Annotated in this window: 48 protein-coding genes and 2 pseudogenes (1 of these 50 only partly in view); 24 read left to right on the top strand and 26 right to left on the bottom strand. The window is 73.1% G+C overall.

Annotated elements, in window-relative coordinates:
- Window positions 1-10 precede the first annotated feature (10 nt).
- Both ACF3NS_RS09990 and ACF3NS_RS09995 read left to right on the top strand, forming a co-directional pair.
- Window positions 11-1,690: a ribonuclease J gene (locus tag ACF3NS_RS09990; RefSeq protein ID WP_311966541.1), complete on the top strand. Its 1,680-nt coding sequence runs from the start codon at window positions 11-13 to the stop codon at window positions 1,688-1,690.
- On the top strand, window positions 1,687-2,676 hold the full coding sequence (locus tag ACF3NS_RS09995; protein WP_154593369.1) for an endonuclease/exonuclease/phosphatase family protein: 990 nt from the start codon (window positions 1,687-1,689) through the stop codon (window positions 2,674-2,676). The genes ACF3NS_RS09990 and ACF3NS_RS09995 overlap by 4 nt, the downstream gene beginning before the upstream one ends.
- A gap of 19 nt (window positions 2,677-2,695) precedes the next feature.
- On the opposite strand, the gene ACF3NS_RS10000 is transcribed toward ACF3NS_RS09995, so the two are convergent.
- Window positions 2,696-3,613 carry a DMT family transporter gene (locus ACF3NS_RS10000; RefSeq protein ID WP_154593368.1) on the bottom strand — a complete coding sequence of 306 codons (918 nt, stop codon included), beginning with the start codon at window positions 3,611-3,613 and terminating at the stop codon, window positions 2,696-2,698.
- The gene (locus ACF3NS_RS10005; protein WP_392465838.1) at window positions 3,610-4,953 is read right to left on the bottom strand and encodes a glycosyltransferase family 4 protein; all 1,344 of its coding nucleotides are present in this window, start codon (window positions 4,951-4,953) and stop codon (window positions 3,610-3,612) included. The genes ACF3NS_RS10000 and ACF3NS_RS10005 overlap by 4 nt, the downstream gene beginning before the upstream one ends.
- A 191-nt stretch (window positions 4,954-5,144) precedes the next feature.
- Here ACF3NS_RS10005 and ACF3NS_RS10010 point away from each other — a divergent pair, with 191 nt between their 5' ends.
- Window positions 5,145-7,964 carry a DNA translocase FtsK gene (locus tag ACF3NS_RS10010; protein WP_392465841.1) on the top strand — a complete coding sequence of 940 codons (2,820 nt, stop codon included), beginning with the start codon at window positions 5,145-5,147 and terminating at the stop codon, window positions 7,962-7,964.
- Between the two features lie 80 nt (window positions 7,965-8,044).
- Here the strand turns inward: ACF3NS_RS10010 and ACF3NS_RS10015 are convergent, their stop codons facing one another.
- Genes ACF3NS_RS10015 through ACF3NS_RS10035 form a run of 5 tightly spaced genes read right to left on the bottom strand, consistent with a single transcriptional unit; the run spans window position 8,045 to window position 15,669 of the window.
- The gene (locus ACF3NS_RS10015) at window positions 8,045-11,281 is read right to left on the bottom strand and encodes a response regulator (protein ID WP_392465843.1); all 3,237 of its coding nucleotides are present in this window, start codon (window positions 11,279-11,281) and stop codon (window positions 8,045-8,047) included.
- A gap of 10 nt (window positions 11,282-11,291) precedes the next feature.
- Entirely contained in the window at window positions 11,292-11,861 is a 570-nt protein-coding gene (gene kdpC, locus ACF3NS_RS10020; protein ID WP_392465844.1) for a potassium-transporting ATPase subunit KdpC, read from the bottom strand.
- A 5-nt stretch (window positions 11,862-11,866) separates the two neighbouring features.
- Window positions 11,867-13,933, bottom strand: a complete 2,067-nt coding sequence (gene kdpB / locus ACF3NS_RS10025) for a potassium-transporting ATPase subunit KdpB (protein WP_288798008.1) — start codon at window positions 13,931-13,933, stop codon at window positions 11,867-11,869.
- Window positions 13,930-15,567 (bottom strand): potassium-transporting ATPase subunit KdpA, encoded by a 1,638-nt coding sequence (gene kdpA, locus ACF3NS_RS10030; RefSeq protein ID WP_288798009.1) that lies wholly within the window; start codon window positions 15,565-15,567, stop codon window positions 13,930-13,932. The genes kdpB and kdpA overlap by 4 nt, the downstream gene beginning before the upstream one ends.
- Before the next feature lie 6 nt (window positions 15,568-15,573).
- Window positions 15,574-15,669, bottom strand: a complete 96-nt coding sequence (locus ACF3NS_RS10035; RefSeq protein ID WP_154593361.1) for a potassium-transporting ATPase subunit F — start codon at window positions 15,667-15,669, stop codon at window positions 15,574-15,576.
- Between the two features lie 158 nt (window positions 15,670-15,827).
- Between ACF3NS_RS10035 and rimO the strand changes: the two genes are divergently transcribed.
- The 4 genes from rimO (at window position 15,828) to ACF3NS_RS10055 (ending at window position 19,081) form a co-directional block, all read left to right on the top strand.
- Window positions 15,828-17,429 (top strand): 30S ribosomal protein S12 methylthiotransferase RimO, encoded by a 1,602-nt coding sequence (gene rimO, locus ACF3NS_RS10040; protein WP_392465847.1) that lies wholly within the window; start codon window positions 15,828-15,830, stop codon window positions 17,427-17,429.
- Entirely contained in the window at window positions 17,426-18,034 is a 609-nt protein-coding gene (pgsA, locus tag ACF3NS_RS10045; protein ID WP_392465849.1) for a CDP-diacylglycerol--glycerol-3-phosphate 3-phosphatidyltransferase, read from the top strand. The genes rimO and pgsA overlap by 4 nt, the downstream gene beginning before the upstream one ends.
- Window positions 18,031-18,531 (top strand): CinA family protein, encoded by a 501-nt coding sequence (locus ACF3NS_RS10050; protein WP_392465851.1) that lies wholly within the window; start codon window positions 18,031-18,033, stop codon window positions 18,529-18,531. Before pgsA ends, ACF3NS_RS10050 begins: the two co-directional genes overlap by 4 nt.
- A 232-nt stretch (window positions 18,532-18,763) precedes the next feature.
- Window positions 18,764-19,081: a helix-turn-helix domain-containing protein gene (locus tag ACF3NS_RS10055; protein WP_154593360.1), complete on the top strand. Its 318-nt coding sequence runs from the start codon at window positions 18,764-18,766 to the stop codon at window positions 19,079-19,081.
- Between the two features lie 23 nt (window positions 19,082-19,104).
- On the opposite strand, the gene ACF3NS_RS10060 is transcribed toward ACF3NS_RS10055, so the two are convergent.
- The 7 genes from ACF3NS_RS10060 to ACF3NS_RS10090 all read right to left on the bottom strand — a co-directional run bounded on the left by ACF3NS_RS10060 (window position 19,105) and on the right by ACF3NS_RS10090 (window position 27,220).
- Window positions 19,105-19,971 (bottom strand): DNA-formamidopyrimidine glycosylase family protein, encoded by an 867-nt coding sequence (locus ACF3NS_RS10060; protein WP_392465853.1) that lies wholly within the window; start codon window positions 19,969-19,971, stop codon window positions 19,105-19,107.
- A gap of 54 nt (window positions 19,972-20,025) precedes the next feature.
- Entirely contained in the window at window positions 20,026-20,427 is a 402-nt protein-coding gene (locus ACF3NS_RS10065) for a VOC family protein (RefSeq protein WP_288799283.1), read from the bottom strand.
- Window positions 20,428-20,472: 45 nt separating this feature from the next.
- A complete protein-coding gene (locus ACF3NS_RS10070) occupies window positions 20,473-20,874 on the bottom strand; it encodes a VOC family protein (protein ID WP_288799284.1) in 402 nt (133 codons plus the stop codon).
- Between the two features lie 50 nt (window positions 20,875-20,924).
- Window positions 20,925-21,452: a DUF488 family protein gene (locus ACF3NS_RS10075; RefSeq protein ID WP_392465854.1), complete on the bottom strand. Its 528-nt coding sequence runs from the start codon at window positions 21,450-21,452 to the stop codon at window positions 20,925-20,927.
- A 28-nt stretch (window positions 21,453-21,480) separates the two neighbouring features.
- Window positions 21,481-26,334 carry an ATP-dependent helicase gene (locus tag ACF3NS_RS10080; protein WP_392465855.1) on the bottom strand — a complete coding sequence of 1,618 codons (4,854 nt, stop codon included), beginning with the start codon at window positions 26,332-26,334 and terminating at the stop codon, window positions 21,481-21,483.
- Window positions 26,335-26,472: 138 nt separating this feature from the next.
- On the bottom strand, window positions 26,473-26,862 hold the full coding sequence (locus tag ACF3NS_RS10085) for a WGxxGxxG family protein (protein ID WP_392465858.1): 390 nt from the start codon (window positions 26,860-26,862) through the stop codon (window positions 26,473-26,475).
- A 52-nt stretch (window positions 26,863-26,914) separates the two neighbouring features.
- Window positions 26,915-27,220, bottom strand: coding sequence for a WGxxGxxG family protein (locus tag ACF3NS_RS10090; RefSeq protein ID WP_154593353.1), 306 nt, complete (start codon window positions 27,218-27,220; stop codon window positions 26,915-26,917).
- 238 nt (window positions 27,221-27,458) lie between these two features.
- On the opposite strand from ACF3NS_RS10090, the gene ACF3NS_RS10095 reads away from it, so the two are divergent.
- The 4 genes from ACF3NS_RS10095 to ACF3NS_RS10110 all read left to right on the top strand — a co-directional run bounded on the left by ACF3NS_RS10095 (window position 27,459) and on the right by ACF3NS_RS10110 (window position 30,234).
- On the top strand, window positions 27,459-27,695 hold the full coding sequence (locus ACF3NS_RS10095) for a DUF3046 domain-containing protein (protein WP_154593352.1): 237 nt from the start codon (window positions 27,459-27,461) through the stop codon (window positions 27,693-27,695).
- 45 nt (window positions 27,696-27,740) lie between these two features.
- Window positions 27,741-28,112 (top strand): hypothetical protein, encoded by a 372-nt coding sequence (locus ACF3NS_RS10100; protein ID WP_392465859.1) that lies wholly within the window; start codon window positions 27,741-27,743, stop codon window positions 28,110-28,112.
- A gap of 74 nt (window positions 28,113-28,186) precedes the next feature.
- Complete coding sequence (recA, locus tag ACF3NS_RS10105) at window positions 28,187-29,278, top strand: recombinase RecA (protein ID WP_230082806.1); 1,092 nt, start codon at window positions 28,187-28,189, stop codon at window positions 29,276-29,278.
- A 242-nt stretch (window positions 29,279-29,520) separates the two neighbouring features.
- The gene (locus ACF3NS_RS10110) at window positions 29,521-30,234 is read left to right on the top strand and encodes a regulatory protein RecX (RefSeq protein ID WP_392465861.1); all 714 of its coding nucleotides are present in this window, start codon (window positions 29,521-29,523) and stop codon (window positions 30,232-30,234) included.
- A gap of 18 nt (window positions 30,235-30,252) precedes the next feature.
- On the opposite strand, the gene ACF3NS_RS10115 is transcribed toward ACF3NS_RS10110, so the two are convergent.
- Entirely contained in the window at window positions 30,253-30,393 is a 141-nt protein-coding gene (locus ACF3NS_RS10115) for a hypothetical protein (protein ID WP_392465863.1), read from the bottom strand.
- A 68-nt stretch (window positions 30,394-30,461) separates the two neighbouring features.
- Here ACF3NS_RS10115 and ACF3NS_RS10120 point away from each other — a divergent pair, with 68 nt between their 5' ends.
- On the top strand, window positions 30,462-31,964 hold the full coding sequence (locus ACF3NS_RS10120; protein ID WP_392465865.1) for a gluconokinase: 1,503 nt from the start codon (window positions 30,462-30,464) through the stop codon (window positions 31,962-31,964).
- A gap of 126 nt (window positions 31,965-32,090) precedes the next feature.
- On the opposite strand, the pseudogene ACF3NS_RS10125 reads toward ACF3NS_RS10120, so the two are convergent.
- Window positions 32,091-32,437 (bottom strand): annotated as a pseudogene (locus ACF3NS_RS10125) (RtcB family protein).
- Entirely contained in the window at window positions 32,427-32,585 is a 159-nt protein-coding gene (locus ACF3NS_RS10130; RefSeq protein WP_154593141.1) for a hypothetical protein, read from the bottom strand. The pseudogene ACF3NS_RS10125 and the gene ACF3NS_RS10130 overlap by 11 nt, the downstream one beginning before the upstream one ends.
- 192 nt (window positions 32,586-32,777) lie before the next feature.
- On the opposite strand from ACF3NS_RS10130, the gene ACF3NS_RS10135 reads away from it, so the two are divergent.
- Genes ACF3NS_RS10135 through miaB form a run of 3 tightly spaced genes read left to right on the top strand, consistent with a single transcriptional unit; the run spans window position 32,778 to window position 36,510 of the window.
- Window positions 32,778-33,788, top strand: coding sequence for an IS481 family transposase (locus ACF3NS_RS10135; RefSeq protein ID WP_311966502.1), 1,011 nt, complete (start codon window positions 32,778-32,780; stop codon window positions 33,786-33,788).
- Between the two features lie 9 nt (window positions 33,789-33,797).
- Entirely contained in the window at window positions 33,798-34,988 is a 1,191-nt protein-coding gene (locus ACF3NS_RS10140) for an MFS transporter (RefSeq protein ID WP_392465867.1), read from the top strand.
- A gap of 4 nt (window positions 34,989-34,992) precedes the next feature.
- On the top strand, window positions 34,993-36,510 hold the full coding sequence (gene miaB, locus ACF3NS_RS10145; RefSeq protein WP_154593139.1) for a tRNA (N6-isopentenyl adenosine(37)-C2)-methylthiotransferase MiaB: 1,518 nt from the start codon (window positions 34,993-34,995) through the stop codon (window positions 36,508-36,510).
- 7 nt (window positions 36,511-36,517) lie between these two features.
- Here the strand turns inward: miaB and ACF3NS_RS10150 are convergent, their stop codons facing one another.
- Window positions 36,518-36,715 carry a hypothetical protein gene (locus ACF3NS_RS10150; RefSeq protein ID WP_019284573.1) on the bottom strand — a complete coding sequence of 66 codons (198 nt, stop codon included), beginning with the start codon at window positions 36,713-36,715 and terminating at the stop codon, window positions 36,518-36,520.
- Complete coding sequence (locus tag ACF3NS_RS10155) at window positions 36,712-37,635, bottom strand: EamA family transporter (RefSeq protein ID WP_154593138.1); 924 nt, start codon at window positions 37,633-37,635, stop codon at window positions 36,712-36,714. Before ACF3NS_RS10155 ends, ACF3NS_RS10150 begins: the two co-directional genes overlap by 4 nt.
- A 72-nt stretch (window positions 37,636-37,707) precedes the next feature.
- Here ACF3NS_RS10155 and ACF3NS_RS10160 point away from each other — a divergent pair, with 72 nt between their 5' ends.
- Window positions 37,708-38,634, top strand: a complete 927-nt coding sequence (locus ACF3NS_RS10160) for a LysR family transcriptional regulator (RefSeq protein WP_392465870.1) — start codon at window positions 37,708-37,710, stop codon at window positions 38,632-38,634.
- 49 nt (window positions 38,635-38,683) lie between these two features.
- Here the strand turns inward: ACF3NS_RS10160 and ACF3NS_RS10165 are convergent, their stop codons facing one another.
- Window positions 38,684-38,881 (bottom strand): antitoxin, encoded by a 198-nt coding sequence (locus ACF3NS_RS10165; protein ID WP_019284576.1) that lies wholly within the window; start codon window positions 38,879-38,881, stop codon window positions 38,684-38,686.
- Window positions 38,882-39,006: 125 nt separating this feature from the next.
- Here ACF3NS_RS10165 and miaA point away from each other — a divergent pair, with 125 nt between their 5' ends.
- The 3 genes from miaA (at window position 39,007) to ggt (ending at window position 42,897) form a co-directional block, all read left to right on the top strand.
- A complete protein-coding gene (miaA, locus tag ACF3NS_RS10170; protein WP_392465873.1) occupies window positions 39,007-40,008 on the top strand; it encodes a tRNA (adenosine(37)-N6)-dimethylallyltransferase MiaA in 1,002 nt (333 codons plus the stop codon).
- Complete coding sequence (gene dapF, locus ACF3NS_RS10175) at window positions 40,005-40,916, top strand: diaminopimelate epimerase (RefSeq protein WP_289033432.1); 912 nt, start codon at window positions 40,005-40,007, stop codon at window positions 40,914-40,916. Before miaA ends, dapF begins: the two co-directional genes overlap by 4 nt.
- A gap of 76 nt (window positions 40,917-40,992) precedes the next feature.
- Window positions 40,993-42,897 carry a gamma-glutamyltransferase gene (gene ggt / locus ACF3NS_RS10180; RefSeq protein ID WP_392465877.1) on the top strand — a complete coding sequence of 635 codons (1,905 nt, stop codon included), beginning with the start codon at window positions 40,993-40,995 and terminating at the stop codon, window positions 42,895-42,897.
- A 102-nt stretch (window positions 42,898-42,999) separates the two neighbouring features.
- Here the strand turns inward: ggt and ACF3NS_RS10185 are convergent, their stop codons facing one another.
- Window positions 43,000-43,623, bottom strand: coding sequence for a class I SAM-dependent methyltransferase (locus tag ACF3NS_RS10185; protein ID WP_288799247.1), 624 nt, complete (start codon window positions 43,621-43,623; stop codon window positions 43,000-43,002).
- A 96-nt stretch (window positions 43,624-43,719) separates the two neighbouring features.
- On the opposite strand from ACF3NS_RS10185, the gene ACF3NS_RS10190 reads away from it, so the two are divergent.
- The 3 genes from ACF3NS_RS10190 to hflX all read left to right on the top strand — a co-directional run bounded on the left by ACF3NS_RS10190 (window position 43,720) and on the right by hflX (window position 49,408).
- Window positions 43,720-45,288: an alkaline phosphatase D family protein gene (locus ACF3NS_RS10190; protein ID WP_392465879.1), complete on the top strand. Its 1,569-nt coding sequence runs from the start codon at window positions 43,720-43,722 to the stop codon at window positions 45,286-45,288.
- Between the two features lie 111 nt (window positions 45,289-45,399).
- On the top strand, window positions 45,400-47,811 hold the full coding sequence (locus tag ACF3NS_RS10195) for a sodium-translocating pyrophosphatase (RefSeq protein WP_392465881.1): 2,412 nt from the start codon (window positions 45,400-45,402) through the stop codon (window positions 47,809-47,811).
- Window positions 47,812-47,917: 106 nt separating this feature from the next.
- On the top strand, window positions 47,918-49,408 hold the full coding sequence (hflX, locus tag ACF3NS_RS10200; protein WP_392465882.1) for a GTPase HflX: 1,491 nt from the start codon (window positions 47,918-47,920) through the stop codon (window positions 49,406-49,408).
- A gap of 101 nt (window positions 49,409-49,509) precedes the next feature.
- Here hflX and ACF3NS_RS10205 read toward each other — a convergent pair whose 3' ends face one another.
- The gene (locus ACF3NS_RS10205) at window positions 49,510-49,815 is read right to left on the bottom strand and encodes a hypothetical protein (RefSeq protein WP_392465883.1); all 306 of its coding nucleotides are present in this window, start codon (window positions 49,813-49,815) and stop codon (window positions 49,510-49,512) included.
- 107 nt (window positions 49,816-49,922) lie between these two features.
- Between ACF3NS_RS10205 and ACF3NS_RS10210 the strand changes: the two genes are divergently transcribed.
- Together ACF3NS_RS10210 and ACF3NS_RS10215 are read left to right on the top strand one after the other, a co-directional pair.
- Window positions 49,923-51,047 (top strand): GNAT family N-acetyltransferase, encoded by a 1,125-nt coding sequence (locus tag ACF3NS_RS10210; RefSeq protein WP_392465885.1) that lies wholly within the window; start codon window positions 49,923-49,925, stop codon window positions 51,045-51,047.
- 5 nt (window positions 51,048-51,052) lie between these two features.
- Entirely contained in the window at window positions 51,053-52,141 is a 1,089-nt protein-coding gene (locus ACF3NS_RS10215) for a GNAT family N-acetyltransferase (protein ID WP_392465886.1), read from the top strand.
- A 141-nt stretch (window positions 52,142-52,282) separates the two neighbouring features.
- Here the strand turns inward: ACF3NS_RS10215 and ACF3NS_RS10220 are convergent, their stop codons facing one another.
- The 4 genes and pseudogenes from ACF3NS_RS10220 to ACF3NS_RS10235 form a co-directional block, all read right to left on the bottom strand.
- Window positions 52,283-52,708: a GNAT family N-acetyltransferase gene (locus tag ACF3NS_RS10220; RefSeq protein WP_392469115.1), complete on the bottom strand. Its 426-nt coding sequence runs from the start codon at window positions 52,706-52,708 to the stop codon at window positions 52,283-52,285.
- Between the two features lie 72 nt (window positions 52,709-52,780).
- Window positions 52,781-53,188 (bottom strand): annotated as a pseudogene (locus tag ACF3NS_RS10225) (VOC family protein); the annotation flags it as partial.
- Window positions 53,189-53,391: 203 nt separating this feature from the next.
- Complete coding sequence (locus ACF3NS_RS10230; RefSeq protein ID WP_308191410.1) at window positions 53,392-53,754, bottom strand: hypothetical protein; 363 nt, start codon at window positions 53,752-53,754, stop codon at window positions 53,392-53,394.
- 46 nt (window positions 53,755-53,800) lie between these two features.
- On the bottom strand, window positions 53,801-56,384 hold the 3' portion of the coding sequence (locus tag ACF3NS_RS10235; protein ID WP_392465887.1) for an AMP-binding protein. The gene runs 17 nt beyond the window's last position; only the last 2,584 of its 2,601 coding nucleotides appear in the window; the start codon falls outside the window, past its right edge — the gene reads right to left on this strand; its stop codon occupies window positions 53,801-53,803.

Here is a 56,384-nt window from a genome sequence, read left to right on the forward strand (position 1 = left end):
ACCCGGCCTCGTGACCGAGGTCCCCACCACCCCGCCCGCGCTGGCGAAGGACGGCCTGCGGGTCGTCGCGCTCGGCGGCCTCGGCGAGGTCGGCCGCAACATGACGGTGCTCGAGCACCGCGGCCGGCTGCTGATCATCGACTGCGGCGTGCTCTTCCCCGAGGAGCACCACCCCGGCATCGACCTGATCCTCCCGGACTTCGACTACCTCGAGGGGCGCCTGGACGACGTCGACGCCGTCGTCCTCACGCACGGGCACGAGGACCACATCGGCGCGTTGCCCTACCTGCTCAAGCGCAAGCCCGACATCCCCCTCATCGGCTCCCAGCTGACCCTGGCCCTGGTCGAGGCCAAGCTCAAGGAGCACCGGATCACCCCCTACACGCTGGGGGTCCGCGAGGGCCAGCGCGAGCAGGCCGGCGTCTTCGACCTGGAGTTCGTGGCCGTCAACCACTCGATCCCGGACGCGCTCGCCGTCTGTGTGCGCACCGCCGCGGGGACCCTCCTGCACACCGGTGACTTCAAGATGGACCAGCTGCCGCTGGACCGCCGGCTCACCGACCTGCGCGCCTTCGCCCGCCTGGGGGAGGAGGGCGTCGACCTGTTCCTCACCGACTCCACCAACGCAGAGGTGCCGGGGTTCACGACGCCGGAGCGGGAGATCGCGCCCGCCATCGACAAGGTCTTTCGGCACACCACGGGCCGGATCATCGTGGCCTGCTTCTCCTCGCACGTGCACCGCGTCCAGCAGGTGCTCGACGCCGCCCACAAGGCGGGCCGGCGGGTGGCCCTGGTGGGTCGCTCGATGGTGCGCAACATGACGATTGCGGCCGAGCTCGGCTACCTGCACGTGCCGGCCGGCGTGCTCATCGACATCAAGAAGGTCGGTTCGCTGCGCGACGACCAGCTGGTCCTCGTGTGCACCGGCTCGCAGGGCGAGCCGATGGCCGCGCTGAGCCGTATGGCGAACCGCGACCACCGCATCGAGGTCGGGCCCGGCGACACGGTGCTGCTCGCGTCCTCGCTGATCCCCGGCAACGAGAACGCCGTCTACCGCGTGATCAACGGGCTGATGCGTCTCGGCGCCGACGTCGTCCACAAGGGCAACGCCAAGGTGCACGTCAGCGGCCACGCCAGCGCCGGCGAGCTGCTCTACTGCTACAACATCGTCAGGCCCCGCAACGTCATGCCGGTGCACGGCGAGTGGCGCCACCTCGTGGCCAACGGGCGGCTGGCCGAGGCGACGGGCGTGCCGGCGGAGCGGGTGCTGCTCTGTCAGGACGGCACCGTCGTGGACCTGGTGGACGGGGTCGCCAGCATCGTGGGCGAGGTGCCCTGCGGCTACGTCTACGTCGACGGGTCCGCCCTCGGTGGGGAGACGAGCGACGAGCTGCTGCGTGACCGCAGGATCCTGCGGGACGAGGGCTTCGTCACCGCCATCGTCGTCGTGGACACCTCCACCGGCGAGGTGGTCAGCGAGCCCGAGATCACCTCCCGCGGCGTGGCCGAGGACCAGGAGGTCTTCGACCGGGTCCGGCCCCAGGTCGAGCGCGCCGTGGTCGAGGCCATGGCCAAGGGCACCACCGACACCTATGCCCTCCAGCAGGTCGTGCGGCGCACCCTCGGCTCCTGGGTCGGCACGAAGCTGCGGCGCCGTCCGATGATCATCCCGGTCGTCATCGACGCATGACGGCCGGGGCGACCCGCGCGAGGCCCTCGACGACGGCCTGGTCACCCTCCTCGAGGGCGCTCCTGGTCGCCGGGGCCTCGCTGGCGCTGCTGGGGACCGGCCTGCTGGCGCTGCGGTGGGCCGTGGTGCCGGAGCGCACCGGCTTCCTCGCGCTGCAGGCCCTGTCACCGATGGGCGGGGTCCTCGTGGGCCTCGGCGTGGTGGCGCTGCTGCTGGCGCGGGCCTGGGGCCCGCTGGCGGTGGCCCTGCTCCCGGCCCTCGCGTATGCCGGGCTGGCCGCCCCCACCGTCCTGCCCGACACGGTCCCACCCCGCCCCGACGACCTGGTCGTCCTCTCGACCAACCTGCAGTACGGCCGCGCGCAGGCTCGTCGCGTGATCGAGACGGCGGATCGCGTCGATGCCGACGTCGTGGTCCTCGTCGAGGTGACGCCGGGCGCGCTGGCGCGCCTGGACGAGGCCGGCCTGTCGGGCCGTTACCCGCACTCCATGGGTCGCCCGGGGCCGCGCGCGAGCGGGCTGGTGGTGCGGACCCGTGACCCCCTCCGGGCCGTGACGCCGTCCTACGACCCCCGCGCCGGGACGCCATACGGTCTGCTGAGCACGAGCAGGGGAGAGGTCCTGCTGCGAGGGGTGCACCCGGCCGCGCCCACGAGCCCGGAGCGCTGGGGCAGCGACCTGGGGGACCTCGGGTCGTGGATCGCCCGGGTCACCCGGCTCGACCCGAAGCAGCCGGTGCTCGTGGCCGGCGACCTCAACGCGACCTACAGCCACCCGCCGCTGCGCCAGGCCGTCGCGCCGCTCACCGACGCGGCGCGGGCGGCCGGCAAGGGCTGGGAGCCGACGTGGCCGCAGGGCCGGTGGTACCCGCCCTTCGCCCAGATCGACCACGTGCTGGTGCGCAACCTCCGGGTGGTCGACAGCGGGGTCGCGGCGATCCCGGACACCGATCACCGTGCGGTCTGGGCGCGGCTCAGGGTGGGATGACCTGCGTGGCAGGTCCGCGTCAGACGAGGACCTGTCTCTCGTCGGCCGACCCGCCCGCCGCGCCGTCGTCCTGCTGGTGACGCGCCGACAGGAGGCTGAGGGCGAACACCGAGGCCAGCAGCACGACCAGCCCGAGCCCCTCCAGGACCAGGTCCTTGGGGGTGGAGTGCAAGCGCTCGCCGTAGACGAGACCGCCGATGAGCAGCGAGAACAACGGGTCCAGGCTGGCGATGACCGGAAGGCTGGAGGACAGCGGACCGGCCTGGAAGGCCATCTGGTTGAGGACCAGGGCCAGGCCGCCGGCCACAAGCAGGGTGTAGAGCTGCCAGGACAGCAGGAGGTCCGGGATGCCGTGCTCGAGGATCCGGGTGCAGGTCTTGATCAGGGCGGCCGTGCAGGCATAGAGGGCCGCGACCGACGTGCCGAGCAGCGCGGCCTTGCGGCGTGGTCCCACGCGACGAGCCACCGCCACGCACGCGACCACCAGCACGGCGGTGCCGACGCCCACCCAGATGGCCGGGTTGCGTGCGCCCTTGGCCTCAGGCCCGTGGGGACCGGTTGCCCCGGACGCCCACAGGAACAGCACGAGACCGGCGACCAGCGTGAGCGCCAGGGCGACCTCCCGGCCGGACGGCCGCTGCTTGAGGAACCAGGCGTTCAGCACCAAGGAGAACACCAGGGCGAGGGTCAGCATGGGCTGGACCACGGAGATCGCGCCCTCGCGCAGGGCCAGCACCTGCAGGACGATGCCGCCGGCGTCGCACACCAGCCCGGCGAGCCAGAGGGGTTGGGAGATCATCGCCTGGACGAACCTGCGCACCCGCACGAGGCCGCTGCCCGAGATCTCGGGCATGCTCCCCGCCGACCGGTGCTTGAGCACCGAGCTCATGGCAAAGACGGCGGTGGCCGCCAGGGACAGCAGCAGGACCGAGGTCACCGCTCGGTCCGTCCCCGCGGGTGGGGTCGGACAGCCTCGTCACCCTGCAGGGGCGACAGGTCGATCTCGGGCAGGAGGGAGACGTCCCCGGCCCCGGCCGTCTCGTAGACGTCCGCCAGGAGGGTCAGGGTGTGCGGCCAGATGACGGCGCAGTCCTGCGTGCGGTTGTGGTGCTGGATCCGCCGCAGCAACGGGCGGTCCCGGGCCAGGCGCTCGAGGGCGTGGGTCATGTCGCCGTCCGTCTCGCAGATGAGGCCCTCGCGCTCGTGCCGGATGAACTCCGGCAGACCGCCCGAGGCCTTGGCGACGATGGGCAGGCCCGCGCACCGAGCCTCCAGCGCGGCCAGGCCGAAGGACTCGAGGTTGGCCGGCGCGATGAAGGCGTCACTGGACTCCAGCATGAGCCGGACGTGGTCGCGGTCCAGGCGGCCGTGCAGCGTGACCTGGTCGGCGAGGCCGTGGCGGCGCAGGTAGCGGTCCATGGCTCGCTGGCGTGGCCCGCAGCCGGCGACCTGCAGCCGGATCGTGGCGGTCGACCCCAGGCGGTCCTGGGCGTCGCGCAGCATCCGCAGGAGCGGCATCGGCCGCTTGCGGGCGCTGAGCCGCATCACGGCCGCCACGGTCAGCTCGCCCTCACGATCGGGGTAGCCGCCCCGGCGGGTCCACCGGGCGGGGTCCACGCCGTTGGGGATGACGTGCACCCGGGCGCCGTCGGGCAGGACCCGCCGGACGTGACGGGCCGCGGTGTCGCTGACCGCGGTCCAGGTGATCGGGAGCTTGGTCCAGCCCCAGACGAGGTTGCACAGACGAAAGATCCCGATGGCCCAGGCCCACAGCGAGTGGACGGTCACCACGGTCGGGATGCCGGCGCGGGCGGCCGCGCGGGCGACGAAGAAGCCGAGCGGCGAGCCGACGCCCACGTGGCAGTGGACGAGGTCGTAGCCGCCCTCACGCACCTCACGACAGCCGTCGCGCCACGCGGCGGGGTGGATGGCGTGCTGGACCCGGTAGCCGTCGGTGAGACGGACGACCGCGTCGGGTCCGAACGGCACCCCGGCGCTGGTGTGGCTCGGGGCGTAGGGATCGCTGTCGTCGGGGGCGTCACGGGTGCTCGGCGAGCTGGTGACGACCACGACCTCGTGACCGGCCGCGCGCTGGCGGCCGGTGAGCTCTGCGACCTGCATCTCGATCCCGCCGAGGCGGGGGAGGTAGAAGTCGGTGACGTGAGCGATCTTCATCAGTGCTCGTGGTCCTTCGTCGTGCCCGTGCGTCACGTCGATGTCATCGTCGTGCAGCACGGCCCCCGTGCGGCGCGCGATGGGCACGCCCTCAGCGATCATGCCGGAACGCACCGATCCTCGCAGATGCCGTGGTCGGCGTGTCGGCGCCGGGTCGTGGGGGCGGCGCGGTGGGCGAGCTGGGTGGACGGGCTGGGTGGACGTGCTGGGTGTGCCGGGCACGGGTCACAGTGTGGTCACCGGCGCGCGTGTGCCGCGAGGGGTGCGAGGGCCGGTCCCGTAGCCTGCGGAACATGGCGACCCGTGGCTCCACCAGCTCCACACGCTCCTCCTCGACCAGTCGTGGCGGATCGACGCGCCCCGGCTCGAGCAAGGGCGGGGCGACCCGCAAGCCTGCCCCGGGCCGCACGCGTGACGGTGGCCTGCCCCTGCCCGTGCGGGCCCTGCGGGGGACCTGGATGGGGCTCGCCCATGTCGTCGGGGGAGGGGTGCGGAGCGTGGGACACGGAGCCGCAGACCTGGAGCCGGAGCACCGCCGCGACGGGGTGGGCTTCGCCCTCGTGGCGCTCGCCATCGTGGTCGCCGCCCGCGAGTGGTGGAACATGCCCGGCTGGCCCGGCGCGATCGTCCACACGGTCGTCGCCGGCACGATCGGGTGCGTCGCCCTCGTCCTCCCGCTGGTGCTGCTCGGCCTCGGGCTGCGCGTGCTGCGCGCCCCGGACGACGGCCACGGCACCAACCGCATCGCCATCGGGACCTGCGCGCTGCTGCTGGCGACGTGCGGGATCGTGCACGTCGCCAAGGGCGTGCCGACCCCGAGCGGCACCGCCGAGGACATGCAGGCGGCAGGCGGCATCATCGGGTTCCTCGCCTCCAGCCCGCTCACGGCGGCCGTCAGCGTCTACGGCGCCGTGCCCATCCTCGTGCTGCTCGGGATCTTCGGCCTGCTCGTCGTGACGGCGACGCCGGTCCACCAGGTGGGCCCGCGGCTCCGGGACGCCTACCTGCGGCTCTTCCACGGCGATGGCGGCGAGAGGGACGCTGACGGGTCGCCCGGCCACGGCCAGGACCTGATGACGCAGCGCGCCGGTGGCGCCACCCGACGACGCCGGGACCGCGCCGACGCCGACCTGGACGAGCGCGCCGGCGACGAGGCCTACGAGCAGGCCGCGGTGGTCGAGCCGACCGGCCGTCCCTCCCGTGCCGGACTGCGCCCCGGTCAGAAGCGTCCGGTCGGCGCAGAGGCCGAGGCCCTGCGCCGCGCCCGGGACAACGCCGCCGCCCAGGGCCACGCGCCCACCCCGGACGGCACCGACGGACCCGACGGCCGGCCGGACGCTGCTCGTGCCGCGGCCGGGTCCGCGCCTGCCCCCGCCCCGGCGGCGATGCCCAGCAAGCCGCAGCTGGAGGCTCCCCCGACCGAGCCGCTGCCGCAGCGGGTCGAGCAGCTGGCCCTGGCCGGGGACATCACCTATCACCTGCCCGAGGACTCGATCCTCAAGCCCGGACCGCCCCACAAGGAGCGCAGCGCCGCCAACGACCGCGTGGTCGAGGCCCTCACCGGCGTCCTGGACCAGTTCGACATCGACGCCCAGGTCACCGGGTTCACCCGCGGCCCGACGGTGACGCGGTACGTCGTGGAGCTGGGACCGGGTGTCAAGGTCGAGCGCATCACCGCGCTGTCCAAGAACATCGCCTACGCCGTGGCCAGCGCCGACGTGCGCATCCTGTCGCCCATCCCCGGCAAGTCCGCGATCGGCGTCGAGATCCCCAACACCGACCGCGAGAACGTCTGCCTCGGTGACGTCCTGCGCTCCCAGGTCGCCCGCAACAACGCGCACCCCATGGTGATGGGTGTCGGCAAGGACGTGGAGGGCGGCTACGTCATCGCCAACCTCGCCAAGATGCCGCACATGCTCGTGGCGGGGGCCACCGGCGCCGGCAAGTCGAGCTTCGTGAACTCGCTGATCACCTCCATCCTCATGCGGTCGACCCCCGACGAGGTCCGGATGATCCTGGTGGACCCCAAGCGGGTGGAGCTGACGGCATACGACGGCATCCCCCACCTGATCACCCCGATCATCACCAACCCCAAGAAGGCCGCCGAGGCGCTGCAGTGGGTCGTGCGCGAGATGGACCAGCGCTACGACGACCTGGCCAACTTCGGGTTCAAGCACGTCGACGACTTCAACAAGGCCGTCCGCGCGGGCCAGGTCAAGCCTGTGCCGGGCTCCGAGCGGGAGATCCACCCCTATCCCTACCTGCTGGTGATCGTGGACGAGCTGGCCGACCTGATGATGGTCGCCCCGCGGGACGTCGAGGAGTCGATCGTGCGCATCACCCAGCTCGCGCGCGCCGCTGGCATCCACCTGGTGCTCGCCACCCAGCGTCCCTCGGTCGACGTCGTCACGGGTCTGATCAAGGCCAACGTGCCGAGCCGCATGGCGTTCGCGACCTCCTCGCTCGCCGACTCCCGCGTGGTCCTCGACCAGCCGGGCGCGGAGAAGCTCATCGGGCAGGGCGACGCGCTCTTCCTGCCCATGGGGGCCTCCAAGCCGATGCGCGTCCAGGGCGCGTGGGTCACCGAGTCCGAGATCAGCGAGGTCGTCAAGCGGGTCACCGACCAGCTCAAGCCGAGCTACCGCGAGGACGTGGCCGTCGTCGCGCCCCAGAAGCAGATCGACGACGACATCGGGGACGACCTCGACCTGCTGCTGCAGGCCACCGAGCTGGTGGTCACGACGCAGTTCGGCTCGACGTCGATGCTGCAGCGCAAGCTGCGCGTGGGCTTCGCCAAGGCCGGGCGTCTCATGGACCTGCTCGAGTCCCGTGGCGTGGTCGGCCCCTCCGAGGGGTCCAAGGCCCGCGACGTGCTGATCAAGCCGGACGACCTGCCCGCGACGCTGGCGGTGATGCGGGGCGAGGAGCCGCCAGCCGCCCCCGCCCCCGCGGCGAACCCCCAGCTCGTCGAGGAGGCCGCGGCGCCCGCGGACCGGTACGCGTCCGCCTCGGAGGACATGGTCACCGGCCGCGTCGTCGACGAGGAGGGCGTGGACGAGGAGTCCGAGGACGCCTGGGAGCTCACCCAGCACGGCCGCTCCGGCGGCTCCTGACCTACCCGTATGCCTAGAGGGGGGCCGCACCTGGCAGGTGCGGCCCCCCTCGCGCCCGGTCCCGGGGCGGGCGGCGCAGGTCACACCTGGAGCCGGTAGCCGATGCCGGGCTCGGTGAGCAGGTGGCGGGGGTGGGTCGGGTCGGGCTCGAGCTTGCGGCGCAGCTGGTTGGCGTAGACCCGCAGGTAGTTGGACTCGCGCCCGTAGGCGGGCCCCCATACGGCCTGCAGCAGCTGGCGCCCGGGGACGACGACGTCGCGGTGCCGGGCCAGCTCGGCGAGCAGGCGCCACTCGGTGGGGGTGAGGTGCACGTCGACCCCGTCGCGGGTGGCGCGGAAGGTCGCGAAGTCCAGGGTGAAGTCGGCCGTGCGCACGGGGGCGGGGGTGCTCTCCCCGGGCTCGGCGGGGGAGCCGGAGGTGGCGCGGCGCAGCGCGACCCGCACCCGGGCGAGCAGCTCGTCCATCCCGAAGGGCTTGGTGACGTAGTCGTCGGCGCCCTCGTCGAGCGCCTCGACCTTGTCGTCGGACTCGCGCCGGGCCGACAGCACGATCACCGGGACCGCCGAGGTGCGTCGCAGCCGGCGCAGCACCTCCACCCCGTCCAGGTCGGGCAGGCCTAGGTCGAGCAGGAGGAGGTCGGGCTGGTCCTCGTGCGCCACCTGCAGCGCGGTTCGCCCGTCGTGGGCGACGAGCACCTCGTAGCCGCGGGCCCGCAGGTTGATCCGCAGGGTCCGCACGATGACGCCGTCGTCCTCCACGACCAGGATCCGCGCCGGGCGGTCGCTCATGCCCTCACCCTCCCCTTCCTCCTCGCCGGTGATCTCGACCGTATGCCGTGACCCGGCAGCCGGCAGGGTCACCACCATCGTCAGCCCACCACCGGGCGTGTCGTCGGCCTCAAGGGTCCCGTGCATCGCCTCGGTGAGGCCGCGGGCGATCGCCAGCCCCAGGCCGACGCCCTCGGCCCGTTGGTCGCTGTAGCGCTGGAAGGGCAGGAACATCCGCTCCCGGGTCGCGTCGTCGGCGCCCGGGCCGCTGTCGGCGACGCGCAGGACGACCTGGTGGCCGTCGGCGCGGGCCGACACGGTCACCGGGCAGCCGCCGCCGTGCCGCAGGGCGTTCTCGACGAGGTTGCCGAGGACGCGCTCGAGCAAGCCGGGGTCGACGTGCGCCTCGGCCTCGCAGTCGTCGACCTGGACCAGCTCGGGGCGGCTGACGGTGGCGACGGCGCCGGCGACCACGGGGCCGACGGCGCAGTCGCGGGGGTGCACGGCCAGGGCGCCGGTCTGGATCCGGGACATGTCGAGCAGGTTGCCGATCAGCGCGTCCAGCCGGTCGGTGCCGTCCTCGATGGCCTCGAGCAGCTCGGCCTCGTCCTCGGGGCTGAACTCCACGTCGGTGGAGCGCAGGCCGGTGACGGCCGCCTTGATGCCGGCGAGGGGGGTGCGCAGGTCGTGGGAGACCGCCGACAGCAGGGCGGTGCGGGCACGGTTGTCCCGGGCCAGGTCGTCCGCGGTGCGCGCCGAGCGGCGCAGGGCGCGCCGGGTGAGGATCGCCCCGGCGTGGGCGGCGAAGGCGGCCAGCAGCCGGGAGTCCCGCGCCGCGACCGGCCGCCCGACCAGGACCAGCCGGTGGTCTTCGTCCACCGGCTCGACGGTCTTGGTGCGGTCGGCCGCCTCGCCCAGGTCGCCGGCCTGCTCGAGGACGCGCCAGGGGGCGTCCTCGCCCTCGCCGTCCCGGTGCTCGATGGCGGCGCCCTCGGCATGGAACATGTCGCGCGCCCGGTCGAGCAGCAGCCCGAGCTGGTCGGTGGCGCCGAGCAGCGAGTGGGAGAGCTCGACCAGCACGGCCGACTCGTGCCGAGCCGCCAGGGCCTGGGCGGTCCGGCGGACGCTGGTGTGCACGATCGCGGACACCAGCAGCGCTACCGCGACGAAGACGAGCAGCGCGGCCAGGCTCTGCGGGTCGGAGATGGTCAGGGTGCGCACCGGCGGGGTGAAGAACCAGTTGATCAGCAGGGAGGAGGAGACGGCCGCGACCAGCGCAGGCCAGAGGCCGCCCACGGCCGCGACCACGACGGTGAGGAGCAGGTAGAGCAGCACCTGCAGGGGCAGGCCCCCCGCGAGGGGAAAGAAGCTGAGCAGCCCCAGGAGGACCAGCGGGGCCACGACCGCGAGCACCCAGCCGAGGCGCACCCGGCCGGCGGAGAGCCCGGGGCCGAGGTCCACCCGGCGGATGGCGGCGCGGTGATGGGTGGTCATCAGGACGTCGATGTCCCCGGAGCCGTCCACCACCGACTCCCCGACGCCCGGGGAGAGCAGCCGGCGCCACAGCGGTCGTCGGCTGGTGCCGAGGACGATCTGGGTCGCGTTGATGGCGCGGGCCAGCTCGAGGATGGCCTCGGCGGTGTCCTCGCCGCTGACGACGTGGAAGGTCCCGCCGAGGGACTCGGTGAGCCGGCGCTGCTCGGCGACCGCCGGCAGCGGGGCCCCGCCCAGCCCGTCGGCCCGGTCGACGTAGACCGCGTGCAGCTCGCCCCCGGCGCCCCGGGAGGCGATCCGCGCGCCGGTGCGCAGCAGTGTGCTGCCCTCGTCGCCACCGGTGAGGGCCACGAGGACCCGCTCCCGGGTGGCCCAGGTGTCCTGGATGCCCTGCTCCCGTCGATAGGTGGTGAGCCGCTCGTCGACGCGGTCCGCCAGCCAGAGCAGGGCCAGCTCGCGCAGGGCGGCGAGGTTGCCGGGTCGGAAGTAGTTGGCCAGGGCGGCGTCGACCTTCTCCCGCTTGTAGACGTTGCCGTGTGCGAGCCGGCGGCGCAGCGCCTCGGGGGTCATGTCGACCAGCTCGATCTGGTCCGCAGCCCGCACGACGTGGTCGGGGACGGTCTCGCGCTGGCGGACGCCGGTGATCCCCGCGACCGCGTCGTTGAGCGACTCCAGGTGCTGGATGTTGACCGTGGTGATCACGCCGATGCCCGCGTCGAGGATCTCCTTGACGTCTTGCCAGCGCTTCTCGTGGCGGCTGCCGGGGACGTTGGTGTGGGCGAGCTCGTCGACGAGGACCAGCACGGGGCGGCGCGCCAGAATCGCGTCGACGTCCATCTCGGCCATCCGGCTGCCGCGGTGCTCCACCTCGACGCGGGGGATCACCTCCAGGTCGCCCACCATGTGCGCGGTGTAGGGGCGGTCGTGGGTCTCGACCACCCCCACCACCACGTCGGTACCGCGGTCCCGGCGGCGCACCCCCTCGCCGAGCATGGCGACGGTCTTGCCGACACCGGGTGCGGCACCGAGGTAGACGCGCAGGGATCCACGAGGCATGGGCTGATTCTTATCCCTTGGCGAGGTCGGCGAGCGCGAGGTTGAGCTCGACCGTGTTGACCCGGTCCTGGCCGAGGAAGCCCAGGGCGGGGTGCTCGACGTGCTGCTCGACGAGCGCGCGCACGCGGCCCTCGTCCAGCCCGCGGGCCCGGGCGACCCGGGCGACCTGCCAGCGCGCGTAGGCCGGGCTGATGTGCGGGTCCAGGCCGCTGCCGGACATGGTGAGCGCGTCGGCGGGCACCGGGCCGGTCGCGTCCGGGTTGGCCCGGGTCAGAGCCTCGCGGCGCTCGGCGACCGCCGCGCGCTGGTCGGGCTGGGTCATGCCGAGGTTGGAGCCGCCGCTGGTGGCGCCGTCGTGGTCGGTGGCCGAGGGGCGAGCGGCGAACCACTCGGGCCCGACCTCCTGGCCGAGCAGCGAGGAGCCCACGACCCGGCCGTCGTGGGTGACCCGCGACCCGTCAGCCTGCCCGGGCAGGGCCCGGGCCGCCCCGGTGACCGCGAAGGGGTAGAGCAATCCGGTGAGGACGGTGAGGGCCAGCAGCATGAGGGCGCCGGCGCGCAGGTGACGAAGGAAGGTCATGGGGATCACGCCAGTCCGGGGAGGTGGGAGACGACCAGGTCGATGAGCTTGATGCCGATGAAGGGGGCGACGACGCCACCGACCCCGTAGACCAGCAGGTTGCGGCGCAGCAGCTGCGACGCGTTGAGCGGCCGGTAGGCGACGCCCTTGAGGGACAGCGGGATCAGCGCCACGATGATCAGCGCGTTGAAGATCACCGCGGAGAGCATCGCCGACTCGGGGCTGGCGAGCCGCATGACGTTGAGGCGGTCCAGGCCGGGGAAGACGGTCACGAACATCGCCGGGATGATCGCGAAGTACTTGGCGACGTCGTTGGCGATGGAGAAGGTCGTCAGCGCCCCGCGCGTGATCAGCAGCTGCTTGCCGATGCCCACGACGTCGATCAGCTTGGTCGGGTCGGAGTCCAGGTCGACCATGTTGCCGGCCTCCTTGGCCGCCGACGTCCCGGTGTTCATCGCCACGCCCACGTCCGCCTGCGCCAGCGCGGGGGCGTCGTTGGTGCCGTCGCCAGTCATCGCGACCAGCCGGCCGCCCTCCTGCTCCTTGCGGATCAGGGCGAGCTTGTCCTCGGGGGTGGCCTCGGCGAGGAAGTCGTCGACGCCGGCCTCCTCGGCGATCGCGCGGGCGGTGAGCGGGTTGTCCCCGGTGATCATCACCGTGCGGATGCCCATCGCCCGCAGCTGGGCGAAGCGCTCCGCCATACCGGGCTTGACGACGTCCTTGAGGTGCACGACGCCGAGCTCGACGGGAGGCTGGCCGGGACGGCGGACGGCCACCGTCAGCGGGGTACCGCCGGCCGCGGCAATGCCGTCGGCGAGGACGACCGCCTCGGACTCCTCGCGGCCGCCGTTGTCCTTGACCCACGCGGCCACCGCGCCGCCCGCACCCTTGCGCACCTCGGTGCCGTCGGGCAGGTCCACGCCCGACATGCGGGTCTGGGCGGTGAAGGGGACGACCACGGCGCCCTCCCGGGCGAGGTCCTCCGAGGAGCGCACCGCGCCCGCCGGGAGCGACTCCAGGGCCAGGTCGATGATCGAGCGTCCCTCGGGGGTCTCGTCGGCGATGGAGGACAGGTATGTCGCCTCGGTGAGTTCCTCCACCGACACGCCCGCCACCGGCAGGAACTCGCTCGCGCGACGGTTGCCGAAGGTGATGGTGCCGGTCTTGTCCAGCAGCAGCGTGGACACGTCGCCGGCGGCCTCCACGGCGCGGCCGGACATGGCCAGGACGTTGCGCTGGACGAGCCGGTCCATGCCGGCGATGCCGATGGCCGACAGGAGCGCTCCGATCGTGGTGGGGATGAGGCACACCAGCAGTGCGACCAGCACGATCAGGCTGGGCCGGGCGCCGCTCCACGCCGCGATCGGGGCGATGGCGCTCACCGCCAGCAGGAAGATCAGGGTCAACGTGGTGAGCAGGATGTCCAGGGCGATCTCGTTGGGCGTCTTCTGCCGGGCGGCGCCCTCGACGAGGGAGATCATCCGGTCGATGAAGCTCTCGCCCGGCTTGGTCGTGATCTTGACCACGATCCGGTCCGACAGGACGGTCGTGCCACCGGTCACGGCGCACCGGTCGCCACCGGACTCGCGGATCACGGGGGCGGACTCGCCGGTGATCGCGGACTCGTCGACCGTGGCGACGCCCTCGACCACGTCGCCGTCGCCGGGGATGACCTGACCGGCCTCGACGACGACCAGGTCGCCGATCGCCAGCTCCGCGCCGGGGACCTCCTCCTCGGAGCCGTCGGCGCGCAGCCGCCGGGCCCGCGCCTCGACCTTGGCCTTGCGCAGCGAGTCGGCCTGGGCCCTGCCCCGGCCCTCGGCGACGGCCTCGGCCAGGTTGGCGAAGACGATGGTCGCCCACAGCCACAGCGCCACGCTGACGGAAAAGACCGAGGGGTGCACCACGGCCAGGACCGTGGTGACGACCGCGCTCACCCAGACGACGAAGATGACCGGGGTGTGCACGGCGTGCCGCGGGTCCAGCTTGGCAAGGGCCTGGGGCAGGGCCGCCGCGGCGGTGCTCCACAGCGGCCGGCTCTGCTCGCGGTGGGCGTGGGTGGTGGCGCTCATGACAGGGCCTCCGCGAGGGGTCCGAGGGCGAGGGAGGGGAAGAAGGTGAGACCGGCCAGGACGATGGTGATCGCGACCAGCAGGCCCGCGAAGACCGGCGTGTGGGTCGGCATGGTGCCGTCGGTGACCGGGCGACGGCGCTGCTCGGCGAGCGAGCCCGCGAGCGCCAGCGCCAGCACGATCGGGACGAAGCGGCCGAGGAACATGCAGGCGGCCAGCATGAGGTTGAGCAGCGGCTGGTCGGCCGACAGCCCGGCGAAGGCGGAGCCGTTGTTGTTGGACGCCGACGTGAAGGCGTAGAGCATCTCCGACAGGCCGTGGGGCCCGACGTTGAGCAGCGCGTCCCGCGAGACGGGCACCGACAGGGCGATCGCGGTGCCCGCGAGCACCAGGGCCGGCATCGCGATGACGTAGAGCGCCGCGCAGGTGATCTCGCGGCGGCCGATCTGCTTGCCGAGGATCTCCGGGGTGCGGCCCACCATCAGGCCGGCGATGAAGACCGTGATGATCGCCAGGATCAGCGCGGAGTAGAGCCCGGTGCCCACGCCGCCGGGGGAGACCTCGCCCAGCATCATGTTGAGCATGAGCATCCCGCCGCCGAGGGCGCTGTAGGAGTCGTGCATCGAGTTGACCGCACCCGTGGAGGTGCCCGTGGTCGCGGTCCCGAAGAGCACGGAGCCGATGAGGCCGAAGCGCATCTCCTTGCCCTCCAGGGCGCCGGTGGCACCGGTGGCGGCGGCCCGCTCGGCGGCATAGGCCGCGGCCAGGCCGAGCGACCACAGCGAGGCCATGAGCACCAGCACGACGTGGCCCTGACGACGGTCCCGGACCAGCATCCCGTAGGTCCACGGCAGCGAGAAGGGGATGCACAGCACCAGGAAGGCCTCCACCAGGTTGGTGAACGCGTTGGGGTTCTCGAAGGGGTGGGCGCTGTTGGCGTTGAAGAAGCCGCCGCCGTTGGTGCCGAGCAGCTTGATGACCTCCTGGGAGGCCACCGGGCCGCCCTGGACGGTCTGGCGCGCCCCCGTGACCGTGGTGATCTCGGTGGGGCTGGCGAGGTTCTGCACCACGCCGCCCGCGATCAGGACCAGCGCCCCGAGCACCGCGATGGGCAGCAGGATCCGCACCGTGCCCCGGACCAGGTCCACCCAGAGGCTCCCCAGCCGCCAGGTGCGCTCGCGGGCCAGGCCGCGCACGAGCGCGACGGCGACGGCCATGCCGACCGCGGCGGAGACGAAGTTCTGCACCGTCAGGCCGGCCATCTGCACCAGGTGCCCGGTGCCGACCTCCCCGGCATAGGACTGCCAGTTGGTGTTGGTGGTGAAGGACACCGCGGTGTTGAGGCCGGTGTGCCAGCTCATGCCCTCACGGCCGGCGCGCAGCGGCAGCCACCGCTGGGCCGTGATCAGCGCCCACAGCCCGAGGACCGAGGCGACGGAGAAGCCCATCACGGACAGGGCGTAGGAGCGCCAGGTCTGCTCGCCGTCCGGGTTGACGCCCGCGGCGCGGTAGAGCACGCGCTCCACCCACAGGTGGCGGGTCGACGTGTAGACCCGGGCCATCCAGGTCCCGAGGGGCACGTGGACGATCGCCAGCAGCGCGACGAGCGCCAGGACGGTCAGGAGGTCACCCACGATGGGTCACCGGCCTTCGGGCCGCAGCAGGGCCACCAGGAGGTAGACGGCGAGAGAGGCGGCGACGAGGCCGACGAGGATGTCTTCGATCACGGGCGCCACTCCAGCACCGGGCGCCTGCCCGACCGGGCCGTTTGACGGCTGGTTGACGGGTCTTGACGCCTTCTTGACGCGCCTCCGGCGGCCCCGGCCGCACGGTCGGGCCGGGGGGCCGGTGCAGGCATGAGGGCGATCGCCCCGGTGGCATCTAGGGTTGTCCCATGACCGCTGACCCCGAGACCGACCTGCACGCTCCGAGGACCGTGGCCGTCGTGACGCTGGGGTGTGCCCGCAACGAGGTGGACTCCGAGGAGTTGGCGGGCCGGCTCGCCGACGGAGGCTGGCGGCTCGTCGACGACGCGGCCGACGCCGACGTCGCGGTGGTCAACACCTGCGGCTTTGTCGAGCAGGCCAAGAAGGACTCCATCGACGCCCTGCTCGAGGCCTCCGACCTCAAGGAGCACGGGCGCACCCAGAAGGTCGTGGCCGTGGGCTGCCTCGCCGAGCGCTACGGCAAGGAGCTGGCCGACCAGCTGCCCGAGGCCGACGCGGTGCTGGGCTTCGACTCCTACACCGACATGAGCTCGCACCTGCGCGCCATCCTCGCGGGGAGCACCCCCGAGGCGCATGTGCCGGGCGACCGGCGCCGCCTGCTGCCGCTGTCCCCGGCCGACCGCCAGGCCGCCTCGACCGGCGTGGCGCTGCCGGGGCACGGGGCCGCTGTCGACGCCCTGCCCGACGCGGGCGTGGCGCAGGTGCCCGACCTGCCGGCCGGCGTCGCCCCGGACAGCGGGCCCCGGGTCGTGCGCCGCCGGCTCGACGGGCGCCCCTGGGCCCCCCTCAAGATCGCCTCCGGGTGCGACCGGCGGTGCGCCTTCTGCGCGATCCCGGCCTTTCGCGGGTCGTTCGTGTCGCGCCGCCCCGCCGACGTGCTGGCCGAGGCGCGCTGGCTCGTCGACCAGGGCGTCCGCGAGGTCTTCCTCGTGTCGGAGAACTCCACGTCCTACGGCAAGGACCTCGGCGACCTGCGGCTGCTCGAGTCGCTCGTCGAGTCGCTCGGCGAGATCGAGGGGCTGCCCCGCATCCGCGTGTCCTACCTCCAGCCCGCCGAGATCCGTCCGGGTCTGATCGAGACGCTGCTGCGCGTGCCGACCGTCGTCCCCTACTTCGACATCTCCTTCCAGCACGCGAGCGAGCCGGTGCTGCGCCGGATGCGGCGGTTCGGGTCGACCGAGGCCTTCCTGAGGCTCGTCGAGCAGATCCGGGCGATCCGGCCGGACGCCGGCATCCGGTCCAACGTCATCGTGGGCTTTCCCGGCGAGACCGACGACGACGTGGCCGAGCTCGAACGCTTCCTCGCAGCGGCCCGGCTCGACGTCGTGGGCGTCTTCGGCTACTCCGACGAGGACGGCACCGAGGCCGAGGGTTACGCCGACAAGGTCGACGAGGACGTCGTGGCAGAGCGGGTGGCCCGCGTGCAGGCGCTCGTGGACGAGCTGATGGCCCAGCGGGCCGATGAGCGGGTGGGGTCGGTCGTCGAGGTGCTGGTCGAGTCCGTCGAGCAGGCTGAGGCTAAGGATGAGGTCGGGGGTTCGGGTGGTGCCGTCGAGGTCGTCGGGCGCTCGCCCTTCCAGGGGCCCGACGTCGACGGCGTGACCCTGCTCTCGTATGCCGACGGCGCGCCCCTGCCTCGCGTGGGCGACCTCGTGCGCGCGACCGTCGTGGCGAGCGAGGGCGTCGACCTGGTGGCCGAGCCGCTCGCGGAGACGACGGCCGAGACCCTGACCGAGACCGCTGAGCCGCAGCCGGGGGCCGCGTCGTGAGCGCACCCGTGACGCCCGGGGGACGCGCCCCGCAGCGGCACGTCAGCAATTGGAACATCGCCAACGCGCTGACGATGCTGCGGATCCTGCTCGTCCCCGTGTTCGTGTGGTTGCTCATGCGTCAGGGCGGGCTGGACGCGAGCGACCGGTGGTGGGCCTGGGGCGTCTTCGTCCTCGCCTCGGTCACCGACAAGATCGACGGGGACCTCGCACGCTCGCGCGGCCTGATCACCGACTTCGGCAAGCTCGCCGACCCGATCGCCGACAAGGCCCTCATGGGCGCCGGCCTGATCTGTCTGTCGCTGATCGGCGACCTCTGGTGGTGGGTGACGGTCGTCATCCTCGTGCGCGAGCTGGGGATCACGCTGCTGCGCTTCGTCGTGATCCGTTACGGCGTGATGGCGGCGAGTCGTGGCGGCAAGCTCAAGACCATGCTGCAGGCCATCGCCCTCGGCATGTACGTCCTGCCCGGCAACGACCTGTGGCACTGGGCGTGCGCCCTCGTCATGGCCACCGCGCTGGTCGTCACCGTCGTGACCGGCGTCGACTACCTCCTCGCAGCGCACCGGTTGCGGCGGGACGCGCGTCCCGGCGGCGGGGCGTGACGGCGGGCGGGACGGCATACGGCTCGGACAGGTCCGACCTGGCGAGCCGCCTGGTGGCGCGGCTGGCCGAGCGCGGTCTGACCGTGGCGACCGCCGAGTCGCTGACCGGGGGGCTCGTCGTGGCTGACCTGGTGAGCGTCCCGGGCGCGAGTGCGGTCGTGCGCGGCGGGGTCGTGGCATACGCCTATGACGTCAAGGCCGAGGTGCTCGGGGTCGAGGCTGCCCTGCTGGCGGCCCGCGGCGCGGTCAACGACGAGGTCGCCCGGCAGCTGGCCGAGGGGGCCCGGCGGGTGTGCCGCGCCGACGTCGGTCTCGCGACGACCGGCGTCGCGGGTCCGGACCCGGCGGACGGCGAGCCGGTCGGGACGGTCTACGTCGCTGTGGCGGACGCGTCCGGCTGCCGGGCGTGGAGGCTCACGCTGGCGGGGGACCGCGCGGCGATCCGGGCGGCGAGCGTGCAGGCGGTGCTGGCGCGCGCCCTGGAAGGTCTGGGCTGATCCCAGCGTTGTGCAGAGGGCGCACAGCCCCCTCCCTCCGGATCGTGAGCCTTTGGTCGGACCTCCTTGGCGCCGACCCTCGCGATCTGCAGGGGGGAGATCGGGGGGAGGCGGGACACGCGGGCCGGGCTGCGCCGACCGAGGGGTGGTCCGCATGGCAGGAGGGCCGCCGTGGGGCTGGCGCGCTATCGTGGGCCACGCACGTGCGTGCTGGCCGAGAAGGGAGCGAGGGATGACCCTGCTGCGTCGTGAGCTGGGCCAGGTACTGCGCGACCGCCGGCGCACCCTCGGTCGCACGCTCCGGGACGTGTCCGCGTCCGCCAAGGTCTCCCTCGGCTACCTGTCCGAGGTCGAGCGTGGCGAGAAGGAAGCGTCCTCGGAGCTCATCTCCTCGATCTGTGCGGCGTTGGACGTGCCCCTGTCGACCGTCCTCGGGGACGTGTCCACCCGGGTCGCCGCCTCCGAGCGGATGTCGGCACCCGTCCCGCTCCCGGTGTCCGCAGAGCGCGAGCTCGCGCCAGCCTCCACCTCCGCACGCTCGGCCGCGTGAGCTGCGGCACCTGAGCTGCCGTCTCAGCCGTTGCGGCTCGGCCCGCTTCGCCCCTCGCCGAGCGGACGCTGGCGTCGCCCGTCGTCGTCGGGCCCGAGCCCGCCCTGGCAGACCGGGCAGTAGAACATCGCCCGGTCCTGCGGCGCCTCCCCGATCCGCGAGAGCCGCACCGGGCCGCCGCAGCGTCGGCAGGGGAGGCCGCTGCGACCGTGCACCAGCATCTCCTGACCCGGAGCGAGCGAACCGGTCGACGTCGACTGGCGCAGCACCTTGCTGGCGTCGACCAACGCCTGGACCCGCGTGACGATGGACCGCAGGCGCGCCGCGTCGAGCTCGGCGACGGGTGTCCATGGCCACACGCGCTCCAGGTGCAGCACCTCCGCGTCCCACATCGTGCCGACCCCCGCCAGGTTGCGCTGGTCCAGGAGCGCGGCGCCGATCTCGCGGTCGGGGCGGCGCTGCAGGTTGGCGACGGCCACCTCCGGGTCCCAGTCGGGACCGAGCAGGTCCGGGCCGAGGTGCCCGACGAGGCGCCCCTCGTCAGCAGTCCGGACGAGGTCGATCATCCCGAGCGTGGTGCCGATGGCCGTCGCGGTCTCGCAGCCCACGACCGCGCGCACGTCCGGGTCGCGCAGCTGCCGCAGCGTGAGCCTCGCCGGGTCGTGGGTGCGCCAGGACCCGTCCATCCGCAGGTGCGAGTGGAGGGTCAGCCCGTCGTCGAGCCGGTGCAGGATGTGCTTGCCGCGCGGTACGACCTCCACCGTCGTGCGTCCGCGCAGGTCGGCGGTGGCCAGCGATGGCCAGCGCAGGTCGCAGTCGGTGACCACGCGCCCCGCGAGCGCCCGGTGGAGGCGCCGGGCGGTGCGCCATACGGCATCTCCCTCGGGCATGGACCGATCCTGGCACGACCGGCCGTATGCCGGGAGCCTGGCGTCTTTCGGGGCTCAGGCCTGCGGCTGGAAGCCGATCAGCCAGGGCAGGCCGAAGCGGTCGACGACCTGCCCGTCCCAGTCGCCCCAGGGGCGAGCCTGCAGGTCGTCCACGACGGTGCCGCCCTCGCTCAGCTCGGCGAACCAGCGCCGCGAGGTGTCGGCGTCAGCCGCCCCGAGGAGGGCCAGCATCAGCCCGGCCGTGCGGACGGTCTGCTGGCCGTCGGTGCCGTCCGCGCCGAAGACCGTGACCTGGCCGGTCAGCTGGCCGTGCCCGATGGCGTCGAGCGGTTCGTCGGTGCGCCGCAGGTCCCCTCGGGTGTGCAGGCTCAGCTCGCCGCCGAAGATCCGCTGGTAGGTGCTGAGGGCGTCTCGGGTGGTGCCGGGGAAGATGACGTACGGTGCGGGGGCGCTCATGTGGACACTGTACACACGTCATCCAGTCCTGGCTTCCTGCACCGATCAGCCCTGGACGAGGCAGAAGGGGTGGCCGGCCGGGTCCAGGTAGACGCGGAAGCTGCCCTCCTCGGACGGCTGGTGCTCGTGCACCCGGCCGCCCAGCTCGAGGATTCGTGGCTCTGCAGCATCGATGGCGGGGACGCTCAGGTCCAGGTGGAACTGCTGCGGATGGGCGCCGCCGGGCCAGGTGGGCGCGACGTAGTCATCGATGCGCTGGAAGGCCAGCGTCGCGCGCCCGTCCGGGTTGTCTTTGGAGACTCCACCGCCCGGCGGGACGAGATTGACCCACGCACGGTCGGCGCCCTCCTCCAGCTCGTAGCCGAGCAGGGCGCCGTAGAAGCGGCCCAGCTCGAGCGCGTCGGGACAGTCCAGGACGACGAGGTCAAGCTTTGGAGTGATAGCCATGAGGGGACCGTAGCGGCGGTTGCGGACGACTGGCGTCCGCTTGCTCACGGTCAGTCGGGGGTCTCCGGGGGATAGGTGATGGAGGATCCCTCGACCTGGGCGAAGGCGGTGAGCTTGTGCTCGCGGGCCTGGTGAGGACCCACGATGTCCACGACCCGCACGCCGCGGACCAGCAGGGCGTCGCCCACCAGCGAGCGGTGGCACCGCCAGGGCACGGCCTCGGCGCACATGATCGCCGTCCGAGGCCGGGCGGCCAGGTCCACGAGCTCGTCCACGGCCGCGCGGAACGCCGGGGTCTGCATGTAGTCGGCGTAGCCCCGGAAGGAGGTGTTGCGCCAGGCACCGTTGATCGAGTCCGGCGCGGTCTTGCGCAGGCCGCCCAGCTCCTTGAGGTAGACGTAGCGGACACCGTGCTCCGGGAGCGAGGTCCGCAGAGCCTCCTGGGAGTACTGCGGGTTGTGTCGCGAGCCCGGCACCGTGCGGATGTCGACGAGCTGGGTGATCTCGTGCTCGCGCAGCAGCCCGATGAGCTCCTCGAGCGGGCGTGTCGAGTGCCCGATCGTCCAGACCGTCGTCATCCTCCGAGCTCCTTCGGTGTCAGCGGTGTCAACGGCGCAGTCGCAGGCCGCGCGGGGTGTGGTGGAAGCCGGCGTCCGCCAGCGCCTGCACGAGCGGGTGATCGGACCCGAGGAGTGCGGCGCCGTCCGCGCGCTCGACGCTGAGCCTGCCCAGCGCGCCGCGGTGCACCACGTCCGCCAGCGCCCTGGCGGCGGCCCCGAGGTCGGCGGGGTCCTCGCCGAAGGACAGCAGCGTCTTGCCACCACGCTCGACGTAGAGGACCAGGCGCCCGTCCACGAGCACGACGAGGGCACCGGCCTTGCGGGCCGGACGATGCCTGCCTGCGTCGTCCGGCCTCTCGGGCCAGGGCAGCGCCGCACCGTAGACGTTGGCCGGATCGGTCGCGGCCAGGACCAGGGCGGGGCGCTCGGGCTGAGCTCCGCGACGCTGAGCGCTCACCGACCAGGCGTCGCCGAGGTGCGCGAGCGGGCTGGCCGGCAGGCCAGCCCCCTGCTGACCACCGGCGGTGTCGTCGAGGACCCGGCTGCCGGCGCGCAGACGGTCCACGGCCCCCGCGGTCGCGAACTGGGAACCGCCGAGGCCCTCCACGAAGTAGCCGCGTCGCACCCGACCGGCCTCCTCGGCGGCGGCGAGGACCCGATAGACGGACGCGAAGCCGCCCACGACCTCCTCGGCGACCGCGCTGCCGCGGGTGACCACGCCGTAGCGGTCGAGGAGCAGCTCGGCCTGCGCCCACGCGCGGACGGTCGCGTCGGTCTCGGTGGCCGGCAGGACGCTCCATCGCCCGAGGCCGCGGGGGTCGGTGATGAGCACGTTCGAGGCGGGCCGGGCCAGGCCGCTGCGGGGACCGCCCCCACGCAGCGTCCCGAGGGTGCCGCGTCGACCGCCGCGTCCGGCCCGGGGGCCGCTGCGGCGTGGCTTGTGCGCCGTGTGGCCCCCGTCGAGCAGGCCTCGCACGGCCGTGAACGTGTCGCCGGTGACGTGCCCTGCCCAGACCAGTGCCCACAGGTCATCGACGACCGTGGCGTCGGTGCCTCGTCCGAGCGTCGCGGCGAGCCCGGCCACGAAGTGCGCCCCGCCCAGCCGCAGGTGGTCGAGCAGGTCTCGCTGCTCCGTCGTGAGATTAGCCTCCGGGCCGGGGGCTGCCAGCGTGAGGTGGGCGGTGTCCGCCAGGTGCAGCGAGACCCAGCCGTCGTCCCCGGGCAGGGACCCGTGCCCCTGCCACAGCACCTCACCCGTCGCCGTCAGCTCGTCCAGCATCGCGGGGGAGTAGTCCGGCACGCGGGCCGGCAGCACGAGTGTCTCGACGGCGCTGGCGGGCAGGCGCGCCCCGGCCAGCTGCTCCACGGCGCGCGCCACGGCCTCGACGCCCCGGCTGCGATCCCCGATGCCGTGCCAGACCGGCACGAACCGCGCCAGGTCGGTCACCGGGACCGGCTCGACCTCTGCGCGGAGCGCCGCCAGGGAGCGTCGCCGCAGGGTGCGCAGGACCTGCACGTCGCAGTACTCGACGCCGTGCTGCCCGCCGCCGAGCTGCTCGGGGAGCAGCTCACCCTCGACGAGCTGACCGCGACCGACGAAACGAGCGAGGGCGTGCGATGCGACCGCCGTGCCGAGCCCGAGGGTCGCGGCGACGGCCGTGGCGGTGAAGGGTCCGTGGGTGCGCGCGTATCGCTGCACGAGTCCGCCCAGCGGGTCGTCGCCGCCGTCCAGCAGGCTGTCGGCGATGCCGGGCGGCACGGCCACCCCGAGGGCGTCGCGCAGCCGACCCGCGTCCTCCACGACGGCCCACCGCTCCTCGTCGCTGATGCGGACCCGGACGACGCGGCGCGCCGACTCGAGCTGCTGCAGCCAGGTCGCCGCCTGCCCCGCGTCCGGGTAGGCGTCCTCCTCGGCGGCGCAGCGCAGCGCGACGTCGGGAGTGCTCAGGGGACCCACGACGCGCAGGAGGTCGGCGACCCCCTCGGCGTCCCGGCACCGTCGAGCCGGCGAGAGGCGTTGCAGGTCGGCCTCGGTCGCGGTGATGACCTCGGGGTCCAACAGGTCTCGCAGTGAGCTGCCGGCGTCCTGGCCGAGCAGGTCCGACAGCAGGTCGGCGTCGAGCGAGAGCGCGGCGGCCCGGCGCTCGGCCAGGGGGGAGTCGCCCTCGTAGAGGTACTGGGCGACGTAGCCGAAGAGCAGGCTCTTGGCGAACGGCGACGGGGTCGGCGTCTCGACCTCGACGACACGGACGTCCCTGGACCGGACGCGGGCCATCAGGTCGATCAGCCCGGGGACGTCGAAGACGTCCTGGAGGCACTCCCGCACGGCCTCGAGGACGATGGGGAAGGACGGGTAGCGGCTGGCCACCTCGAGCAGCTGCGCGGACCGCTGCCGCTGCTGCCACAGGGCCTGACGCCGACCGGGCTGGCGCCTCGGCAGCAGCAGGGCGCGCGCGGCGCACTCGCGGAACCGGGCGGCGAAGACGGCCGAGCCGCCGATCTCGGCCGTGACCAGGGCCCGGACGTCGTCCGGGTCGAGGGTGATCAGGTCGACGATCTCGCGGGTCCAGTCCGTCACGTCGCCGGACTCCCCGTCGTCGCCCGCAGGCCCGTCGACGGCCGTGTCGAGGTCCGGGAGCCGCAGGATGATGCCGTCGTCGGCGTTCATCGCCTGCACGTCGTAGCCGAACCGCTCGCGGAAGCGGGCCGCGACGGCCAGCGCCCAGGGAGCGTGCACCTGCTGTCCGTAGGGGGAGTGGATCGCGATCCGCCAGTCGCCGATCTCGTCGCGGAAGCGCTCGACCACCACGGTCCGGTCGTCGGGCACCACGCCCGTGGCCTCGCGCTGCTCGGCGAGGTAGTCGACCAGGTTGTCGGCCGCCCAGGCGTCCAGCCCGCCGTCGGACAGGCGGTGCACGGCGTCCTCCCGTGGCAGTCGTGAGAGCTCGCGAAGCCGTGCCCCGACCGCCGCGCCGAGCTCGGCCGGGCGCCCGAGCTGGTCGCCCTTCCAGAAGGGCAGACGACCGGGCTGGCCCGGGGCCGGCGTGACGAGCACCCGGTCGTGCGTGATGTCCTCGATGCGCCAGGCCGTCGAGCCGAGCGTGAAGACGTCGCCCACCCGCGACTCGTAGACCATCTCCTCGTCGAGCTCGCCCACCCGCCGGCCGGGACCGTCACCGGTGGCCAGCATCACGGCATACAGCCCGCGGTCGGGGATCGTCCCACCGCTGGTGACGGCCAGCCGTTGTGCGCCGGGGCGACCGGACACCGTGTCGGCGACGCGATCCCACACGATCCTGGGCCGCAGCTCGGCGAACTCGTCGCTCGGGTAGCGCCCGGCGAGCATGTCGAGGGTGGCCTCCAGGACGGAGCGGGGCAAGGACGCGTAGGGGGCCGCCCGCCGGACGAGCTGCTCCACGTCCCCCACGGTCCAGTCGTCGAGCGCGCACATGGCCACGACCTGCTGGGCCAGGACGTCGACGGGGTTGGCGGGGATGCGCAGCGCCTCGATGGCCCCCTCGCGCATGCGGTCGATCACCACGGCGGTCTGGACCAGGTCGGCGCGGTACTTGGGGAAGAAGACGCCGCGAGAGACGGCCCCCACCTGGTGCCCGGCGCGGCCGACGCGTTGCAGGCCGCTGGCCACGCTCGGGGGGCTCTCGACCTGGACCACGAGGTCCACCGCGCCCATGTCGATGCCGAGCTCGAGCGAGCTGGTGGCGACCACGGCCGGCAGCAGGCCGGACTTGAGGGCCTCCTCGATCTCCTGGCGGTGCTCCTTGCTGACGGAGCCATGGTGGGCCCGGGCCAGCACGGGTGCGGCACCGTGGCTCTGCCCGGCCTGACCCATGAGGTGCGCAGGGGTCCCGCGGGTGAGGCGAGCGGGCGCGGGCAGGCCGTCCGGCGCGGTGACGGCGGGCACCGGCGTACGACCGTCGTCGCCCTCGTCCTCGGGGGGTCCGAGCCGCTCCTCCCACAGCTCGTTGAGGCGCGCGGTCAGACGCTCCGCCAGCCGCCGCGAGTTGGCGAAGACGAGCGTCGAGCGTTGCTGGGCGACGAGGTCGACGATGCGTTCCTCGACGTGAGGCCACACCGACGCCGCGCGGCGCGGGTCCGCGTCGCCGGGGCCGTCGAGGTCGACCGGTGCGGCGGAGCCCAGCTCGGCCAGGTCGGGGACCGGGACGACGACCTGCAGGTCCCACTCCTTGGTCGACGGGGGCTGGACGACGCTGACGGGGCGGCCCCCCGCCAGGTAGCGCGCGACCTCCTCCACGGGGCGGACCGTGGCGGACAGGCCGACGCGCGTCGCGGGACGGTCCAGCAGGGCGTCCAGGCGCTCCAAGGACAGGGCGAGGTGGGCGCCTCGCTTGGTCCCCGCGACGGCGTGGACCTCGTCGAGGATCACCGTCTCGACCCCGCGCAGGCTCTCGCGCGAGGCGGACGTGAGCAGCAGGAAGAGCGACTCGGGCGTAGTGATCAGCACGTCGCTCGGACGGCGTTGGAAGGCCCGGCGATCGGCGGCCGGGGTGTCCCCGCTGCGCACCGACACCGTCACGGCGGGTGGGGGGACACCCAGCCTGCGCGCGGCGTGCTCGATGCCGACCAGGGGCGAGCGCAGGTTGCGCTCGACGTCGACGGCCAGCGCCTTCATCGGGGAGACGTACAAGACCCGGCAGCGGCGCAACGGGTCCTCCGGCGGCGGGCTCGACCCCACCTGGTCCAGCGCCCACAGGAAGGCCGCCAGGGTCTTGCCCGACCCGGTGGGCGCCACGACGAGCGTGTGCTGACCCGTCGACACCGCCTCCCACGCCCCGGTCTGGGCCGGTGTGGGCGCGGGGAAGCTGCTCCGGAACCACGCGCGGGTGGCTGGGGAGAAGCGGTCGAGGACGTCGCTGGTCATGGTGCGTCCAAGAGTGCCACGGGGGTCCGACATACCCCTGCCCCTCCCGGTGCGACGAGGGGGTCCCCGGCCAGCCGGCCGGGGACCCCCTCGATGGTGCTGCGCGCGGGCCTGCGATGCCCGGCCCGCGCAGGCGCGTCAGCGGCGGGTGTCGTCGCCCAGCCCGTCACGACGCGTGTCGCCGAGACCGCCACGGTCGGTGTCCGTGGTGCGGATGGCGTTGTCGCGGTCGACGTGGCCGTGGGTGACGTTGGTGTCGTGGTGCGTGCCCACGTGCTCGGTGCGGGTGCTGCGGTGGTCCACGTGGTCAGCGGGGTGGACCTCGTGCTTCTTGTTCTTCTTCAGCAGGCCGGCCAGTCCCAGCAGACCGAGCAGGCCCCACAGGCCGGTCTTGTCGGACTCGGTCGTGGTGGTGGTCGTGGTGACCGAGGTGCTCGGCGAGGGGGTCGCGGTGTCGGCGACGGCCGCGCCGGCGGGCACGATGGCGAAGGCGGCGGCCGCGGCGGCGGTGAGGATGGTCTTGCGCATGATGGTCAAGCCTTTCGGTGAGGGAAGGTGCGTCGGGAGATCGGTCGGCTTCTCAGCGGGACCGGTCGTCGGTCCGGTGGGCCTGGGTCGACGTGGCGCGGGTGGCGCCCGAGGCGCGACGCTCGTCGACGGCCTGCTTGCCCTTGAGCAGGCCCGCGAGGCCGAGGGCCCCGAGGAGGCCGGCGAGGCCCCACTTGCCGGAGTTGTCGTCCGCGACGTTGTCCTCGTCGGCGGCGACGACGGTGACGCTGGGTGCGTGCTGGGCGGGCGGGGCTGCCATGGAGGGGGCAGCAGCGGCAGTGACCGATGCGGCTCCGATCACGGCGGCGGCACCCAGACGGGTCATGGTGCGGCGCATGATTTTCCTTTCGTCGTACGGTCGTTCGCTGTTTGTACTGCTTCATGTTTGTCACCCCCGCCCGCGCCCATGCGTGAAGGTGGTTGTGATCCATGTCATAGTTTGCGCGTGATGTAACAGGTCACTGTGCGTACTCATGCTGGTCACGGCGCTGCCGGTCCCCGCATGGTCGGCGGCGCTCGTTGGGCCGTTCGAGTGATGGGTTGCACACTCGTGATCTGCACGGCAGAGTGTCCGGATGCGCCTGTCCGACCTGCGGCGGCTCCTGGACGAGGAGTTCGGCCCCGGCTATGCCCCCACGGTGGCCAGCGACCACCGGATCTCGGGGTTGGGCAGCCGCACCGTCGAGGAGGCGGTGGCCGACGGGATCCCGCCGCGCGCCGTGTGGCTCGCCCTCTGCGACGACTTCGACGTGCCCGAGTCGCGGCGCCTCGGGCGGGACCGACCCCTGCGCCGGGACGCGCCCCTCGACTGACGGTGGTCGTATGCCGCGACGCCGCGGCTGGACAGGGTCGCCGTCATGACGACGGCCGCTGCGTCCCGCACCGCCCGACCGGACTGGGACACCTACTTCCTCGAGGTCGCCGACGCGGTCGCCGTGCGCGCCGGCTGCCGCCGCCGTCAGGTCGGGGCGGTGATCGTCTCGGAGGACCGGCGCATCATCTCGACCGGCGACAACGGTGGCCGGGAGGCGTCCGGTCAGGTGGTCGAGGACGACCTGTCTCGTCCTATGGCTCTTCGGCCGCCGCCCGGGCGATCGCGCGACACACGAGCGCCGATGCTCGACATCGAAATTGTGTTCGGTAGGATCGTCCACAGGAGCCTCGGCCCAGCACGGCACCGTCCACAGGTCGTCACGACCCAGGGAGGGTCTGTCAGTGGTGGCCCCTAGCGTCTGACCCGAGACATCAACCACGTCACGGGTTGCCGGTGGGCGCGATCCGACGAGAGACAAGGACAGCAGTCATGGCAGCAGTCACCCCCATCAAGGGATCCAAGGCCCCGGCCGACCCCAAGGACGCGAAGTTCCAGGCGCTGTCCTCGGTGCTCGGGCAGATCGAGAAGTCGCACGGCAAGGGTGCGGTGATGCGTCTCGGCGACGACGTCCGTCCCCCGATCGAGGTCATCCCGACCGGTGCGATCGCCCTGGACGTGGCGCTCGGCATCGGCGGCCTCCCGCGCGGCCGGGTGATCGAGGTCTACGGCCCCGAGTCCTCCGGCAAGACGACGGTCGCCCTGCACGCCGTGGCCAACGCCCAGCGCAACGGCGGCATCGCGGCGTTCATCGACGCCGAGCACGCCCTCGACCCGGAGTACGCCAAGAAGCTCGGCGTCGACACCGACGCGCTGCTGGTGTCCCAGCCCGACACCGGCGAGCAGGCGCTGGAGATCGCGGACATGCTGATCCGTTCCGGCGCGCTCGACATCATCGTGATCGACTCCGTGGCGGCCCTCGTGCCCCGCGCCGAGATCGAGGGCGAGATGGGCGACAGCCATGTCGGTCTGCAGGCCCGCCTCATGAGCCAGGCGCTGCGCAAGATCACGGGCGCGCTGTCCTCCAGCGGCACCACGGCCATCTTCATCAACCAGCTGCGCGAAAAGATCGGCGTGATGTTCGGCTCGCCCGAGACCACCACCGGTGGCAAGGCGCTCAAGTTCTACGCCTCGGTGCGCCTCGACGTGCGCCGCATCGAGACCCTCAAGGACGGCTCCGATGCGGTCGGCAACCGCACCCGCGTCAAGGTCGTCAAGAACAAGGTGAGCCCGCCGTTCAAGCAGGCCGAGTTCGACATCATCTACGGCGAGGGCATCTCCCGCGAGGGTGGCCTCATCGACATGGGCGTCGAGCACGGCTTCGTGCGCAAGGCCGGCGCCTGGTACACCTACGAGGGCGACCAGCTCGGCCAGGGCAAGGAGAACGCGCGACAGTTCCTCAAGGACCACCCGGAGACCGCCGACGAGATCGAGCGCAAGATCAAGGAGAAGCTCGGCATCATCAAGCCGGTCGACGCGCCCGTCTCCGAGATCCCCGCGGTCGAGCCCCCGGTCGAGTTCTGAGTCGTATGCCGGGCCCCACCCCCGCAGGGCGTGGGAGCTGGAGCGGGGCCGCCTCCTGGGATCACGCCGAGGACGCCCGCCCCGCTCCCGCCTCGCCTCCCTCTCCCGCTGCCAGGTCAGTTGCGGACGCCTCCGGCTCCGCCGACTGGGCAGTTCCGGCCGCCCCTGGCTCCGCCACCGGGGCAGTCTCCGCGGAGAGGCTCAGTCGGGCTCGCGAGGTCTTGACGCGAGTGGAGGCCGGTGTGTCGCAGGGCGTTCCGGACTTCCTGCCCGAGGATGCCCATGTCAGCCCCGCCACCTGGGGGGACCTGCGCGAGGAGGGGCGCGCGGACGCTCGGACGCCGACGACGCGATCCGATCGTCGAGGCGACGCGCCGAGCCGCGGCACGCGGGGACGCGACCCAGCCAGACCCCGGCGCCGCGGCCGGGCCGAGGATCCACCGACCGAGGGTGCCGCCGCCGTCGACGCCGAGCCGGACCACGAGGACGTCGCCCGGCAGATCGTCCTGCGGCAGCTGGCCATGGCCCCCCGCAGCCGGGCCCAGCTCGAGACCAAGCTCCGCCAGCGCGACTGCCCCGAGGACGTCATCACCCGCGTCCTCGACCGGATGACCGAGGTCGGCCTCGTCGACGACGAGGCCTACGCCGCGATGCTCGTGCGCTCCCAGCAGGTGACCAAGGGTCTGGCCAAGCGCGCCCTCGCCCACGAGCTCCGCAAGAAGGGGATCGACAAGGACCTGGCGGACGCGGCCCTCGACGAGGTCGACCCTGACCAGGAGCGTCGCACCGCCCGGGAGCTGGTCGACAAGAAGCTGCGCTCGATGGGCGGCCTGACGGTCGAGGTGCAGACGCGCCGGCTCGCCGGGATGCTCGCGCGTAAGGGCTACGGGGCGGGGACGGCCTACTCGGTGATCCGCGACGCGATCGCCGACGCTCCCGAGCACCTGCGGGACTGACTCGCCGGCGTCGGCGGGTCACAGAAAGTCCAGCGGCCGCTGGGCGACGGCGATCGTGCGGGAGTCGACGATCTCCTTGCCGTAGGGGAACAGCGTGACCGGGATGAGCTTGAGGTTGGCGATGGCCAACGGGATCCCGATGATCGTCGAGTGTTTCACCCCGGCCCGGCCTCCCATCCGAGCCACCCCCACCTAGGCTGGAGGGCCCCTGACCCTAGGAGCCCCCCGTGAGTGAGCCGGCGTTCGAGATCGACATCGACCAGGCGCAGCAGCCGATCGTGCTGGCCCTCGACGTGGGTTCGACGGCCAGCCGTGGCGCGCTCTACGACGCCGCGGGCCGCCCGGCGGGCAAGCGAGCCAAGCGGCCGCACGCCTTCACCACCGCGGCGGACGGCACGTCGACGATCGATCCGGACCAGGTGGTCGCCGAGCTCACCGAGATCGTCGAGGAGCTGCTGGACCAGCTGGACGGCGCCCCCGTCGGAGGGGTCGCCATCGACACCTTCGCCTCGTCGTTGGTCGGCGTCGCCGCAGACGGGTCGCCCCTGACCCCGTGCATCACGTATGCCGACGCCCGCTGCGCGGGGGAGGTCGCCGTCCTGCGCGACGAGCTGGACGAGGCGGACGTCCAGCAGCGCACCGGCACCCGGATCCACACCAGCTATCTCGCCCCGCGGTTGCGGTGGTTGACCCAGGTGCAGCCCGACTCGGCCGCGCGGGTGACCCGGTGGATGTCGTTGGGGGAGTATGTGCTCCACCGTCTCATCGGCACCGCGGACCCGGGCACGTCGACGGCCGCCTGGACCGGACTGCTCGACCGCCGGACGGGGGAGTGGGACGAGCAGCTGCTCGACGTCGCCGGGGTGAGTGTCGAGCAGCTGGGCACGCCCCGCGACCCCGGTGACACCCTCACACCGGTGGTGGACATCGCCGGACGCTGGCCTGCCCTCGCGGACGCGCGCTGGTTCGCCCCGATCACCGACGGCTTCGCCAGCAATCTCGGCAACGGCGCGACCGGGCCCGACACCGTGGTCGCCAGCCTCGCCACCAGCGGGGCGATGCGCGTCCTGATCGACGGCGCGCCCGCCACGCTGCCCACGGGGCTGTGGAACTACCGCGTCGACGACCGCCGCTCGCTGGTGGGCGGCGCGCTCAACGACGTGGGCCGCGCCGTGACCTGGGCGGAGGAGACGCTCCGGCTGCCCGAGGGGCGCGACGCGCTGGACGCGGTCCTGCGCGGGGCCCACGACGCCGGTACCCCTCTGGTCCTGCCGTTCCTCACGGGGGAGCGGTCGACCGGGTGGGCCGGGGGAGCCCGCGCGGCCCTGACTGGCCTGACGGTCTCGCACCAGGCGCCGGAGATCTTCCGCGCGCTGATGGAGGGGGTCGCCCTGAGTTATGCCCGCCTGGCGGCACAGCTCGAGGAGGCCGCCGGCGCACCCGAGCGGATCCTGGCGAGCGGTCGCGTCGGACAAGATCTCCCCGGGCTGTTCGCCCTGCTTGCGCACGCCGTCGACAAGCCTGTCACGCCCGTCACCATCAAGCGGGTCACGCTGCGCGGCACGGCCCTGCACGCCCTCGAGGTGCTGGCGCCCGACGTCGAGCGAGTCGCGCCGACGACGGGTCCCACCGAGCAGCCCGACCCGGACGCCACCCGGCACTATGCCGACCGGCTCGCGAGGTTCGAGGAGCTCTATGCCGCGATCGTCGCCCCCACCCCCCGCCGCTGATCGCCACGGTCTCGACGGTCGCCTCGGTCCCGGCGGTCGCCACGGCCCCGCCGGTAGCCCCTGTTGCCGTTCGCCGTCCGCCGCCTGACCCCGTGGGGCCAGGCGGCGGACGGTCGGCATGCGGCCTCAATCGCCCCTGTCGTTGACGACCTGCCGCAGGGTGTGCCGAATCTCGACGAGGTACGCCGAGTCCGCCATCACCTGGTCGATCGGCTTGTACGCCGCCGGGATCTCGTCGACCAGCGCCTCGCCGTCGCGAAACTCGATGCCCGCCAGGGACTCTCGGGGTTGCCGAGCCCGCGGACGACACATGACGCCGTCCCCATCGACCCGGGGACGAGCCCCGGCTCGCCGGCGCGCGCGGAGATCGCCCCCTTGCGGGACACCCACACCTGCCGGCCGAGGTGCGTCTCCTGCCCGGTGTAGTTCTGGTGCGTGTTGATCAGCTCGACCTGCTCGACCTCACGATCCAGCCACCGGGCGACGCAGCCGACGACACGCTCCGTCGTCCAGCTGGGAGGCCCAGCTGACGAGTCGCGCGGTGATCTTCTCCATGACCTTTCTCTTCTCCTCGGAGGGGTTGGCCGGGTGAGCCTGCCGCTCGCGAATCCGGTTGCTCACCTCATTTTCCGTGCCGTCGGCCGCGGCGGCGGTGTGCGCGCCCTACGGCCCGGGCCCGGGACGGCTAGGTGTTATGCCCAGGCACGTTGGTCGAGTCGTTGCGATGTGACGCTCTGATCTGGTGGCAGGCGAAGACCTCCCGGTGTGGAGTGGAGCTGTCTGAGGGTTCCGTTCCGCGACCAGGAGGTCTTCGTGTCTCACGCTACCCATGCCAATGCTGCTTTGACCCCACGCGCGCGCCTGCGCCTGGCGGTGCTCGTGGTCGAGCGGGGGTGGCCCATCGCCCGGGCCGCCGAACGGTTCGACGTGTCGTGGAAGACAGCAGCGAAGTGGGCCCAGCGGTACGCCGAGGAGGGCAGCGCCGGGATGCTCGACCGGTCCAGCCGCCCCCATCACCAACCCCGCCGAACACCACCCCGCCTGGTCCGCAAGATCGCGCGAGCCCGCCTGCGACATCGGATGGGACCGGTCCAGATCGGTGACCTGCTCGCCGTCCCCGCATCCACCGTGCACGCCGTGTTGACACGGTGCCGGCTGCACCGGCTGTCTTACCTCGACCGGGCGACCGGCGAACCGATCCGCAGGTACGAGCACGACCACCCCGGCGACCTGCTGCACGTGGACGTCAAGAAGCTCGGCAAGGTCCCCGACGGCGGCGGCTGGCGGTACGTCGGACGCGCCGCGGGTCAGCGTCATCGCGCTGCCACGTCGGCACGCACGGGCGTCCCAAGAAGCAAGTACCGCCAGCCCCTGATCGGGACCTGCTACCTGCACACCGTCATCGACGACCACTCCCGGGTCGCGTACGTCGAGGCTCACGACGACGAGACCAAGGAGACTGCAGCGCTGGTGCTGCGCAACGCGGTCGCGTGGTTCGCTGAACGCGGCGTCACCGTCAAGCGGGTGATCAGCGACAACGGCGGCGCGTACCGCTCCCACCTGTGGGCCGACACCTGCACCGAGCTCGGCATCACCGCGAAGAGGACCCGCCCGTACCGGCCCCAGACCAACGGCAAGATCGAACGCTTCCACCGCACCCTGGCCGACGGGTGGGCCTTCAAGAAGTTCTACCCCAGCGAAGCCGACCGGATCGCAGCCCTGGCACCCTGGGTCCACCAGTACAACCACCACCGGCCCCATTCAGCGATCGGCAAGGTCGCCCCCATCACTAGGTTGGACAACCTGTCTGGGCATCACAGCTAGGGTCGCGGGGTGTCTGATCGTGCTGACCTGCGTTGGCTGCTGCCCGGCTTCGTCGCGGTGGCGCTGGTGTGCCGCCTGCCCATCACGAGCCTGCCGCCGGCGCTGGCCACCATCAGTCGCGAGCTGCGGCTCACGCCGACGCTGGCGGGCCTGACCACGACGCTCCCGCTGATCTGCTTCGGCCTGTTCGCGTTCGTGACGCCGTTCCTCGTGGCGCGGTGGGGGACCGAGCGCACCCTGCTCGGCGCCACCGCGCTGACGGTGGCGGGCGTCGTGGTGCGCAGCCTGCCGACCACGCCCACCTTCTACCTCGGGACGATCACCCTCGGCCTGGGCATCGCCGTGATGAATGTCGTGCTCCCGGCCGTGGTCCGCAGCCGGTTCCCCGACCAGGTGCCGCAGCGGATGGGCCTCTACACCGTGTGCATGATCAGCGGCGCCTCGGCCGCCGCTGCGGCCACCGCCCCGCTGCTGCAGCACGGCCTCTCCTGGTCGTGGACGCTCGCCATCTGGGCCCTGCCCCTCACGGCGGCGCTGCTGATGTGGGGGCTCGCCGCCCGCGAGGTGGCCGTGCACCCGACAGGAGGCCACGTCGACGTCCCCCGGCCCCCGACCGGCATGGCCCACGTCGTGCGCCGCCCCCGCACCTGGTGGACGGCGGCGTTCATGGGCCTGCAGTCGCTCTGCTTCTACATGCCCCTGACCTGGCTGCCGGCGATCCTGCGCAGCCACGGCGTCTCCCCGGCCACGGCAGGTGTCATGCTCGGTGTCTACATGGGCCTCGGGATCCCCGGCAGCTTCCTCGGACCTCGTATGGCGACCCACCCGCACGCCTCCCGCGTCCTCGCGGGGTTCTTCGCGGCCTACGCGCTGGGCGTCGTGGCGCTCCTGGGCGGCGTGGCCACCTCCCTGCTCGGCGTCGTCGTCATGGGTTTCGGCCAGGGGGCGGGGATCGCCATCGCGCTGACCTTCATCGCCCAGCAGCGCGACCCGCACGACGTCCCGGCGGTGTCGGCCTTCGCCCAGGGCACGGGATTCCTGCTCTCCGCGGTCGGGCCGGTCACGGCCGGCGCGCTCTACCAGGCCACCGGCAGCTGGACCGTGCCCGTGCTGCTCATCCTCGCCGTCGCGCTGGCCCAGGCGGTGAGCGGTCTGGTCCTGTCGCGCCCGGCCCCCGTCCGTGGGGCCTATCCTGGATGACGCGATGAAGACCTATGACGTGCGCACCCACGGGTGCCAGATGAACGTGCACGACTCCGAGCGACTGGCCGGCCTCCTCGAGACGGCGGGCTATGTCGACCTCGCGAGCCTCCCGACCGACGAGCGGCCCCCGACGGCCGACGTGGTGGTCTTCAACACCTGCGCCGTGCGCGAGAACGCCGACAACAAGCTCTACGGCAACCTCGGCCAGCTGCGTCCGGCCAAGCTCGCCAACCCCGACCTGCAGATCGCCGTCGGCGGCTGCATGGCGCAGAAGGACCGCGACACCATCGTCAAGCGGGCCCCGTGGGTGGACGTCGTCTTCGGGACCCACAACATCGGGTCCCTGCCGGCCCTGCTCGACCGGGCGCGCCACAACAAGGAGGCGCAGGTCGAGATCCTCGAGTCCCTCGAGACCTTCCCCTCCACGCTGCCGACGCGCCGCGACTCGGCCTACGCCGGTTGGGTGTCGATCTCCGTGGGCTGCAACAACACCTGCACCTTCTGCATCGTCCCGAGCCTGCGGGGCAAGGAGCAGGACCGCCGCCCGGGCGACATCCTCGCCGAGTGCCGGGCGCTGGTGGAGCAGGGCGTCGTCGAGATCACCCTGCTCGGGCAGAACGTCAACAGCTACGGCGTCGAGTTCGGTGACCGCGGCGCCTTTGCCAAGCTGCTGCGCGCGACGGGGGAGATCGAGGGCCTGGAGCGGGTGCGCTTCACGTCCCCGCACCCGGCAGCGTTCACCGACGACGTGATCGACGCGATGGCCGAGACGCCCAACGTCATGCCGAGCCTGCACATGCCGCTGCAGGCGGGCTCGGACCGCGTCCTCAAGCAGATGCGCCGGTCCTACCGCTCCGAGAAGTTCCTCGGGATCCTGGACCGCGTCCGCGAGCGCATCCCGCACGCCGCCATCACCACCGACCTCATCGTGGGTTTCCCGGGCGAGACCGAGGAGGACTTCGCCGAGACGCTGCGCGTGGTCGAGGCCTCGCGGTTCTCCAGCGCGTTCACCTTCCAGTACTCCATCCGCCCCGGAACCCCCGCCGCCACCATGGACCACCAGGTCCCCAAGGCCGTGGTGCAGGAGCGATTCGACCGGCTGATCGCGCTGCAGGACCGGATCTCCTGGGAGGAGAACCGCACCCACGAGGGCCGCACGGTCGAGGTCCTGGTCGCGCCGTTCGAGGGCCGCAAGGACCGCGAGACCGAGCGGATGTCCGGTCGCGCGCGCGACAACCGGCTCGTGCACTTCGCGGTCCCGCAGGGGGCCGAGCGGGCGCGCCCGGGAGACGTCGTCGAGGTCGACGTGACGTATGGCGCCCCGCACCACCTCGTCGCGGACGGCGCCCTCGACGGGGGCACCTACCGTGTGCGCCGCACCCGTGGTGGCGACGCGTGGGCGGCGCTGCAGGATGCCGCCGTGCCGGGCAAGCCCGCGGTCTCGCTGGGGATGCCGTCGATCGGCAGGCCCGCCGCGAGCGCGGTCACGGTGCGCAGCGGACCCGCCTGCGGCGCCTGACCTGACCTCAGTCGGGCATCCCGCTGCCGGTCACCGCTCCGGTGCCGGTGTCGGTCGACCCCTCGGTCGCGGCCTGCTGCATCTGGCCGTGGTCGGCGTCGGGGGAGTCGTGGGCGATGTCGGCCTGGCCGGGGGCTGCCTCCGCGGCGGCCTCCTGCGCGGCCTTGGCACCCTCGGGCAGCTGCTCGTCACGCATCTCGGTCATCGTGTGGCTCCTTCGAGTCGATCGGTGCCCTCCACCCTAGGCACCGCGACGCCGCCGCGGGGCCTTCGCCCGGACCAGAGCACGCCCGCGATCACGAGGACGCCGCCGAGCAGCTCGATCGCGGTGGGGCGCTCGCCGAGCACCAGCCAGGCGGTGAGGATCCCGACGACGGGGACGAGCAGCGAGTATGGCGCCACCACCCCTGCCGGGTGCCGCGCCATGAGCCACACCCAGATGCCGGAGCCGACGACGGTGCCGAGCAGCACGGTGTAGGCGAGGCCGATCCACGCCGGCGCCGCCGCGGCCGACGCCGACGTGCCGAGGGACGACGCGATGCGCGCGGGCCCCTCCACCAGCAGCGACAGCACCAGCATGGGCAGCGGCGGCACGACGGACATCCACAGGGTCAGGTGCAGGGGCTTGGGCGCGCGCGCCAGGCGGCTGCACAGGTTGCCGAAGGCCCACCCCAGCCCGCCGAGCACCACCAGCACGAAGGGCAGCACGCTCGTCGCCGTCGCCCGTGACAGGCCGACCAGCACGAGCCCACCCACAGCCACGGCGATCCCGACGCGTTGCGTCAGCCCCACCCGCTCGCCGAGCAGCAGCGCACCCAGCACCACGGTGAACGGCGCCGACGCCTGGAGCACGAGCGACGCCAGGCCGGCCGGGAAGCCCATGGCCATGCCGAGGTAGAGGCCGATGAACTGCACCGTCCCGAACCCCAACCCGTAGCCGACCAGCCACTTCAGCGGCACGTCCGGACGGGGCACGAGCAGGATCGTGGGCGCCGCGATGATCGCGAAGCGCAGGGCGACGAGGAACAACGGCGGGAACTGCTCCAGCGAGGCGTGGATCGCCAGGAAGTTGACGCCCCAGAGCACGGCCACGAGGGCCGCGAGGGCGCGGTGGGTCATCGGCATCCACCCATCGTCCGGCTCCGCGACCGTTCAGGACAAGCGACGATCCATGGCACAAAGCATTAGGTTGACTTCATGGACCTGCGCCACCTCGAGCTCCTCCGGGACCTGGCCGACCGCGGGACCCTGGCCGCCGTCGCCGCGGCGACTCACCGCACGCCCTCCGCGGTCTCCCAGCAGCTGCGCACCGCGGAGCGGGAGATCGGGGTGCGCCTCGTCGAGCCCGACGGCCGGCGCCTCCGGCTGACGCCCGAGGGCCGCCTGCTCGCGGCCGGCGCGGACGAGGTCGGCGAGGTGCTCGCCCGGGTCCGTGGACGGCTCGACGAGCTTGTCGGCACCCCCGCCGGCACGGTCAGCATCGGCACGCTGCCCAGCGCCGGAGAGGCGCTGCTGCCCGGTCTCCTCCGGCGCCTCAGCAGCACGCAGATTCATCTCGAGATCGACGACTTCGACGTCTCCGAGGCGGAGTTCGCGGTGCGGGCCCGCGACGTGGACGTGGTGGTGGCGCACAGCCTCACGTCGGGGGCGGCGAGCGTCCAGGACGGTCTCGCGCGCCGCGTCATCGCCCGCGAGCCCATCGACGTGGCGCTGCCCGCGAGCCATCCGCTCGCGGGGCGTGCGAGGCTGCGCCCTGCGGACCTCGCCGGCACGACCTGGGTGGGCGTGCCGGTCGGCTACCCCTTCGACACGGTCATGGGGAGCATCGAGCGTGACCTCGGGGCGCCCCTGGAGCGCCGCTACCGCCTGCGCGACAACCGGCTGCTCGAGTCGCTGGTGGCGTCCGGCGAGGGATTGGGTCTCCTCCCTCGTTTCACCACGCGACCACGCCAGGGGGTCGTCATACGGCCTCTGCAGGGTGTCCGGGCGCACCGCTCGATCTTTGCGCTGTCCCGCCGTGAGCGGCACGAGCGCCTGGCCGTGCGCACCGTCGTGGACCTGCTGGTCGAGGTCGGCCGCGATCTCGTGCGGGCACGGGGAGAGGCCGCCACCCTCGAGGGGTGACGGCCTCTCACGTCGTGAGGCGACGGCCGGAGCCGTCAGCGGGACGACGTCACTGGCTGTTGTCGCCGACGCGCTCGTCGCCCTGCTGCTGGACAGAGTCGATCTTGTCGGAGTGCTGCCCACCAGTGCGCTCGTCGAGCTGGTCGCCAGCTCGCTCGATGCCCTGGTCGGAGAACTGCTCGACCTTCTCGGGGTTCTGCTCCGCAGCCTCGGTGGCCTTGTCCTTCATGTTGTCGAACATGCTCATCGCCGTCTCCTTCCAATCGGGGCCAGGTCAGGAGCACCTCGGTCCGTCGCCGGCACGGTGCGCTCCGCCGACCACCCTGCCCCACGCGACGGGTCCTTGTCACTCGCTCTGGGACAATGGCACGTATGCCGGACGCCGCCCTGCCACCCGTCGTCGCCGTCGTCGGGGCCACCGCCACCGGCAAGTCCGACCTCGGGGTCGCCCTGGCCGCACGGCTCGGCGGCGAGGTCGTCAACGCCGACGCGATGCAGCTCTATCGCGGGCTGGACGTCGGCACCGCCAAGCTGAGCGTGGCTGAGCGACAAGGGATCCCGCACCACCAGCTGGACGTCCTGGGCGTGCGGGACGAGGCGAGCGTCGCGGCCTACCAGCGCGAGGCGCGCGCCGACATCGACGAGGTCCGGCGACGTGGGCTCGTCCCTGTCCTGGTCGGGGGTTCGGGCCTCTACGTCCGGGCCGCGCTGGACCTGCTCGACATCCCGCCCACCGATCCCGACGTCCGCCGTCGGCTCGAGGCGGAGGTCGGTGACGACGCGGCGGGCCTGCCGGCGCTCGTCGAGCGCCTCCGACGGCTGGACCCCGTCGCCGCCGACCAGATCCTCCCCACCAACGCCCGGCGCGTCGTGCGCGCGCTGGAGGTCATCGAGCTGACGGGGCGACCCTTCAGCGCGACCATGCCGGAGCGCACCCATCGCCTGCCCACGGTCGTCGTCGGGCTGCGTGTGGACCGGCCGGTGCTCGACGAGCGGCTCGGCCTGCGCATCGACCGCATGTGGGAGCAGGGGCTGCTCGACGAGGTGCGGGCGCTGGACGCCGCCGGGCTCCGCGACGGGCGCACCGCGAGCAAGGCGCTCGGCTACGCCCAGGCCCTGGCCCAGCTGGACGGCGACCTGTCCGAGGGCGACGCCAAGGACCTGACGGCCACCCTCACGCGCAAGCTCGCCCGCCGTCAGGAGGCGTGGTTCCGCCCCGACCCGCGGATCGACTGGCACGACGCGACCGCCGTGGCTGTGGGGGAGCGCCCGCTCGGTGAGCTCCACGACGCTGTCCACGAAGCGGTCCGCGCCGCGGTCCATGCCGCGGTCCTCGACGCGGCGCCCAGGCTTGCACGAGAGGATGAGGCATGACTGCGCGCACCCTGCCCTTCACCAAGGGCCACGGCACCGAGAACGACTTCGTCCTGATCCCGGACCCGGACGGCTCGATCTCGTTGTCGCCCAGCGAGGTCGCGTGGCTCGCTGACCGCCGCGCGGGCATCGGTGGCGACGGGGTCATCCGGGTCGTCCCCACGGCGCTCGCCGGCGAGCCCGCCGTCATGGACCAGGCCTCGGACGCACGCTGGTTCATGGACTACCGCAACGCCGACGGGTCCGTCGCCGAGATGTGCGGCAACGGCACGCGGGTCTTCGCGGCCTACCTGCGCCGTGAGGGCCTCGAGCAGGACGCGGAGTTCGCGATCGCGACCCGCGCCGGCCGAAAGCACGTGCGCGTGGGGGCCGACGGCGAGACGGGGGAGGCGTCATACGCCGTCAACCTCGGCCCCTGGCGGCTGAGCGCGCCGGACCAGGCCGAGGTCGAGGGCTCCGACGCCCTCGTCAAGGTCGACGACCACGAGGCCGTCCCGGCGCTGTCGCTCGACCTCGGCAACCCGCACACCGTCGTCATGCTGCCCGCGGGGCGAGAGCTCGACGCGCTCGACCTCACCCGGCCGCCGCTGGTGCAGCCGACGCCCCTCGAGGGGACCAACGTCGAGTTCGTCCAGGTGCTCGGCCCGGGGCACCTGCGCATGCGCGTGCACGAGCGCGGGGTGGGGGAGACGCGCTCCTGCGGCACCGGGGCTGCCGCCGCGGCGCTGGCGGTCCGCTGGTGGGCCGGAGGCTCGCAAGCGGGCGGCTCGGAGGCCGGTGACCGCTGGCGGGTGGACGTGCCAGGCGGGACGGTGCACGTCCGTGCCCTGCCCGGTGACGAGGTCGAGCTGTCCGGGCCCGCCGCGCTCGTCGCCGACGGCACCGTGGAGCGACCCGAGCGAGGATGACGGCCGCCCCGCGAGTCCGTCCCACATGCTGGATCACCCCTTTTGTCCGACCTGTCCGCGCGCCTAGCGTCGCGAGATGACTGCACCCAGCCCCCGCGGACCTCGTCCGTCGGCCACGCTCCGGGGCGTCCTCGCCCTCACGCTGGCCCTGCCTGTCACCGCGGCCGTCTCGATCTCCACCGCCGGCGCCACCCCTGTCCCCCAGCGCCCCGCCCCTCGTGACCAGGGCCCCGTCGGGCACACCCTGCCCAAGACCGGCACCATGACCGGGTCCGGCGGCGCGGTCGCCAGCGTCGATCCGGTCGCGAGCCAGGTGGGCATCGACGTGCTGAGGCGCGGGGGCAACGCCGCCGACGCCGCCGTCGCCACCGCCGCCGCGCTCGGTGTGGTGGAGCCCTACGCCAACGGCATCGGCGGCGGCGGCTTCTTCGTCTACTACGACGCCCGCACCAAGCGCGTGTCGACCATCGACGGCCGCGAGACCGCCCCGGCCGGCATGACCGAGACGTCCTTCCTCGAGGGCGGCAAGCCGATGGACTTCACCAAGGCCGTCAACTCCGGCCTGTCCGTGGGGGTCCCGGGCACCGTGGCGACCTGGCAGGCGGCTCTGCAGGACTACGGCACCCGGTCCTTCAGCCAGATGCTGGCCCCGGCCGAGGAGATCGCACGTCGTGGCTTCGTCGTCGACGACGCGTTCGAGACCGCCACCGCCGACAACGCCAAGCGGTTCGCGCAGTTCCCCGCGACGGCCGCCATCTACCTCCCCGGCGGCAAGCCGGTCGAGGCCGGCACGGTCCTGCGCAACCCGGACCTGGCGGCGACCTACGCCGAGCTGCGTCGCCGCGGACCGTCCGCGCTCTACACCGGCGGCATCGCCCAAGACATCGCCAAGGTCGTCAACGCGCCGGTCACGGTGCCCGGCGTGACCGTGCCGACCGGCACCATGACGACGAGCGACCTCGCGCGCTACCAGGTCAAGCGCCTCGCACCGATCCACTCGACCTACGAGGGCTATGACTACTACGGCATGGCCGGGTCGTCCTCCGGCGGCATCGCCGTCGCCGAGACCCTCAACCTGCTCGAGGAGTATGCCGAGCGCACCGGCGTCCCGCTGCGTGACGTCGACGACGTGCAGTACTACCACCGGTTCGCCGAGGCCACCGCGACGGCGTTCGCGGACCGCAACCGCTGGGTCGGCGACGTCCCCGGCGTGCCGCGCGACCAGCTCGTCTCCCAGGGCTTCGCCCGCGAGCGCGCCTGCGGCTTCGACCCGGCCAAGGCCCAGCAGCGGCCCATCGCCTTCGGCAGCCCGGACGGGGCCTACGGCGGCTGCGGCACCGCGCTCGGCAAGGTCGGCCAGGGCAACGACGGGCAGGCCACCACGCACCTGACGGTGGCGGACAAGTGGGGCAACGTGGCGTCATACACCCTGACCATCGAGCAGTTCGGGGGCAGCGGCATGACGGTCCCCGGCCGTGGCTTCCTGCTCAACAACGAGCTCACCGACTTCAACTTCGCGCCCCTGACGCCCGGCGTGCCCGACCCCAACCTCCCGGCGCCGGGCAAGCGTCCGCGCTCGTCGATGAGCCCCTCGATCGTGCTCAAGGGCGGACGGCCGTTCCTGGCCGCTGGCGCGGCGGGCGGCGCGACGATCATCACCACGACCGCGCAGACCATCACCGAGGTCATCGATCGCGACAAGACCGCGATGGGTGGGCTGGCGGCGCCGCGCATCTCCTCGCGCAACACCGCGGCGACCGCCGAGCCGCAGCTCATCGACAGTGCCACCGGGGCGGCCCTCAAGGCGCTCGGCCAGCCGATGACGCCCTCGGCCACGATCGGCCGGGGCACGGCGATCCGGATGCTCGGCCGCAACCTGTTCGACGCCGGGGCCGAGCCGACCCGCGGTGGCGGCGGGTCGGCGATGGTGGTCCACCCGGGCAAGGCTGGCAAGGACAAGCACCGGCCGCGGCACCGCTGACCCCCCCGACTCCGCCGAGTGGTCACTTCCCGACGGTCGGGAAGTGACCACTCGGCGGAGTGGGTCGGGAAGTGACCACTCGGCGGGTGGGAGCCGGCGACTCTAGGCGGCGGCTTGCCGGACGTGCAGGACCCGGAATCCCCTGGCGCTCGTGAGCCGCTCGACGACCAGCTGGGGACCGAGCTCGCGGCCGATCCACGCCTGGAGGGAGTCCGAGCCGAGGTTCTTCTGCACCACCAGGTAGGCATGGCCGCCCGGTGCCAGCCGGGGGAGCCAGGTCCGCAGGAGATCGTGCAGCACGGCCTTGCCGACCCTGATGGGTGGGTTGGACCAGATCAGGTCGTATGCCGTGCCCGCCGGCACCTCGGCCGCCGTCATCGCGCGGATCCCGGTGCAGCCCAAGGACTTCGCGTTGCGTCGGGCAAGGTCGAGCGAGCGCTCGTTGACGTCCACGGCGTGGACCGTGGCGTCGGGGGAGCGCAGCGCCAGCGTCAGCGCGATCGGCCCCCAGCCGCAGCCGAGGTCGAGGAAGGTCCCGGTCGCGGGTGGGGGTGGTGCCTCCGCGAGCAGCACGGCGGTGCCCTTGTCCAGCCCGTCGGGGGAGAAGGTCCCGGGCGCCGTCTCGACGTCGACGGTCCGGTCCGCCAGGCGGATGCGGATCGACCGGCGCTCGGGCTCGGTCGCCGGCGCGCTCGACGTGAAGTAGTGCTCCTGCTGCTCGCTCATCACCTCAGACCCTAGCCCGCGGCATACGGCAGGGTTTGCCGGACCGTCACCCGACCGCACCCCGCGCGTTCACCCGAGAGGCGCAGAGTCGCCGTCATGGCCAACGTCTCTCGTCGTTCCCTGCTGACCGGTGCCCTCGGTGGTGCCGGCCTGGTCGCCCTCGGTCAGTCGACGTCGGTCGCGGCCGGCGCCACCCCCTCCCTCGTCCGTGGTCGCAGCACGCTTCCCAGCGGGGTGCAGGCCGGTGACGTGACGTCCCGCTCCGCAGTGGTGTGGTCGAGATCCGACCGCCCCGGCCGCATGGTCGTGCGCCTCACCTCGGGGGGACGTCGCGGCTCCTGGCGCGAGCTCGCCGGTCCGTGGGCGACGCCGCGCAGCGACCTCACGGCCAAGCTCGAGCTCAAGGGTCTGGCGCCGGGCCGCGACTACGAGTACCGCGTCCAGTTCGAGGATCTCGACGGCCACCGCGGGGAGGTCGGCGTCGGTCACCTCAGCACGGCCGCCGTGCATGACGCGCCGACGAGCTTCGTGTGGACCGGCGACACCGCGGGCCAGGGCTGGGGCATCAACCCCGACCTCGGCGGCATGGTCGCCTACCGCGCCATGCACGAGCTGCGCCCGGACTTCCTGATCCACTCCGGCGACAACATCTACGCCGACGGCCCGATCCAGGAGCGGGTGGTCGAGCCGGACGGGCAGGTATGGCGCAACGTGGTCACCCCGCAGGTGGCCAAGGTCGCGGAGTCCCTGGACGAGTTCCGGGGGCGCTACCGCTACAACCTCATGGACCGCAACCTGCGCAGCATGTATGCCGACGTGCCCGTCATCAGCCAGTGGGACGACCACGAGACGACCAACAACTGGTACCCGGGCGAGGTGCTGACCGACCCGCGCTACACCCAGGAGCGGCGTGTGGACGTCCTGGCGACCCGGGCGCGGCAGGCCTTCTTCGAGTTCATGCCCATCGCCGACCGGCACGGCCGCGGCGTCCACGACCTGGGGCAGGCTCCCCGCGTCTACCGCAAGGTCGAGCGCGGAGCCCACCTGGACGTGTTCAGCCTGGACATGCGCACCTACCGCGGCGCCAACACCCCCTCGCTGGAGAAGCAGCGGACGGCCTTCCTCGGCACCGAGCAGGTCGACTGGCTGCTGCGCGAGCTGTCGCGGTCGCGGGCGACGTGGAAGGTCGTCGCCGCCGACATGCCGATCGGCATCATCGTCCCGGACGGCACCGACATCGAGGCGATCGCCAACCGCGACCCCGGCGCGCCCCTGGGCCGCGAGCTCGAGATCGCCTACCTCCTCAGCGAGATCAAGCGCCGCAGGATCACGGGCGTCGTGTGGTTCACGGCCGACGTGCACTACTGCGCGGCGCACTACTACGACCCGGCCAAGGCCGCCTTCAGCGACTTCGACGGGTTCCACGAGTTCGTCGCGGGGCCGATCAGCGCGGGCGGGTTCGGGCCGGGCCAGATGGACGCGACCTTCGGTCCGCAGGTGCTCTTCCAGGGGCTGCCGCGCTACGCCAACCAGTCGCCGCGCGACCAGAAGGCGATGTTCTTCGGCTACACCGAGGTCGACCGCGCGGGCACGATGACGGTGAGCCTGCGCAACGGCCTGGGCGAGATTCTCTACACCAAGGAGCTTGCGCCGCAGGGGCGCTGACGCGCCCCGCCGCGACCACAGACCCCCTGGTCATGTGGGGCGCACCCGCCTAGACTGCGAGCCACCTGAGGGCGGTGGTCACCGTCCGTAGCCGCACGTCAAGGAGGACGGATGCGAGCTCTCGTCGCCATCACCCAGCTACCGGGGACCAGCCTTCCCGCCGCCCATGCCGCCCGGCCCGTCCAGGCTGCGGGGGACCACGTCCCCGTCTCCGGGGGGAGTGTGACGATCGTGGCGGTGATCGCGGTCGTCTCCCTGCTGGCCCTGGTGGTGGGGACGGTGCTGCGCTCCCAGGTTCTGCGCGCCGACACCGGCACGCCCTCGATGCAGCGTGTGGCCGCGGCCATCCAGGAGGGCGCCAGCGCCTACCTCAACCGGCAGCTGCGCACGCTGGCGGGCTTCGTCCTCGTGGTGTTCGCGCTGCTGTTCCTGCTCCCCGCCGACGATGGCTCCGTCCGGATCGGACGGAGCCTCTTCTTCGTGGTGGGCGCGGTGTTCTCGGCGTTCATCGGCTACCTCGGCATGACGCTGGCGGTGCAGGCCAACGTGCGCGTGGCCGCGGCCGCGAGGGACGGGCGCCGGGCGCCGGGCTTCACCCTGGCGGTGCGCACCGGTGGAGCGGTCGGTATGGCGACCGTGGGTCTCGGTCTCCTCGGGGCGAGCGTGGTGGTGCTGATCTATCGCGCCGAGGCACCCGCCGTGCTCGAGGGGTTCGGCTTCGGGGCGGCGCTGCTCGCGATGTTCATGCGCGTCGGCGGCGGCATCTTCACCAAGGCCGCGGACGTCGGCGCCGACCTCGTCGGCAAGGTCGAGCAGGGCATCCCGGAGGACGACCCTCGCAACGCGGCGACGATCGCCGACAACGTGGGCGACAACGTCGGCGACTGCGCGGGCATGGCCGCCGACCTGTTCGAGTCCTATGCCGTCACCCTGGTCGCCGCCCTCATCCTCGGCAAGGCGGCCTTCGGCGAGCAGGGGCTCGTCTTCCCGCTGATCGTCCCGGCCATCGGGGTGCTCACGGCCGTGCTCGGCATCTACGTGACGCGCTCCCGGCCCGGCGAGAGCGGGCTCACCGCCATCAACCGCGGCTTCGCCATCGCCGCCGTCGTGTCGGCGGTGCTGTGCTCGATCGCCGCCTTCGTCTACCTCCCGGGCTCCTTCGCGCAGCTGCGGGGCGCGGAGACCGCCGGCATCGACCGCGACCCGCGCCTGCTCGCGGTCGGGGCGGTGCTGCTCGGCATCGTGCTGGCCGCCGTGATCCTCAAGATCACCGGCCACTACACCGACACCGAGTCCGAACCGACCCGCAACGTCGCCCGCACGTCGGTCACCGGCGCTGCGACGGTCATCCTGTCCGGCATCGGGGTGGGCCTGGAGTCGGCGGTCTACACCGCCACCGTGATCGGCGGTGCGGTCTACCTCGCCTACCTCCTCGGCGGGGGCTCGGTGATCGTGTCGCTGTTCCTCATCGCCCTGGCCGGATGCGGCCTGCTGACCACGGTCGGCGTCATCGTGGCGATGGACACCTTCGGTCCGGTCAGCGACAACGCCCAGGGCATCGCCGAGATGTCCGGCGACGTCGACGAGGACGGTGCCCAGGTGCTCACCGACCTCGACGCGGTCGGCAACACCACCAAGGCGATCACCAAGGGCATCGCCATCGCGACCGCCGTGCTCGCCGCGACCGCGCTGTTCGGCTCCTACAACGACGCCGTGATCACGGCCCTCGCCGGCGCCGGGCGGGACGCCTCCGAGGCAGTCAGCGGGTATGCCGTGACCTCGCCCAACGTCCTCGTCGGGCTGATCCTCGGCGCGGCGGTGGTCTTCCTCTTCTCCGGCCTCGCGATCGACGCCGTCACGCGCGCCGCCGGCGCCATCGTCCTCGAGGTCCGCCGCCAGTTCCGCGAGCACCCGGGGATCATGGACGGCACCGAGACCCCGGAGTACGCCCGCGTCGTAGACATCTGCACCCGCGACTCTCTGCGCGAGCTGGCGACTCCCGGCCTGCTCGCCGCGATGGCACCGATCATGGTCGGCTTCGGGCTCGGGTTCGGGGCGCTGGCCGGCTTCCTCGCCGGGGCGATCGGGGCCGGGGTGCTCATGGCCGTCCTCCTGGCCAACGCCGGCGGCTCGTGGGACAACGCCAAGAAGCTCGTCGAGGACGGCGCCCACGGCGGCAAGGGCTCCGACGCGCACGCGGCGACCGTCATCGGCGACACCGTCGGCGACCCGTTCAAGGACACCGCCGGCCCGGCCATCAACCCCCTCATCAAGGTCATGAACCTCGTCGCCGTGCTGATCGCCCCGGCCGTCGTCCAGATGTCGGTGGGAGCAGGCGCCTCGACCTGGCTGCGCGTGCTCATCGCCCTGGTCGCCCTCGCGATCATCGCCGCCGCCATCCTCGTGTCCCGTCGCCGTGTCGACGACGCCCTGCCGGAGGTCGAGCACCTGGTCGGCCCCTCGCCGGACCTGCCCGCGCGCGGCGAGCACCCCCACCTGGACAAGGTCCGCGACCTGGACTGACCCCCCCAGCCCCGGACTGCGTCGGGCGCGGCATACGGCAGGGCTGTCCGGCGTTGAACTAAACGGCTCGCCGCCCAGGTGGGGCCCGTGCGACCCTTGAGGGGATATGACTTCTACTCCACACTTCGACCTCTTCCGCTCCCGCGCCGAGGCGCTGGCCGAGGAGGACGCCACCGTCGACCAGGCCCCGTTCGACGACGAGGGCGACCACGGCTACGACGGCGAGCAGCTCGACCGCGAGGAGCGGTCCGCCCTGCGGCGCGTCGGCGGTCTGTCGACCGAGCTCGAGGACGTCACCGAGGTCGAGTACCGCCAGCTCCGCCTGGAGCGGGTGGTCCTGGCCGGCGTCTGGACCGAGGGCACCGCGACCGACGCCGAGAACTCCATCCGCGAGCTGGCGGCCCTCGCCGAGACTGCCGGGTCCACCGTCCTGGACGGCGTGATCCAGCGGCGCCAGCGTCCCGATGCCGGCACCTTCCTCGGCAGCGGCAAGGCCGCCGAGCTGCACGACATCGTGGTCGCGGAGGGCGCCGACACCGTCATCTGCGACGGTGAGCTCACCCCTGGGCAGCGCAGGGCCCTCGAGGACGTCGTCAAGGTCAAGGTCATCGACCGGACCGCGCTGATCCTCGACATCTTTGCCCAGCACGCCAAGTCCCGGGAGGGCAAGGCGCAGGTCGAGCTGGCGCAGCTGCAGTACCTCCTGCCGCGCCTGCGCGGCTGGGGTGAGTCGATGTCCCGCCAGGCCGGTGGCCAGGCCGCCGGCGGTGTCGGCATCGGCTCCCGTGGCCCCGGCGAGACCAAGATCGAGCTCGACCGGCGGCGGATCAACACCAAGATCGCCCAGCTCAAGCGCGACATCAAGCGCATGAAGACCGGCCGCGACGCCAAGCGGGCGAGCCGCAAGGCCAACGAGATCCCCAGCGTGGCGATCGCCGGCTACACCAACGCGGGCAAGTCCTCGCTGCTCAACCGCCTCACCGGCGCGGGGGTGCTCGTGCAGAACCAGCTCTTCGCCACGCTGGACCCGACGGTGCGCCGCGCCGAGACCCCGGACGGGCGGCCCTACACCCTGGCCGACACCGTGGGCTTCGTGCGCGCGCTGCCGCACCAGCTGGTCGAGGCCTTCCGATCGACCCTGGAGGAGGTCGGTGACTCGGACCTGCTGCTGCACGTGGTCGACGGGTCGCACCCCGACCCCGAGGGGCAGATCAGCGCCGTGCGCGCGGTCATGGCCGAGGTGGGTGGTGACCGCCTCAAGGAGGTCATCGTCATCAACAAGGCCGACCTCGCCGACCCCGAGGTGCTGATGCGCCTGCGGGCCAACGAGAAGCACTCGATCGTCGTGTCCGCCCGCACCGGCGAGGGCATCGACGAGCTGCGGCGGCTCGTCGCCGAGGAGCTCCCGCAGCCCGAGATCCCCGTCGACGTGCTCCTGCCCTACGACCGGGGCGACCTGGTCAGCCGGCTGCACGCGGACGGTGACGTCGTGAGCGAGGAGCACACCCCGGAGGGGACCCTGGTCCACGCCCTCGTGCACCCGCGCCTCGTGGGGGAGCTCACGCCGTATGCCGTGGAGCCCGCCGCCTCGCGCTGAAGCCGGACCGCCCAGGCCGCTCCTCCAGCCGGTGGGGGAGCGGTCCGTCGCGTCGGCCCTCGGAGACCCTGGTGACCGCCGGCAGGCGGTCGAAGCGGCTGTCAGGTGAGGCCCTGGCGGGCGTCGTCCAGGCAGGTCGCCCGCTTGCCGCGAGGGACGCCGACGCTGCGCAGGCAGGTGCAGCGGCGGCCCTCGCGGGTCGCCTCGCCGGCCAGGCGCGCCCACACGAACCGCTCCATCCGCAGGTAGTCGCCGAAGTCGAGCTCCCCGCCGTCGACGAGGGGCGCGAGCTCGGCGCTGACCGTGATCCGGCAGTCCCGCAAGGGGATTCGCTCGGCAAGGGCCTCCAGACGCTCCTCGGTCCAGTCGGTGCCCTCCCAGTCGACGTCGTCCGCGGCCTCGGGCACGTCGACCCGGCACTCGAGGGCACGGCGCGGCTCCCGCGTCGTGAACGCGAGGCTCTGGGCGCGGAGTCCGGTGGGGTCTGTCGGGGGTTAGGGCTAACGTCGACGCCATGGCCACCGCCTCGCCCGACCGTGCCCCGCGCGCCCTCCACGCGGGTGCGCCCCGGACCGTCGAGACGGCTCGGTTGCGCCTGAGAGCGCCGACGATGGCGGACGCCGCGTTCCACCACGCCCTGCACTCCGACGAGCGGCTCTATCAGCATGCGCCGTGGGCCGTCACGACCGACCGGACCGCCAACCTGGTCGGTCTGCAGACGTGGGTCGAGGGTTGGGAGACAGACGGGTTCGGCTACTGGGTCGCCGAGGACCGCGGATCCGGGCGCCCCGTGGGAGTGGTGGGGGTGCGGCCGCTCGCGCACGGCGAGGACGGTGTCGTCAACCTCTACTACCGCTTCGCCCACGAGAGTCACGGGCAGGGTCTAGGACGCGAGGCGGCCCGGGCCGCCACCGCGTGGGCAGCGGAGTGGTTGCCCGGGTGGCGGGTGCGGGCGGTGGCCCGCGACGACAACCCCGCCTCCGGGCGCACCGCAGCCTCGGCCGGGCTGGTGCCGGGCGAGCCGCACGTCATCCCGGGGGACCCGGTCCAGGCAGGGTCGTCGCGGGCGTGGTGGCTGCCGCGGGTCCGCGTCGTGGGCGTCTCCGAGCGATCCGCGGACCCGACGCTGCGGGACCAGATGCTCGACCTGTGGTGCGCCGTGAACGCCGCCGGGGGAGCGGTGGGATTCACCCGGGACTCGCCGCGCGAGGCCGTCGCGGTGACCCTCGACGATGCCCTCGCCGCCACCGACGACGAGCTGCGGACGCTCGCGGTGCTGCGGGACCACACCGGGGTCCTGCTCGGGTTCGGCTGGTGGATCCGCAGCGATGACGGGCTGTTCCGGCATACGGCCACCCTCAAGCGGTTCATGGTCGACCCGGCTGTGCAGGGACGCAACCTCGGAGCCGTCGCGCTCGCCGGCCTGCACGCCGTCGCCCGGTCCCTCCCCGGGCTCGAGGCCTGCGACCTGACCTATCGCAGCGGGCTGGGGCTCGGCCGGTTCTACGAGCGGATGGGGTGGATCGAGGTGGGGCGGGTGCCGCGGTCGATCCGGGTGAGCCCGAACGCTCGTCGGGACAGCGTGTGGATGGTCCGCTCGGTGACCGGGGCGCCGTTGGTGGCGGAGGGATCGTTATGAGCCGTATGCCGATCCGCCTCGCGCGCCGCCACGACCTGCCGCTGCTGACGGCGGTCGACGCCTCCGACGGGGCGCTCTTTCGCGCCGCCGGGATGGACCTGGTGGCGGACATGCCGCCCGGCCCGCCGGAGGCCTTCGCGCCTGCGCTGGCCGCCGGGACCCTGTGGGTGGCGGTGGACGAGCGCGACCTCCCGGTGGGGTTCGTCCGGGTCGAGCTGGTCGACGGCCACCCCCACGTCGACCAGCTCATCGTCCGCCCGGACCACGCCGGGCATCGGCTGGGGGCACGACTCCTCGAGGCCGCCGAGGCATGGGCGCGGTCGGCGGGCCACGCCGCGATGACGCTGACCACCTACCGCGACCTCCCGTGGAACGGCCCGTACTACGAGCGGCTGGGGTGGCGGGTGCTGCCGGAGACCGAGCACGGTCCCGGGCTGGCGGCCGCGCGGCGGCACGAGCGCGACCGGGGGCTCGACCGGTGGCCGAGGCAGGCGATGGTCACGGACCTGGCGTCCCGTCCGGGTGGTCGACCGGTCCTCACGACCCCACGGATCACTCTTCGGCCCATGACCATGGAGCACCTGCCGCTGCTGCACCGCCTGGACTCCGACCCCGAGGTGATGCGCCACCTGCTCGGCCGGGCGCGCACGCCGGAGGAGATCGAAGCCTTCTGGGGGCCACGGTGCGCCGGCACGAGCGGCGACGCGCTGGGGCTCGGGTGGTGGGTCGGCTGCGCCGACGACGGCTTCGTCGGGTGGTGGGACCTGGGGCGCAGCGACTCCGAGCCGGGCACGCCGGTGCGCCCGGACGCGGCCGAGATCGGGTGGCGGCTCGAGCGGCGCCACTGGCGGGAGGGGCTCGCGACCGAGGGGGCGCTGGCTCTCCTGCGCCACGGCTTCGAGACCGTCGGGCTGGCGCGGATCTGGGCCGAGACGCTGGCCGTCAACGCCGGCTCCCGCGGCGTGATGCGCAAGCTCGGGATGCGGCACGTGCGCACCGAGGTCCGCTCGTCGGACGACCCGTTGCCCGGTGCCGAGCTGGGGGACGTGACCTACGAGATCACCGCCGACGAGTGGCGCTCTCAGAGGACCTGACGGTGTCGTGGGTCGCCGACCGCGTGCACAGCTGCTGCACTCCTGACCCTGCGCCAGGAGCGGATTGTTGGGGCACAACGGTGTTCGCACGTCGAACGACCCATGTGCAGCAGGTGCTGACGTCCGGGGGCGGCGTCGGCGTCAGGGGAGCGGCCGCTTGAGGCCGGCGTGGGTCGCGACATACCCCATCCGCTCGTAGAACCGCTGCGCGTCCGCGCGCGAGAGGTCGGTCGTGAGCTGAGCGAGCGATGCGCCGTGCTCGTGGCCCCACGCGTGCGCCCACGCGAACATCGCCGCCCCCAGCCCCGATCCACGCGCGGACGAGGCGACCCGGACGCCCTCGACCTGCAGCCTGGTCGCGGCGGAGCGAGAGAGTCCGGGCAGGAGCGTGAGCTGCATGGTGCCCACCACCGCGTCGGTGTCGTCGCGCACCACCACGAGCAGGTGGGACCGGTCGGCGTCGATGCGGTGGTAGGCCGCGACGTACGGCTCGAGGTCGTTGGCCTCCCGGTCGGCCCCGAGGGGGTCGTCACGCAGCAGCCCGACGATCGCCGGGACGTCGGCCACCCCGGCCCGCTGGATGCGGAGCTCGCGCCCGTCGACGACGAGGTGGTCGAGGTCCTCGGCCTCCGGCGCGGCGACGAAGAGGCAGAAGGGGTGACCAGCGGGATCGGCGTAGACGTAGAGCGGTTCGTCGGGGTCGTCGGTGCGGTCGAGGAGCAGCTGGGCCCCGAGGGCCAGGGCGCGAGCGTGGTGCTCCGCCAGCGCCGCCCGGTCGGGGACGGTGAGGTCGAGGTGCAGCTGCATCGGCACGTCCGGCGACGGCCAGGTGGTCCGCTCGAGGTGCTCGACCTGCTGGAACGCCAGCGTCCGCGTCCCGTCCGGGCGGGTCAGCACCAGCCAGTCGGCGTCGTCGGAGGCCGCGTCCGTCGGCGGCTCGTCGCCGGGCCGGTAGACCAGCGCGAGCAGCCGGCGGTAGAACTCCGCCAGGGCGCGGACGTTCTCGGCGTCGAGGACGGTGTGCAGCACGGACGGCTTCTCTCGCATGGCCTGATTCTCCGTCGCTGGGCGTGAGCGTGCACAACTGCTGCACTCTGGAGCCCAGCCTCATGGAGTGACGTTGCGGCACAACGGAGTTCGCAGCGCGGACGCTGCAAGTGCAGCAGTTGTGGACGCCCCGTCGGCATCCGCGTGCGGTGAGCGCCCCAGCAGGGCCCCCCACGACAGGAGGGCCGTCGCGCGGTCAGCGATCACGGGCAGCCTTGCGGTAGACCGAGACGTGGGAGCCCGACTCCGAGGTGAAGGGTGCACCCCGCCAGTCGGCGTGGCGGGACTCCAGCTCCATCCCGGCCAGACGGGCCATCAGGTCGACTGATCTCGATGCCGGTCACCGCGATCCCGCGCTGCACGAGCGGTATGGCGACCCGCCCGGTCCCCACGGCGAGCTCGAGGGCGCGGCCGTCACCGGCCAGCTCGGCGAGACGGTCGACGGTGGGCCCGAGGACGTCCGGGGCCTCCATCCCGGTCCCCGGGGTGTCGTAGGTCGCCGCGGCGCGGGCGTCCCACAGCTCTTCCTGGTCGAGGTGGTCCAGCGAGGTGAGGTCGTGGGGCATACGTCCAACGTGCCTCGACCGAGGGGGTGACGACCAACGGTTTGTGTCAGGCGGGTGCGTCCACCTCGGCAAAGAAGGCCCGGAGGTGCCCTGCGACCTCCTCGGCCCACGGCTCGCGCAGCAGCGTGAAGTGGTCGCCGCTGATCTCGACCTGCTCGTGGGGTCCGATGAGGTGGGGTGCCCACCGGGAGCGGGCGTCCTTCTCGGGGGACTGGGCCACCAGGATCAGGGCGGGGCCGGGCCACGGCTGGGAGCGATAGGCGCGCGCCATCCCGTCGGACTGCAGGAAGAACCGCCAGGCGTCCGTGGCGCCGGCGGTGTCGCGCAGGGACGCGCGCACCAGACGCACCAGCGAGCGCGTGCGCGCGGCGACCGACGTGCCCTCGACCGGCTCCGGGTGCAGCGTGGGCTCGGGTGGGAAGGAGTCGATCACGGCCAGCCGCGCCTCCTGCCCGAGAGCGCGCAGCTGTTGGCACATCTCGAAGGCCACGAGCCCGCCGAAGCTGTGCCCCGCGAGCAGGTAGGGCCCCTCGGGCTGCACGCTCCGCACGACCTTGACGTAGCGCCGGGCAAGCCCGCGCAGGGTCAGGTCGGGCAGGCCGCGGGCCTCGAGCACGGGATTCTGGAGCGCGTATGCCGGCCGCCCGCCCAGTCGCAGGGCGATGGGCCTCAGCGCGATGCCGATGCCTCCAGCCCCCGCCACGAGGAAGACGGGTGTCTCTGCCGGTCCGGTCACCAGCGGGACGAGGCAGTGGTCTGGGCCGGCGTCCGTGCCGCGGACCGCCTCGGCGAAGTCGGCGAGCGCCGGCGCCTGCGCGAGGACGGTGGTGCGGGCCCGGTCCGGGTCGACCCCCAGCTCGGACACGAGCCGCGTCATCAGCGCCTCGGCGGCGAGCGAGTCCCCGCCCAGGGCGAAGAAGTCGGAGTGGGGCCCCAGCGGGCCGTCGTGCTCCAGCGCGGCCGCCCACTGCTCGGCCACGAGCGCCTCCCAGCGTGAGGTGTGGACGTCGGACGGGGCGCGCTCGGGCGCCTCGGGGAGGGCGGCGCGGTCGATCTTGCCGCGGTCGTTACGGGGGAGCGCGCCGACCAGGACGAAGGCCTCGGGGATCATGTGGGCCGGCAGCTGACCTCGCAGCGCCTGCCGCCACGCTGCCTCGAGCCCCGGGTCCGGCAGCTCCGCGCCGGGCAGCCCCGGACCGGTGGGGGGCGCGGGGAGGCGGCGGTGGACGACATACGCCACGAGCCGGGCCCGACCGTCTGCGGGGCGTGGCCCGCTGACGACCACGGCCTCCCGGACGTCCTCGAGGGCGAACAGCGCGGCGTCGACCTCGCCGGGGTCGACGAGGTAGCCGCGCACCTTGACGCTGTGGTCGGCCCGTCCGACGATCTGGATCGCACCGTCCGGCAGGACGCGGCCGAGGTCGCTGGTGCGGTAGCGGCGAAGGCCGTCCTCGAGGTCGGCGAACGCGTCCGCGGTGGCCTCCGGCAGCCGCCAGTAGCCCGTCGCGACCTGGGGGGCCGTGACGACGAGCCGACCGGTGGCCCCGGGCGCGGCCGTCGCGCCGTCCTGGTCCAGCACGCTGAGCACCGTCCGCCCGACCCCCCTGCCGGCGGGCAGCGGGCCGTCGAGCGGCGGGTGGTCCGGCCCGACGACGTACTCGGCGATCAGGCCCGTCTCGGACGAGCCGTAGCGGTTGCGCACGAGGCAGCCGGCCGGCAGCAGGGGGCGCACCGCCTCGATGTCCCGGCCGTATGACGCCTCGCCGGCCACCGTGAGGTTGCGCAGCGTCGTCAGCATCGCCGGCTCGGGAGCGGTGGCGACGAAACCGCGCAGGATCGCGGGGCTGGTGATCATCAGGGTGCAGCCGTGCTCGGCGACCACCGCGGGGAGGCCGGCGATGCCGCGGCTGCGGGCGTCGTACAACCGCATCCGGGCCCCGACGAGCAGGCCGTGCAGGGTCGTCGTCAGGCCGGCGTGGAAGGCGATGGGCAGGGTGTGCGCGATCGTGTCGGTCGAGGAGTAGCAGCCGGTGGCGATCGCGCTGTTCCAGGCGTCGCGGACGAGGAGGCGGTGGTCGTTGGCGACCGGCTTGGGGGCGCCGGTGGACCCGGACGTGAAGGCGAGAGCCGCCACGGACGTCGGTGACGGCGGGTCGCTCCACAGCGTCTCGGGGTCGGCGGGCTCGAGGCCGCGGACCGACAGGGGGACGACGTGCAGCTCGGAGGCGAGGCGCTCGTTGGCGGGGTCCGTGACCAGCAGACGGGCGCCGGCCCGCTCGACCAGCTGGGCCTGGCGGGGGCCGGGCGTGCGGGGGTCGAGCACGAGGACCGGGTGGCCGGAGGCGACGACGGCCAGCAGGGTGACCACGGCGTCGGCGCTGTGGTCGCAGCACATGGCCACGGTCTCGGCGGCACCGAAGGCGTCCTCGCCGTGACGCGCCGGGGGCGGGTCCAGCGTGGCCAGGGCCTCGCGGAGACCGGCGAGGATGGCCGCCGCGCGCTGCGCCACCTGGGCATAGGTGAGCGTCACGTCCTCGTCGGACACGGCGACCGCGTCGGGGCGCGCCGACGCCACCTGCCGGAACCGGGGCACCACCCCGCCGTCGACATCGCGCTCGGACAGCTCCGTC

Origin of the sequence: Arsenicicoccus cauae (assembly GCF_043162025.1) — a bacterium.
Lineage (GTDB): Bacteria > Actinomycetota > Actinomycetes > Actinomycetales > Dermatophilaceae > Arsenicicoccus > Arsenicicoccus cauae.

What these genes read in the sequence shown, in the direction of transcription:
- ACF3NS_RS09995 (WP_154593369.1), top strand. Translation starts at nt 1,687, where the DNA reads ATGACGGCCGGGGCGACCCGCGCGAGGCCCTCGACGACGGCCTGGTCA.
- ACF3NS_RS10005 (WP_392465838.1), bottom strand. Translation starts at nt 4,953, where the DNA reads ATGATCGCTGAGGGCGTGCCCATCGCGCGCCGCACGGGGGCCGTGCTG.
- ACF3NS_RS10010 (WP_392465841.1), top strand. Translation starts at nt 5,145, where the DNA reads ATGGCGACCCGTGGCTCCACCAGCTCCACACGCTCCTCCTCGACCAGT.
- ACF3NS_RS10015 (WP_392465843.1), bottom strand. Translation starts at nt 11,281, where the DNA reads ATGCCTCGTGGATCCCTGCGCGTCTACCTCGGTGCCGCACCCGGTGTC.
- kdpC (WP_392465844.1), bottom strand. Translation starts at nt 11,861, where the DNA reads ATGACCTTCCTTCGTCACCTGCGCGCCGGCGCCCTCATGCTGCTGGCC.
- kdpB (WP_288798008.1), bottom strand. Translation starts at nt 13,933, where the DNA reads ATGAGCGCCACCACCCACGCCCACCGCGAGCAGAGCCGGCCGCTGTGG.
- rimO (WP_392465847.1), top strand. Translation starts at nt 15,828, where the DNA reads ATGACCGCTGACCCCGAGACCGACCTGCACGCTCCGAGGACCGTGGCC.
- ACF3NS_RS10055 (WP_154593360.1), top strand. Translation starts at nt 18,764, where the DNA reads ATGACCCTGCTGCGTCGTGAGCTGGGCCAGGTACTGCGCGACCGCCGG.
- ACF3NS_RS10060 (WP_392465853.1), bottom strand. Translation starts at nt 19,971, where the DNA reads ATGCCCGAGGGAGATGCCGTATGGCGCACCGCCCGGCGCCTCCACCGG.
- ACF3NS_RS10065 (WP_288799283.1), bottom strand. Translation starts at nt 20,427, where the DNA reads ATGAGCGCCCCCGCACCGTACGTCATCTTCCCCGGCACCACCCGAGAC.
- ACF3NS_RS10070 (WP_288799284.1), bottom strand. Translation starts at nt 20,874, where the DNA reads ATGGCTATCACTCCAAAGCTTGACCTCGTCGTCCTGGACTGTCCCGAC.
- ACF3NS_RS10075 (WP_392465854.1), bottom strand. Translation starts at nt 21,452, where the DNA reads ATGACGACGGTCTGGACGATCGGGCACTCGACACGCCCGCTCGAGGAG.
- ACF3NS_RS10080 (WP_392465855.1), bottom strand. Translation starts at nt 26,334, where the DNA reads ATGACCAGCGACGTCCTCGACCGCTTCTCCCCAGCCACCCGCGCGTGG.
- ACF3NS_RS10085 (WP_392465858.1), bottom strand. Translation starts at nt 26,862, where the DNA reads ATGCGCAAGACCATCCTCACCGCCGCCGCGGCCGCCGCCTTCGCCATC.
- ACF3NS_RS10090 (WP_154593353.1), bottom strand. Translation starts at nt 27,220, where the DNA reads ATGCGCCGCACCATGACCCGTCTGGGTGCCGCCGCCGTGATCGGAGCC.
- ACF3NS_RS10095 (WP_154593352.1), top strand. Translation starts at nt 27,459, where the DNA reads ATGCGCCTGTCCGACCTGCGGCGGCTCCTGGACGAGGAGTTCGGCCCC.
- ACF3NS_RS10100 (WP_392465859.1), top strand. Translation starts at nt 27,741, where the DNA reads ATGACGACGGCCGCTGCGTCCCGCACCGCCCGACCGGACTGGGACACC.
- recA (WP_230082806.1), top strand. Translation starts at nt 28,187, where the DNA reads ATGGCAGCAGTCACCCCCATCAAGGGATCCAAGGCCCCGGCCGACCCC.
- miaB (WP_154593139.1), top strand. Translation starts at nt 34,993, where the DNA reads ATGAAGACCTATGACGTGCGCACCCACGGGTGCCAGATGAACGTGCAC.
- ACF3NS_RS10150 (WP_019284573.1), bottom strand. Translation starts at nt 36,715, where the DNA reads ATGACCGAGATGCGTGACGAGCAGCTGCCCGAGGGTGCCAAGGCCGCG.
- ACF3NS_RS10155 (WP_154593138.1), bottom strand. Translation starts at nt 37,635, where the DNA reads ATGCCGATGACCCACCGCGCCCTCGCGGCCCTCGTGGCCGTGCTCTGG.
- ACF3NS_RS10160 (WP_392465870.1), top strand. Translation starts at nt 37,708, where the DNA reads ATGGACCTGCGCCACCTCGAGCTCCTCCGGGACCTGGCCGACCGCGGG.
- ACF3NS_RS10165 (WP_019284576.1), bottom strand. Translation starts at nt 38,881, where the DNA reads ATGAGCATGTTCGACAACATGAAGGACAAGGCCACCGAGGCTGCGGAG.
- miaA (WP_392465873.1), top strand. Translation starts at nt 39,007, where the DNA reads ATGCCGGACGCCGCCCTGCCACCCGTCGTCGCCGTCGTCGGGGCCACC.
- dapF (WP_289033432.1), top strand. Translation starts at nt 40,005, where the DNA reads ATGACTGCGCGCACCCTGCCCTTCACCAAGGGCCACGGCACCGAGAAC.
- ggt (WP_392465877.1), top strand. Translation starts at nt 40,993, where the DNA reads ATGACTGCACCCAGCCCCCGCGGACCTCGTCCGTCGGCCACGCTCCGG.
- ACF3NS_RS10185 (WP_288799247.1), bottom strand. Translation starts at nt 43,623, where the DNA reads ATGAGCGAGCAGCAGGAGCACTACTTCACGTCGAGCGCGCCGGCGACC.
- ACF3NS_RS10190 (WP_392465879.1), top strand. Translation starts at nt 43,720, where the DNA reads ATGGCCAACGTCTCTCGTCGTTCCCTGCTGACCGGTGCCCTCGGTGGT.
- ACF3NS_RS10195 (WP_392465881.1), top strand. Translation starts at nt 45,400, where the DNA reads ATGCGAGCTCTCGTCGCCATCACCCAGCTACCGGGGACCAGCCTTCCC.
- hflX (WP_392465882.1), top strand. Translation starts at nt 47,918, where the DNA reads ATGACTTCTACTCCACACTTCGACCTCTTCCGCTCCCGCGCCGAGGCG.
- ACF3NS_RS10210 (WP_392465885.1), top strand. Translation starts at nt 49,923, where the DNA reads ATGGCCACCGCCTCGCCCGACCGTGCCCCGCGCGCCCTCCACGCGGGT.
- ACF3NS_RS10215 (WP_392465886.1), top strand. Translation starts at nt 51,053, where the DNA reads ATGCCGATCCGCCTCGCGCGCCGCCACGACCTGCCGCTGCTGACGGCG.
- ACF3NS_RS10230 (WP_308191410.1), bottom strand. Translation starts at nt 53,754, where the DNA reads ATGCCCCACGACCTCACCTCGCTGGACCACCTCGACCAGGAAGAGCTG.